The sequence below is a fragment of the Cellvibrio mixtus subsp. mixtus J3-8 genome, from assembly GCF_000766945.1.
Lineage (GTDB): Bacteria > Pseudomonadota > Gammaproteobacteria > Pseudomonadales > Cellvibrionaceae > Cellvibrio > Cellvibrio mixtus_A.
The window spans coordinates 321,045-378,715 of record NZ_KN266209.1 but is presented as its reverse complement, the minus strand read 5'-3'; the positions used below and the strand labels follow the sequence as shown (position 1 = coordinate 378,715).

The following is a 57,671-nucleotide window of genomic DNA, read 5'->3' as shown; positions in this document are numbered from 1 at the left end:
AAATAGAGGTTAGGAAGATGTTGATTAAATTCCAGCGTCGCAGAGTCTGCGGGTGAACCGATATAAACTACGGGGTCGTAGCCACCGTCGCTAGCACCGATAACTATGTCGGCCACATTGGAAAATGTATTGGCGGGAAGGAGGCGATGCTCAGAAAAACCCAGGGCATTTAGTTGGGAGGATGCAGCTTCCGTTGCGGCAACAACGGATACATGGCCATTAAAATATTCGTAAATAAAATCAGCAGCAGACACGGGCTGCCTTTTGGGTTTCGGTTTTTTCGTGTTGATTTGATCCCACTGGGCAATACCGCCCACCAGGATCTTTACCGACGCGAAACCCGCTTTTTTTAACGTTGCACACGCGGTTGCTTGTTGCACACGGCTAAAGCTTTCGCCCAATAGCAATAATGAACGGTTAGCAAGAAAATCTTTTAGCTTTAATTCATCAACGGGGATATTCCAGGCGTTGCTGACCGGTGTGTCGGGATTATTGCGGATATCCACAAGCTGATAGCTTTTAATATTTTTTGCGATGGCGGGGTAATTCGTGAGGCAGGAATAATCCTGGACAGGTTTGTTGCTGCCAAAGAACCGCTCAAGTTTGGATAAATATTCCGGAGAGGCACTACATTCCGACGGGGATGACGAATCCTGTTGCGCATAACACACAACAGATATGAGGCCTAAAGATAAGGCAAATAACGTATTTGCCCAATAGTTAATAATTGAATTGCTGGCTGCCACCCAGGAGTTCCCTTTGTCCATTGGCTATATAACTTTTATATATATAAAAATTTCTTTAAATATTTTATTGTTGTTTTGCGCAAAAATCAACCTTGTGTGAGAAAAATCTCATTTCGATTGAAGGTAAACACGGAGGTTTTGTTTTAAGGCTGCAATTAAAAATACGCAAATTCCATAAGGGCTGCGTAACGGGTGTAAGTTACAGCGAGGTTAATTCCCGGTTGGTATCTGCAATATATTTATCAAAACTGTCTACCGGCATCGGGCGACCAAAATAATAGCCCTGGTATTTGAAGCAACCTTCCTGTTCCAACCAGTCGCGCTGCTCTTTGGTTTCTACACCTTCAGCTATCACTTTTAACTCCATGCTTTGCGCAAGACGAATGATCATGCGCGCGATAGCTGCATCGTTGGGGTCGGTGAGGATGTCGTTGACGAAGGATTTATCGATTTTTAATTCGTTGATAGGTAATCGTTTTAAATAAAACAACGAGGAATAACCGGTGCCAAAATCGTCGAGGGAAAATTTAATTTTGTGATGCTTCAATGCATCCATTTTGGTGATGATGTCTTCCGGATTATCGACCAGCATGGATTCCGTTAATTCCAGTTTTAACCTGTGCGGGTTAGCACCGGTGCGCGCAATAATTTGCAGCAATTGTTCAACAAAATTATGTTGCTGGAATTGGCGCGCGCTCACGTTAATGGCAATACTCAAGTGCCTTGTTGCCGGCTCTTGTTCCCACAGCACTAATTGCTGGCAGGCAGTTTCCAGAATCCAGTTACCGAGCGGAATAATTAAACCCGAATCTTCTGCGAGCGAAATAAATTCCAGCGGCGATACTATGCCGCGCTGTGGATGGAACCAACGGATTAATGCTTCCGCACCCATGACCGAACCACTGGCATTGATTTGCGGCTGATAAAATAATTTGAATTGTTGTTGCTGTAAGGCTTCACGCAATTCGTGTTGCAAGGCAAAGCGTTGGGCGGCGATGGATTGCATTTCCGGATCAAAAAAACGCAGGGTATTCCGGCCCGCGGCTTTGGCATGGTACATCGCCTGGTCTGCTTGCTTGAGTAATTCATCGATAGGAACAGATGCATCGCCAAATAAACAAATACCAATACTGGGTGTATTAAAATATTCGCGCAATTCCAATACATACACTTTATTAAGGCTGGCGAGAATTTTTTCTGCAATTTGTCGCGCATGGGTTGCCGCTTCATTGCGATCCGTGCTTAAACCTTCCAATACGATGACAAATTCATCGCCACCCAGGCGCGCTACTGTATCTTGTTCACGCACCGAATGACGCAAACGCTCAGCAACGGAAACTAATAATAAATCGCCGATGTGATGGCCGCGGTTGTCGTTGAGGGTTTTAAAATCATCAAGGTCGAGAAACAATAATGCTCCCAGGCGGCGCTGGCGCTGGCTGGTTGCAATGGCGTGTTCCAGGCGATCTTGTAATAAACGGCGATTGGGTAAATGCGTAAGTGGATCAAAGAATGCAAGATTATGAATACGTTCTTCGTGTTGTTTTAATTCGCTGATATCCGTGAGAGTAGAAACATAGTGGGTAGTTTTTCCCTGCTCGTTTTTAACCGCTGCGATGGTTAACCATTCCGGAAAAATTTCACCACTGCTACGGCGGTTCCAGATTTCACCGCGCCAACTTCCTTCACTGGTTATCGACTGCCACATATCCTGATAAAAATTTTTATCATGGCGACCCGATGCAAGGAAACGCGGATTTTTACCAATCACTTCATCAGCGTTGTAGCCCGTGATTTCACTAAAGGCTTTATTTACGCGCATGATGTTACCCTGGGGATCGGTAATCATCATGCCTTCGCGCGCTTCAAATGCGGTGGCCGCAACACGCAATTCTTCCTCGGCCAAACGGCGCTCGGTGATATTGCGCGCAAGCACCAGAAAGCGTGCGCTGTCATAATGCTGGTCGATTTTGCGCGATACGGATAATTCAAATGTTACGGTACCACCCGGCAAATCTACCGAATAACATTTGCCGGCAGAAACACCGCTCGCGTGTGCTTCATCAAGCGCTTGTTGCACTGTTTCAATAGCTTCCGGAGGTAAAAAACGACGGAAGTTTTCACCCAGGAATCGCTCCGGCGGCACAGTTAATAAATCGGGTTGGTTCGTGTGGTAACTGTGGATGACACCCTGTAAATCGATATCAAATAATAAATCGGGAATCGCATCGAGCGTTGCTTGCAGATTAGCGCGCGCATTTAACAATTCGCGTGTTTGTTCACTGACCGCATCTTGCAAACTCAAGCGGCGGCGCTGCAATTTCACCATCAGGTAACTTTGATAAGCGAGTAAACCGCTCACCAGAAATGCCAGGAGCGCCTCACCAATAATTTGCCAATTGTTTAACCAGCCGGTTTTTGGCGAGATGCTGAGCGTCCAGCTGCCATTAGGTACATCAAAGGATTTTTCCACCGGATCGATTAATGCTTCGGCCCCATTGGCCACAATAATTTCCGGTGCACCGGTCTCCGCATCATTGCGCCAGAGCTTGTAGGCGATTTCGCGGGTATCCAGCTGTTGGAAGTTGGCCGCCTCCAGCAATTTATCGACCCGGATAACAACGTTGGTGAAGCCCCAAAAGCGGCGCCCGCCGCCAGGTTCATCGAGATATACCGGTAGCCGCGCAATGGCCCCCGTACCACCTTGTACCAGATTGATTGGTCCGGCCAGTGTCAGTTGGCCGGAATCGCGCGCACGAATGGCCTCCTTGTCCTGGGTCGCATCTTCGAGCGGGTTAAAACCAATCGATTTTTCATTACCTTCCAGGGGATAGACCTGGCTGACAATGCCGTTAGGTGAAAGGCTGATATGGGAAACGCTGGAAAAATAGGGCAGGAGCTCACGGGCCACATCATCGAACCGGCCAGTCGATCCCTGGCCGAGGCGCACCATAGCTGCCATGGAATAATTGAGGGTAAGGGCCTGGTCCAGGCTATCGCGAATCAAAAACGCGTGATTGGTGGCGATATTGAACATATCTGCACGTTTGGCTGCATGCTGGTTTTGCGCCAATGCCCAAATCACCAGCGCCGACAAACACAGGCTTACCAGCAATACCACTAGCGCCAGAGCCTTGGGGCGACGCAGCAAAAAGGGAATTGTCTCTGGCATAGCGAGGGCTGATCCGGCGAAGTGAAATAAGGTTAGTGCTTACTATAGCAAACAGCTGGGCCAGGTCAGGGTTTGTGGCCTGATTTCGCCTTATTTAATAGCTAAACCCGAGAACTTCCCATTAATTCGCGCGAAACCCGCCCGCATCCCTATAATCCACGCTGGGTTTAATGTCCGGATTCACACTGAACAGGCCTTTTTGACGAGATGCGCTATGGAATTTTTCAAATATCATGCCTTGGGCAACAGTTATATTGTATTGCGCGCTGCTGATTTCCCTGTCTCCAGCGACTTTTCCTGTGGCGGAAATAACGCGCTACTCCAGCGGATTTGTAACCAGAATGTTGGTGTTGGTTCTGACGGTGTGCTTCTGGATTGCACGACCGATACTGATACGATTCCACAGCTACGGATTTTTAATCCCGACGGCAGTGAAGCGGAAAAAAGTGGTAATGGCATTCGCATTTTTTGCCGTTATTTGTGGGATCAGAAACGCGTTGCTGATAAACCTTTTTACCTCGATACCAAAGGTGGTCGCGTGCAGGCGCTCGTATTCGCTGATGGCAATCAAGTGCGCGTGGAAATGGGGCAGGTAAGTTTTCATAGTAAAAAAATTCCCGTGCGCGGCGCTGGGCGCGATGTACTAAAGGAAACTATTGAAGCAGGCGATCAAACTTTGGTTTATTCCGCCGCGACAATTGGTAATCCGCATTGCGTAATATTTACTGATAATCCCACTGAATCATTGGCGCGGGAGCTTGGCCCGCTATTGGAAAATCATCCACAATTTCCCAACAGGACCAATGTGCAATTTGTGAAGGTATTGAACAAGCGCGAAATCCAGGTAGAAATTTGGGAACGCGGCGCCGGTTATACATTGGCCTCCGGTAGTAGCAGCTGCGCAGCTGCAGCAGTTGCGCACAAACTTGGTTATTGTGGCCCCGATATTTTGGTACACCTCGCCGGTGGCGATATCACCATCAACATCGCACCGGATTACAGCATCACTATGGCGGGCGCTGTTGCTCACATCGCCACGGGTGAAGTATCACGCGAATGGCAAAACGATAAACCACACCATATGCGCTAAACATTCACCCGCTGGACGTTTGTTTTATGTAATACCAATAAACCCGTTGCGCCAGCCACAATCAATGCGATGGAAATTATTTGCGCCTGGCTCAGGGATATGCCAAGGATTTCATACTGGTAATTGATGCGAATAGTTTCGACTAACCAACGAGCTGCGCTACTGAGAATCAGGTAAACACAAAACAATTGGCCAGTAATTTTTAGTGAATGCCGTAATTGCCACAGTATGGCAAAAATGAATAACGCACCGGCTACTTCATATAAAGGTGTTGGATAAACACCGGGCGCAGGAATATCGACCTGCACAACATTATTTGGATAAGTTTGTGCCCATAACCAATCCGGCAACCAGTGCGGTTTTAATTCCATTGCCGCCGGTTTGCCCCAATCGCCATCGCCGGAGAACTGGCAACCCAAGCGGCCAATCGCGTAACCCAGGGACAGTGCGGGTGCAACTGCATCCAACATCGGTAATATGGCGATATTTTTTTGCTTCAGAAAAATGACACCGGCTAAACAGCCGAGAATCAAACCGCCATAAATAGAAAAACCGCCCGTGGAAAAAATGACCTCCATGGGTTCACTCAGTAAACGTTGCGGTTGTTCAATGGCATCAAATAATTTTGCGCCGAGAATGCCAACAATAACGGTGACAAAACCTAAATCTGTTACCAGGCTTTTGGGTTCTTGTCCGCGCAAGTCTACTGTATTCAATACAAAGGCGCGGCGCTGTACTTCAATCCGCATAACATGGATCGCCGCAAAAATAGCAATTGCTACCAGCGCACCAAATGTTGCGATGGGCAGATGGATATCGGTGCCGAGAAGATCATTAATAACATCGGTGATATAGGGATAAGCCATAGGTCAATCCATGCGAAAAAAATTTTTACCAATAAAGGGATGCTAATCCAAAGCCACTGACAAATAGCAGCGCGCTGCCGATGACGCGATAGAAAACTACCGGGTCCGCTTTGATCAGGCGTTCATGAAACGTTAATCCGAAATAATGGCCAATTGCGGTAGCGGGCAATAACCAGAGATGGGCTTGCAACTGCAAATCCACACCGGCTATGAGGAAAGCCACCATTTTTATACTGACTAAAATAAACCAGAGTACAAATAAGGTATCGCGCAATTTTTCGCGCGCGACATGGACCATATACACCGTCATTATCAGTGGCGCGCCGATCAAGGAAGTTCCGCTGATGTAAGCACCGAGTGATAAAAAAATTCCATCAGTGACCGGATGGGAACTTTTAAAGGGTTTATTCAAAATATACGTGATTGAATACACCGAAATAATCACAAAGATAATCGCACTCATGATATGCGCCGGAATGGTTAACAAGCCGGCCACTCCGATTAATTTCGGAATGATCATAATTTTCATGGATTTTTTAATATACGCCCAATCCACTGTTGAAGGTTTTACTTCAGCAAGATTGCGCTTGCGATTGTTTTGCCACACGGTCAATGTTGAAAACACTAGCAAATGCACGGCAACAATGGGCAAATATACCAGCGGGCGATTATCCACCAGCAGTAATAAGGGCAGCGACATCATCGCACCCCCAAAACCCAAACCGGTGCGCACAAACCCGCTCCACACAAAAATCGCAAATACCAACACCAATTGTGTGAGGGTCAAATCAGTCATTGTTGCTGCTCATTCAATACATGAGTGGGTATGATAAAGCAGATCAACACATCCCAATAAAAAAGGGGCAGAAAATTCTGCCCCTTTTTTTCGCAAGCACTTTTGTCTCATAACAAAAGTGTTTTACGACATTAGTTACACACGACACCGCCGCCGCCAGTGCCCTGGCTGTTACAGGTACTGGTGGTGATACAACTTTTGTTGTTCTCCCAACCCCAACCACTCGCGGTGGAGGTACAGATCGGGTAACGGGTGCCCCACCAGTTACATTGGCAAGCACCGCCGCCCGTGCTAACGCTACTGCTGCTACGGCTGCTGCTTACCACGACCGGTGTACTGCTGTTACTGCTACTGCTGGCGGTGCCGCCGCCATTACCACCGGATGGCGCAACTGCACGGCCGGTGGATGGATCGATCCTGCCCGGGCACAAACCTTTGTTGCGCAAGGTAGAAGCGATTTGTGCGATAGCGGCATTGGTGTTGGTGTAGCTGCCGTCGTGCATCAGGATGATTTGGCCGTTTTGCAATTGGTTAACTGCATTGACGATGGCCGATGCAGAAGCGCCGTTCCAATCTTGCGAGTCAACATCCCAGGTGACTAAACGCAGGCCTGCCGCAGTGGCGGCTTGCTGGATAGTAGAGTTCACTTCGCCGTAAGGGGGACGGAACAGGGTAGGTTTGGGTGCGCCGGCATTCTGGATCGCCTGGTTGGTGCGATTCAGCTCATCCGCGACTTGGGCCTGGGACCAGCTGGTCATGTGGGAGTGGGTATAGCTGTGGTTTTGCACGGTGCCTACACTTAATTGTTGCGCCATCAAACTGCCGTTAGTCGCCACGTTATTACCCTGGTTGAACCAGGTTACCGGGGTCAGGTTATGTTGCTTAAGCAAGTTAACCAATGCAGTGGTGTTGGAGTTGGGGCCGTCGTCAAAAGTGATACCCACATAACCGGAGCAATTGTTGCCCCCACCGGTATTGCCGGAACTACTGGTGCTGGTGCCGCCGCCGGTGCTACCACCACTGCAGTTGCCACTGAAGCAATCGTAGGTGTAGCCAAAACCGATCACGCCGTTACAGTGCATCAACTCGGAGTTGCCACCGCCACCGCAAGAACCATTGGCATAGAGGGCAGTGTTGTAGTCCATATCTTCCGCCTGGCGGGTTTCGCCATTGACCTGGATGTAATCCACAACGACATCGCGACTGCCGCCATCGTTATCGTATTGCACCTGGATGTCGCCCGATGCAGTACCGGTGTAGGACAGGTTCTGGAAGCTGGTCGTCAGGTTCCAGCTGGCAACGGTGTTGCCACCAATACGCAAGTTGATATGTTCTCCACCAGCCACACCGCGTGCACGAACAACCACACCGCTACCGGTATTGCCGCCGCCATTATTCGCCGAAGAACTGGAGCTGCTGGTCACTGGTGTGCTGCTGGTGGTACCGCCGCCGCCAGTACCTTCGCTCACGGTAATATCGGAATTACCGGAACTTTGATAACCCTCGGTCGCCAATACCTGATAATCATGGTTACCCAGATTCAGGCCTTTACTGGCCCAAAAGTTGGCATGGTTGGCAAAGGTGATAGTGCCAGAGATATTGCCGAAACCCTTCTTGGGATTTCTCACGCTGAAATATTGATAAAAAGTCGAGCTGTTTCCCTCAATAGAAGGCTGGTTGACCCGCTGGCACCGACGGACGTTGTAAGTAGCACCATCACTTTGGAAACTACCGTAATCAGTACCACCCGAGCACGATGCCGGGTTGTAAGAGCCATAGCTTTCAATCACGTAATATTCAATCAGCGGGCTTTTGGTCCAACCATAGAACGCCAGGTAAGAGTTTTGGCTATTGCTGACACCATAATTTCCCGAATAACTGACAACACGTGAACTATTACCAGGATTCCATCCTTTGCCGCCAACCCAATTGTTGGTGTTATTAGTCCACTGGGAGGTATAGCGGCCACCGGCACCCAAGGTCATAGTGGCGCTGCCGGAATCTTTCCAGAAGGTGTAATAAAACCCGTTGTTAGTTCCAGTGCTATTGCTTGATAAAGTTTGGGCGCCAGCGGTAGTTACGCCGAACGCAGCTGTGCAAACGAGCGCTGTCAGGGCGCGTTTGCCGGTAGTGAGGATTTTCATTATTAATCTCCAGGATTTTGCCTCTCAACCAATACCGCCTATAGAGGAGGAGGGCCGTTGAGGACTGGCCCTGTTCGTTGCGAACAGGCGTTTAATCGAGCGCCATACTTCGTTGCTGTTATTATTAAAAAACGTATTAAAAAACACTGCCTGGCGGCTGCGATGGGCACTTTTTTAACGTTTGCCAGTGCTTATTGTCAAATAAACCATATAAATATGGTCTTGTTAACCATATGCTTATGGTCTTTATAACAATAAAGCATTGCAAAAGCGGTATTGGTTAGCAGTTTTTGTTAATAGGGCAGGTTAGATAAACAGAGATTCGGGCCCAAAAAATGCTTCATCACAGTAACAAAAACGCCACTTTTTTTATTGATAAACATTCTTTTTTACTGGAAGCTAAAATTGCGCTATTGCGCAGCGATTGGCGGCAATTCTGCGACAATATCTGCCATTGTTACGTGCATTCGTGCCTTTTTGCTGAGCATTTGCAGGTTATTAGCCGTATCACCCGCCAGCCAGCGCACCGATTCATCCGGATGTTCGTGTAATTTATCCAGCGCATCAAGCTGCCCCTCATTAGCGGTATTGCGCAAAGCGAGCAATGCATCCAGCAGCACCGAAGTATCTTTATCTTTCAGCATTGGCAGGATTATGTTGGCTGCACCCTGGTAACGGGTCTTCCCCAATTCACCCAATATCTGGCGACGCTCACTGATAGCCGAATTCGCCAGCTGCTGTTCCAGCGCTGCGATGTAGCCATCCAGCAATTGGTTATCCCCCCGCGCTGACAGTACCTGCGCAATCACCCGTTTAAATCCCGGATCGGTTTGCGTGGGATAAAGCCATACCAGCTCCTCATCGCCCAGGGCATCGCGGTTTTCAACCAGGTCGGCCACCACCTTGGAGGCAATCGCAAAATGTTGTGCATCAGGATTTTCTGCCGTGAAATCGCGCAATTTTTCACTGAGTGTGCGGGAATCTCCGACAAAACGAGTACTTAGATCCTTGATTTGTTGCTCAACTGGCGAAAGTGCAGTACCCGGCCCAACCCTGGCGATTGTCGCTGCCCGCACTTGTTCCTGCTGCGCGAGTATTGATTCCAATTCCTGCACCCTGCTCTCCAGCGTCTCATTTCGATGGTGGGAAATTACCAGCAAAATACATAAGCAAAGCAGGATGATGACAGCGAGGATAACGCTCAGATAAAGGTATTTTTTGGCGATACTCATGGGGATACTGCACGTATTTATTAGGAATCCAATTGCGCTTATGGCGCTTCCATGATTGGCAATTCGGCGACAATATCCGCGCTGGCAATGCGAGTACGGGCTTTATCGCTCAGGTTTTGTAAATTGCTGATCACATCATTTGCCAGCCAACTCACCGACAGATCAGGATGGTCCACCAGCGCCTCTACCAAACGAATGTGGCTTTGGTTACCGGTCGCACGCAGCGCCAGCAGGGCATCCAGTTTTACGCCGATATCGCTATCTTGCAGCAGTGGTGCAATTGCATTGGCAGCGCTGGCGTGATGGGTTTTTGCCAGCTCGACCAACGCTTTCTGGCGCACCGCCGGGTTGGTATTTTTCAAATCCGTTTGCGCTTCGCCAATTTGTTTTTCGATCAGGCTGTTATCGCCGCGCGTGGACATCACTTGCGCAATCACGCGTTTTAAATCCGGATTGGTTTGCTGTTGGTACAAATTTTCCAATGCACGGTCAGGCAGGCTTTCGCGATTCTCCGCCAGATCAAACACACTTTTACTGGCAATGGCGATATTTTCCTCACTGGGTTCCAGCGCCAGTAAATCGTTTACTTTGTCGGAAAAAGAGCGCGGATCACGATCAGATGTGGTGCTCAAGGCTTTTACTTTTTGGTCGTTATCGGCAAGGGTTTCCTGTATTGCCTGTGTATCATTATTTATTTCGGCTGGCAGATTTTTTTGCAAATTTGAAACCGGAGCAGAATCGCCAGCGCCATCGGTATTTGATGGCTGTTCAAATCCAAACGCAAACGCACGCACACTGGCCAGTTCCCGTTCTTTTTTCGAGAGCAATAATTCCAGTTCAAGAATTCTATTTTCCAGCGCCGCCGTTTGTTCGCGCTGCGGTGAATCATCCGTCATCAATGTAAGTGCGCCATAAGTTAAAGCCGCACCAATTAATGCAGGGAATAAAATAATCTTTTTGGATGTAGCAATGGTATTCATCTTTATGACTCTCATTATTTTTATTGAGGTATCGATGAAAATGTTAACTATCGATTAATGCAAAATAACTTATTTGCGAAGACTAACTATTAACTCAAGGCTAACTATCAGCTAAAAAGGGGCGGAAAATCCACCCCTTTTTTCTCATTCCGGATTACAGGTTGCCGTAACCAATGGCACCATTGCAATGTAACCACTCGCTCATACCATTGCCGCCGCCACAAGCACCGTTTTGATAAACACCGGTGTTGTAGGTTTGCGCTTCCGACTGGCGAACAGAACCGTTCACACTGATGTAATCCACTTGCACATCGCGGCCGGTTGCATCGTTAGCGTATTCCACCGTTGTACCGCCCGACAAACTGGTGGTTGCGGTGTAGTTGGTCATGGTGGTAGTCAATGTCCAGCTTTGTACCGTAGTGCCATTCACTTTCAGCGAAACAATCTCACCGCCGGCTACACCGCGTGCGCGCACTACGACTGTTTTGCTGCCGCTCGCTGCCGAACTTGAGCTGCCACCACCACTGCCGCTACCGGCACTCACAGTGATATCGGAAGTACCGGTACTTTGATAGCCCTCGGTCGCCAACACTTGATAATCGTGTGTACCCAGGTTCAGGCCTTTGCTCGCCCAGAAATTCACATGGTTGGCAAAAGTGATAGTGCCGGAAATATTGCCAAAGCCTTTCTTCGGATTTCTCACGCTGAAATATTGATAAAAGGTTGAACTGTTTCCCTCGATAGAAGGTTGGTTAATCCGCTGGCAACGGCGAACATTATAAGTCGCGCCATCACTTTGGAAGCTACCGTAGTCAGTACCACCGGAACAGCTGGCGGGATTGTATGAACCGTAACTTTCAATGATGTAGTACTCGATCAGCGGGCTTTTGGTCCAACCGTAAAAGGCCAGGTAAGAGTTCTGGCTGTTACTCACACCATAATTTCCGGAATAGCTAAGGACGCGTGAACTGCTACCCGGATTCCAGCCTTTGCCACCCACCCAGTTATTGGTGCCGCTGTTCCACTGCGAAGTGTAACGGCCGCCAGATTGCAACGTCATGGATGCATTGCCCGAATCTTTCCAGAACGAATAGTAAAACCCATTGTTGGTACCGGTTGAATTACTGGTCAGGGTTTGTGCGCTTGCTCCCGATACACCCAGCGCTGCTGCCAAAACCAATGAAGAAAACACACTCTTGTTATTGATGGATAATTTCATTATTAGACTCCAGGTTTCCAGCCGTTCAACCAATACCACCTATAGAGGTGAAGGACTGTTGAAGGTTGATTCTGCTCCTTGCGAGCAGGTTTACACCGAGGCGCCAAAAGGGGTTGCTGTTATGATTAAATCAATTCGGCGCCATCGATGGGTACTTGTATACAGTCAGAATTTAATATTGTCAAATAAACCATAAGCTTATGGTCATTTAAACTATTTTAGAGATTATCTATAACAATATGTTGCTTAAAAGCCCAATTTTGCGGATTGTTTTTTTATGTAAAGTTGGTTAAGCATTAGCCACAGATAAGGCTATCGAAGGGTAACCACGCAGGAGCGGCGTTCAACTTGCGGATGGTCAATGGGCAAAATAAGTAACGAGATAGTTATCCAACACCAAAAACTGGCAAGGTAGTAAATTCAGCTTTAACGATGACTCCGCTACCCACTTTTTAAAGTTCGCACTTTTCCGATATAAGGTTACTGCCAATTTCGTTTTATTACTGACCAGCAAACCCATGGTGTTCAGGTTTTTCAAATTTTTATCGATGGTTGAAATGGACACTGCCTCATTTTTTTCCTGCAACGATTTGTAAATATCCACATTGGAAAAATCCCCATCATCTTGCCGGTCGATCGCGGACAGTATTTTAACCCTCGAACGGGAAGGCCTTGACCCCTTACGGCGAAACAAGGTTTTAACACAATCAGAAAAATGGGTTGGAGTTATCATAAAGGGCTTGTTTATCAACGTTGGGCAAAACGGTATCAAACCGATAATCGAACCGCAATTATATTCAGGATAAATTTGGTTAAGCCCAATGGATCTCACAAAAAACCGGACGGTGCTGAACTGCACCGTCCGGTTTTTTTATGGGTGACAATAACAACAATCACCGCATCACACAGACATTATTCCACCGTAACACTTTTTGCCAGGTTGCGTGGTTGATCAACATCGGTGCCTTTAATAATTGCCACGTAGTAGCTCAACAATTGCAACGGCAACGTGTAGAGGATTGGTGCTAACCAGGTATGGATGTGCGGAACGTTGATAACGCGCATGGTTTCGTCGGATTCAAATTTTGCATCTTCATCCGCGAATACATACAAAATGCCACCGCGTGCACGCACCTCTTCGACGTTGGATTTTAATTTTTCCAAGAGATCGTTGTTGGGAGCAACAACAATGATCGGCATGTGTGCGTCGATTAATGCGAGCGGGCCGTGTTTTAATTCGCCGGCGGCGTAGGCTTCAGCGTGGATGTAGGAAATTTCTTTTAACTTCAGCGCGCCTTCCATTGCAATGGGATATTGGTCACCACGGCCTAAAAAGAGTGAGTGGTGTTTATCGGCAAACTCTTCGGCGAGTGCTTCAATTTTTGGTGCGAGTGCTAACGATTCTTCCAATTTTGCGGGGAGATTTTTTAACGCACTGACCATGTCTTTTTGTTGTTCAACAGTCAAACCATTGTATTTGCCCACCGCGAGAACCAGCATCGCCAAGCCCACCAATTGCGTGGTAAATGCTTTGGTTGATGCAACACCAATTTCAGCACCGGCGCGCGTCATAAACGCAAGGTCAGATTCACGCACCAACGATGATCCAGCAACGTTACAAATAGTGAGACTGCCCAGATAACCTAATTCTTTCGCAAGGCGTAATGCAGCCAAAGTATCTGCCGTTTCGCCGGATTGACTGATGGAAACCAACAAGCTGTCGGGCTGCACAAATGATTTGCGATAGCGGAATTCGCTGGCGATTTCCACGTTACAGGAAATGCCGCCGAGCGATTCAATCCAGTAGCGCGCCACCAAACCTGAGTGATAGCTAGTACCGCAAGCAACGATCTGGATGTGTTTTACTTTTTTAAATAATTCTGCCGCGCCGTTGCCAAAGGTTTCATCCAAAACCGATTCACTACTCAAGCGTCCTTCCAAAGTATTCAGTACTGCATTGGGCTGTTCGTAAATTTCCTTCAACATAAAGTGACGGAATTTACCTTTATCGCCCGCGTCGTAACTTGCGGTAGATTCATGAACCTGTCGCTCAATCGCAACACCATCTTTATCGAAAATTTTAATTGTGTGACGGGTAATTTCTGCAACATCGCCTTCTTCCAAAAAGATAAAACGGCGGGTAACCGGCAGGAGTGCAAGTTGGTCTGACGCGATAAAGTTTTCACCGATTCCCAAACCAATAACCAACGGTGAACCGGAACGCGCAACGACTAAACGGCTTGCATCGTTTTTATCCATCAACACAGTACCGTAAGCACCGTGTAATTGTTTTACGGATTTCTGCACGGCCACTAATAAACTGTCAGTATTTTTTAATTCTTTTTGCACCAGGTGCGCGATCACTTCCGTGTCCGTATCCGATGTAAAAACATAACCTTCTTCTTGCAATAAACGGCGCAGGTTAGCGTGGTTTTCGATGATGCCGTTATGTACCACTGCGATATGTTCCTTGGAAATATGCGGATGCGCATTACGCTCGCTCGGTTCACCGTGGGTGGCCCAGCGCGTGTGCGCAATACCGGTGCCGCCGGGAATAGGTTCAGCGTGAACTGCATCGGATAATTCTTTTACTTTGCCCAGGCGACGTACGCGGTGCAATTGATCATTGCTAACCACGGCTACGCCGGCTGAGTCATAACCGCGGTATTCCAGGCGACGCAATCCTTCCACCAGGATATCTGCTACATCGCGTTGCGCTACTGCGCCAACAATTCCACACATGATTAACTCCTTGAGCTGTTTAGTAGTAGTAAAAGTATTTTGTTTTTTTACGTAGTGGTTTTTCTTTCAGTTCTTCCTTTAATGCTTTAACAGCAATAGACATTTCCCAACTCCGTTTGGGAATAGGTAAGTTTTATGCAGATGCACAAATAACTCGCACACCTTGTTGTTCTATTTTTTGTTTATCTTGTTCATCGAGGCCATCATCAGTGACCAATACTTTGATTGCCGACCAGGGCAATTCCAGGTTGTGGATTTTGCGGCCGATTTTGTCGGACTCGGCCATGACAATAACTTCGCGTGCAACTTCAGCCATCACCCGGCTCAAGCTGTAGAGTTCGTTGAATGTTGTTGTACCGCGTTCCAGATCCAAACCATCGGCGCCGATAAAGAATTGGTCGAAGTTGTAAGAGCGCAGGATTTGTTCGGCGAGTTGCCCCTGGAAGCCTTCGGATTTCGGGTCCCAGGTTCCGCCAGTCATGAGAATCGTAGGTTCATTTTCCAACTCGCGCAGGGCGTTGGCGATGCTCAGCGAGTTGGTCATCACCACCAGACCTTGCTTGCTGGAGAGCTCCGGCAGCAGTGCGGCTGTGGTGGAGCTGCCACTGTCAAGGATGATGCGATTGTGATCCCGAATAAGCTGCGCCGCTGCTTTGGCAATGGCTTGCTTACGAACCGAAACTTTTTCTTCCGCAGGGTTGAGAATCAGCTCTTGCGGGACAGGAACGGCGCCGCCATAGCGGCGCAGTAACAAACCATTGGTTTCGAGTGCGGCAAGATCCTTTCGAATCGTAACTTCCGAGGTCACAAATTGGGCTGCCAATGCCTCAACACTGACTTCACCGCTCCTACCCAGCAGGTCAATGATGGCTCTGCGGCGCTGTTGGGTGTTACGTTTAGTCATATAACGTCCTTAAGTTTCGTTTCGAAAGATATTTTAGTTTCGAATCAAAACAAAAACAAGCGCCAATTGATCATTTGGCAACCAATGACTTTCCACCTACCAGCACAGGCACACTGGCAAGATTGTTTACCGACGAGTTAAAACGGGTAACTACCGTCGATTTGACTTTGCTCACCCCTGATAACATTGTTTTCCGGTGGGATTTGATGAGATGAAGAGGGTAAAGTGTGGCCACTGAAAAACAGTTAACAAGATTCGTTTATAGATCCGCAATTGCTGCCAGCATCTGTTGCCAATGCTGAAGCAGGGTTTGATAAGGAATCGGAGAAGCAGCGGGCGCAACACAAACCATCGCGCTGATGGGGATGGTTTGTGCTGTAAAACAAAACTAATTTACAAATTTGGATAACAGGCGCAGATAGGCGACCTGATAATCATTGTGGTTTTCGGTGATTTGCCAAGAGTTAAGCGGCCAGCTGGTATTGAAATCCAGATAAGCCTTCATCGCCGGTTGGCCTTTGGGTGGATTGGGCGCTGCAGAACCACAACCGGGGTTCGGGCTGCTGGAAGTGCAATTGCCGTCCCAGTCATAGTAGGGGTTGGGGCCGCCCACCAAATAACCGGGCGCCGGACCATAAGTAGATGTTCCAACCCTATCCCAGAGTGCGCTGCCGTTAGTAAACCAGGTGTGGTAGAACTCATTCACCGAGCTATGCACACCCAGGCTGTACATGTTCGACAGGTAAACCATGCCCTGTGGATTGGTGCCGTGCAGGTAATTCAGATAACCCAGCGCCGCATTTTTAACCGTATCGCTATTGGCACTACCGACAGAATAACTGATCAGGTTGTAAAAGCTGGTGCCCTTGCGCGACATGGAGCGGTTACTACCCCAGGTGAAATTGCTATCGCCGCCGAGGCTTACACGATAGGCATCACTATCAGCGGAAATTGCACCCAGGTTGATATTGGCAGTCATCGCACTGGCGTATTGGTTTTTGATGTTGGCAGCCAGGGTTGCATCGGCGCCACCCAGGTTGGCGTAGTAAAGCCAGGAAACGAGTTCATTTTCGATCCAGTGATCCACCCATTGGGCGCGATTACCATAGTTGCCAGTCACTTGCGATTGATAAGTGGCGTTACCCGTGGCAGCAAACAGGTAAATCGCGGCGCGGGTTTTCTTACGCTGCAACTCAATCGTTTGATCTTTTACGCTGACTTCCTGATCGCCCGCGCCCAAGCCTTCATAAATACCAGAGTTATTGTGGACGATGACGGCGGGATTGGCGTTTGCCCAGGTCCAGGCATTGGTGGCGCGGGTTTTTAGATCGGCCGCATAATCATTGATACCCAAATCACCCAGCACTTTGCTACCCAGTGCAAATGCGGCGGCAGTGCTCAACGAAGCTGATGTACTCGCGGGACCATAGAAGCTGCGACCAGTTGCTGATGAGGGTGGACTGGCATGGCTGAGGCCCTGAATCGACAACACCGAACCATCGCTGTTTTGCATTTTCTTCAGCCAGTCAAAACCCCATTTAATCTCATCGATAATATCGGGCACACCATTGCCCGATTCAGGAATATTAAAGTCATCGCCCCAGGCAGCGGGGTTTTCCAGATAGGCATGTAGCAGGTTGATCAGGTAATCCGCATGCCAGTTGGTGTACTTGTTGTAATCACCGGCATCAAACCAACCACCGGAGAGATCTTTCTCGCTCCCCGCGACACCAACGGCGCGATTGTTGACATCGTATAACCGCGTTTCAGGGTCCTGGCCGGGTTTAAGATGGCTCGCCTCGTCAGTCCAGCCCATTTCGGCGTAAGGCAACTTTTTCGCGAAACCGGCGCGCTGGTAGAAGAAGGTACGGAAAGCGTGCTTCAGGACGGGTTTATAAATGTCAGCAGCAATTTTAAACGTGGGCGAACGCAGGTTTTGGCTGCTATCCACCACCGCGTAAGTGCCCGGTGTTGTTATCGAGGAAAAATCAAAGCGCCATACCTTATCACCCGAGGTGCTGTGCACTTCACCTTTGTTCCACACCTTGGCTTCTGCCGTTAATACGACTTGCCCGTTATTCATATCGACCAACGATAGCGTGGCGCCGGGAGTGTAGCTCCGGCTTTTGTCATAACCATCCTGCGGATCGCGCAGGATCGCAACTTTTTGCGCATCGGGGAGATAACCAAATTGGTCTACCACAATAAAGTTGCTGATATTCGCCGCACCGGCACTGGATGCCGTCGCAGTTGAAGAGTTCGCGGCCGGTGTTGAAGAGACTACCGGTATTATGGAAGAAGATGTTTGCGCCAGCGACGATGATGAGGGGGTTGCCGATGACGTCAACGGTGCAGTACTCGCGCTAGTAATAGGTGTGGAGCTGGGCTTTACGTTGTTCGATCCGCCACCGCCACCACCGCATGCGGTCATTAATCCGGTAAGTGTCAGGCCGATAAATAGTTTGGATAGGGGAAAACCTGATTGGCTCATAAATCGCTCTTATTAATTATCTGATTTAATTGCCGGATGATAACGGTTTCATAGTAAAGATTTAAGTGGTTTTTGGATCTTACTCCCTTACCGGTTTATAGGCATTAACGTACGCATCAAAAATACCGGCGTACAAGCAGCTTGCCTGTACGCCGGATTGGCTTTTGCATCAAGGATTTAGCAGTCCGCCATTGTCCAACCACATCGGGCTATCATCCCGACATGGTGTGCTGGCAGGAAGCCTTGCAACAAACTTTTATTCACAAAAACGGATCGACCACAATCGTTAAGGAACCTTGCGATTTTTTTTATAATTTCTTTTCGGTAATCAACCCATTAGAGTTTTTTAGGCCGCTCCCAACCTTGCACATTCCGCTGCTTGCCGCGCGCAACGGCGAGCTCCGCATCTGCTACATCTTTGGTGATAACAGAACCAGCGCCCACCGTTGCACCCGCACCAATTTTTACCGGGGCAACCAATGCGGAATTGGAACCAATAAATGCGTTATCACCAATTTCGGTTTTGAATTTATTCACGCCATCGTAGTTACAGGTGATAGTGCCCGCACCCACATTTACTTTACTGCCGACGTTGGCATCACCCACATAGCTCAGGTGATTTACCTTACTGCCTTTGGCAATCACGGCTTTTTTTGTTTCAACAAAATTGCCGATTTTTACTTCATCAGCCAAGTCAGTTCCCGGGCGCAGACGCGCGTAAGGGCCAATATCACAATCAGCCGCCATTACCGTTTCTTCAATATGGCTAAAGGCTTTAATGCGTGTGTTGTTGCCAATCTTGCTATTGATGATTACGCAGTTTGGTTCAATAACCACACCATCACCCAACACAACATCGCCTTCGAATACGCAATTTACATCGATAACAACATCGCGCCCCGCAGTTAAGGTTCCGCGAATATCAACACGATGTGGGTCAAGCAAGGTAACGCCGGCATCCATCAATTCATTCGCTAATTGCCGTTGATAAAAACATTCCAGTGCGGCTTGCTGGCGACGATTATTAATACCTTCCACTTCTTCAACCGCGTTGGGTTGTTCAACATGGATAGCAATATCATCGGCCTTCGCCATCGCAATAATATCGGTGAGATAGTATTCGCCTTGCGCGTTATTATTTTTTAATTGCGGCAACCATTTTTGCAAATGCGCGGCTTTCACAGCCATGATACCGGTATTGATTTCGCGAATTTTTTTCTGCTCATCGTTAGCATCTTTATGTTCAACAATAGCAACCACCGCATTTTTTTCATCGCGCACAATACGGCCGTAACCGGTTGGATCAGGAAGATCTACCGTGAGCAAACCCATTTGGTTTTCGTTTACCCCGGCGATTAATTTTTGCAGAGTTTCAGCGCGGGTCAGCGGCACATCACCGTAAAGGATTAATACGGTCGCGTCGTTGCGCAATTGCGGCAATGCTTGTTGTACTGCATGGCCGGTGCCAAGCTGCTGCGCTTGCAGTACAAACTTCACATCGGGCGCCGCCATTTTTTCCTGCACTTTTTCAGCGCCGTGGCCGACGATAATCAGAATTTGTTCGCCGCCCACAGCGCGCGCGGTATCCACCACATGTTGCACCAGCGCTTTGCCACCAATGGGGTGCAACACTTTTGGTAAGTCGGAGCGCATGCGAGTGCCTTTACCGGCAGCGAGTACGAGAATATCGAGCATAGTGGGTCCTTTTGCAGTCAGTGGTGTGGAAATGCGATAGCCCATTTTAACGAGTTGCGGGCATCTTTGCGGACATTGTTGCTGTGCTCCGGGAACAATCATCCCGGCGCGATTAACGGAATTTTACCCTGTCTAATCCTTACTTGATAAACACTAGCGCCGTATTAAGACAGAATTACCGCGTCGATGAAGAAATTGCGGACCCTATCCATGAACAAACTGATGAACGTCCGGGTTGTTGCCCTGGTTGCGAGCGCTATTTTTCTATCCGGTGCAGCATTTGCGGCGAATCCAATCGTCCCCGGGTGGTATGCCGATCCGGAAATCCGCGTTTTCGATAACCGCTACTGGATCTACCCCACGTATTTTGCGGGAGAAACCACACCTGATTTACCGGTCACGCTGACTAAATCCCAACAGCAACAGCGAGCACAGCCCAATATCTGGTCACCATTTTTAAAACAGACGTTCCTGGATGCGTTTTCATCTTCCGATCTGGTTAACTGGACCAGACACGAGCGAGTCCTTGATATCAAAGAGGTAAGCTGGGCCGCGTATGCCGTCTGGGCGCCTTCGACGATTTTTGCCAACGGCAAATATTATTTGTTCTTCAGTGCGAACAATGTTCTCAACGATAACCAGCCTGGCGGGATTGGTGTTGCTGTCAGCGATACACCCACCGGCCCGTTTCGCGATGCCTTGGGTAAGCCATTGATTAATAAAATCCACAACGGTGCGCAACCCATCGATCAAATGGTATTCCGCGATGACGATGGCCAGTTCTATATTTATTACGGCGGCTGGAAGCATTGTAACGTCGCCAAATTAAGCAAGGATTTACTCAGCCTTGAACCTTTCGACGACGGTGAGTTTTTCAAAGAAATCACACCGGCAAAAGAATATGTCGAAGGTTCATTTATGGTGAAACGCAACGGGATTTATTATTTGATGTGGTCCGAAGGGGAGTGGACGGCGGCGGATTACAGTGTTGCTTATGCGATGGCCAAATCGCCACTCGGCCCGTTCAAACGCATCGGAAAAATTTTGCAGCAGGATTTAACCATTGCCAAAGGGGCGGGGCACAATTCGGTCGTTAACATTCCGGGCACTGACGATTGGTATATTGTTTACCATCGCCGCCCGCTTAACACGAATGACGGTAATCATCGCGAGCTCGCAATCGAGCATTTATATTTTAATGCCGACGGCACTATCAAACCGGTGGTAATGACTAACGAGGGAATTGCTCCGGTTGCGAAATTAAAATAATTTCCAACAACAGCATTTAATTTTTGCGAATGGAAATTTTAGACAATAAAAAAGGCGACTCGAAAGTCGCCCTTTTTTGTCCAACAACAAACGCTTACTTGCCAGCTTTTCTTTTGATTGCTTGCAAGGTACGCAATTGGGCAGCCGCTTCTGCCAGTTGCGCGGCGGCGCGCTGGAAATCGATCTCGCTGGATTGATCTGCCAGTTGTTGTTGCGCTAATTGCTGTGCTTCCAAAGCTGCAGCTTCATCCATATCGTCTGCGCGCAAAGCGGTATCCGCCAGCACAGTTACATGGTAAGGCTGAACTTCAAGATAGCCACCGGAAACAAAGAAAATTTCCTCAGCACCACCTTGTTTGATAAGACGCACAGGACCAGGCTTGATACCTGTCAGCAATGGGGCGTGACCGTAGGCAATACCTACTTCACCCAGGCTACCGGTAGTAATTACCATCTCTACCAGGCCGGAGAAAATCTCACGCTCAGCGCTGACGATATCGCATTGAACTGTCATGGCCATTTTTGTCTCTCGGTTATCTAGCGTTCATTAAAGGTCGAGAAGCGAATCAGCAGTGGCCCCGCGTTAACAGGGCCGACTCAATTACTTGAGTTTGCTGGCTTTTTCGATCGCTTCGTCGATTGAACCTACCATGTAGAAAGCTTGTTCTGGCAGGTGATCGAAATCACCGGCTAACAAACCTTTGAAACCACGGATGGTTTCTTTCAGTGGAACGTATTTACCCGGTGAACCGGTGAATACTTCCGCTACGTGGAAAGGTTGTGACAGGAAACGCTCGATCTTACGCGCACGGGATACGGTTTGTTTGTCTTCTTCTGACAATTCGTCCATACCCAGGATCGCGATGATGTCTTTCAACTCTTTGTAACGTTGCAGTACGGTTTGCACACCGCGCGCTACCGAGTAGTGCTCGTTGCCGATAACCATTGGGTCCAACTGACGTGAGGTTGAGTCCAGTGGATCGATTGCCGGGTAAATACCTTTAGCAGCGATGTCACGGCTCAATACTACGGTTGAGTCCAAGTGGGCGAAGGTGGTCGCTGGCGACGGGTCAGTCAAGTCGTCCGCGGGTACGTATACCGCTTGTACAGAGGTGATAGAACCGATCTTGGTAGACGTAATACGCTCTTGCAGAACGCCCATCTCTTCCGCCAGGGTCGGCTGGTAACCTACCGCTGAAGGCATACGACCCAACAATGCAGATACTTCAGTACCAGCCAGGGTGTAACGGTAAATGTTGTCAACGAACAACAGAACGTCTTTACCTTCGTCACGGAATTTTTCTGCCATGGTCAAACCAGTCAGCGCTACACGGAGACGGTTCCCCGGCGGCTCGTTCATTTGGCCGTACACCATCGCTACTTTGTCTACTACGTTAGATTCTTTCATCTCGTGGTAGAAGTCGTTACCTTCACGGGTACGCTCACCTACACCGGCGAATACTGACAGACCGCTGTGCTCTTTCGCGATGTTGTTGATGAGTTCCATCATGTTTACAGTTTTACCTACACCGGCACCACCGAACAGGCCTACTTTACCGCCTTTGGCGAAAGGGCAAACCAAGTCGATAACTTTAATACCGGTTTCGAGCAATTCTTCAGAAGCTGCCAGCTCTTCGTACTTGGGCGCTGCACGATGAATCTGCATACGCTCTTGTTCGCCGATTGGACCCGCTTCATCAATCGGGTTGCCCAATACATCCATAATACGGCCAAGGGTTTGGGTACCTACGGGTACTTTGATTGGCTCGTTGGTGTTGGTCACAACCAAACCGCGGCGCAAACCTTCTGAGGAGCCCAGAGCAATAGTGCGGACTACGCCGTCGCCTAATTGCTGTTGCACTTCGAGGGTCAGGTTGCCGTCGGTGATAACCAGTGCGTCATACACTTTAGGCACTGCATCGCGTGGGAATTCCACATCGATAACGGCGCCGATAATCTGAACGATACGTCCGCTACTCATTTCCGGTTCCTCTTTGTTCCAGAAATTCCAGATCCCTTTTCATAACACTCAGGGGTCTGAAGGATTAAATACAAAAATCGTTAGCCTGCTTATTCAGAGGGGAGGGCAGCTTATTGGATCGCTGCCGCGCCGCCCACAATTTCTGACAGTTCCTGGGTAATCGCTGCCTGACGTGCTTTGTTGTAAATCAACTTCAAGCTATCAATCAATTCACCAGCGTTGTCGGTTGCGCTCTTCATCGCAATCATCCGCGCCGCTTGTTCAGAGGCCGCGTTTTCAACAACCGCTTGATAGACTTGTGATTCGATAAAGCGAGTCAGCAACCCTTTCAACAGGAACTCTGCATCCGGCTCGTAGATATAATCCCAGTGATGTTTCAACTTGGTATTTTCTTCGGCAACCAGAGGCAGCAATTGGCGAACTTTTGGTGTTTGGGTCATGGTGTTAACAAAGTCGTTGCTCACCAGGAACAGCTTGTCGATAGTGCCGGCTTCAAACGCATCCAGCATTACCTTCACACTGCCAATCAGGTCTGCCACTTGCGGGGCTTCGCCGATATCGCGAGTAGAAGCAACGACATTGCCGCCAAAGCTTTTGAAAAACTGGCCAGCTTTGGCACCAATCAAACCCAAATCAATGGCTACACCCTTGTCAGCCCAGACCTTCATGTCCCGGATAGCGGCTTTGAACAGGTTAGTGTTCAAACCACCGCACAGACCGCGGTCACTGGAAACAATGATGTAACCCACGCGCTTAACATCGCGCTCTTTCATAAAACGGTGTTTGTATTCGGGGCTGGAGTTGGCCAGGTGCCCGACTACTTCACGGATACGTTGGGCATAAGGTTTACCCAATTGCATCCGCTCTTGTGCACGGCGCATTTTACTTGCGGCGACCATTTCCATCGCGCTGGTAATTTTCTGCGTGCTTTTGACGCTCGCTATCTGCGTCCGAATTTCTTTTGTGCTTGCCATCTCTCGAACCCCGGTTAAGGCCTTGCGGCCTAAAAGGTTAGAGACCGCCGCGCGTTAACGCAGCGATCGCCAGATTACCAGGTGCGGCTCGCTTTCAGCTTGGTCACCAGCTCTTTGAACTTGCCTTCCAATTCGCCATTCCAGTCACCGGTGGCATCAATATGAGCCATAGTGTCAGCGTATTCGGATTTGGCGAAAGACAGCAGAGCCGCTTCGAAGTCCAGCACTTTGCTCACTTCGATATCTTTCAGGTGACCTTCGTTCGCAGCGAACAGTACCAATGCCATTTGCGCAACGCTCAATGGAGCAAATTGTTTTTGCTTCATCAGCTCGGTAACACGTTGACCGTGTTCCAATTGTGATTTGGTTGCTTCGTCCAGGTCCGATGCGAACTGGGAGAAGGCCGCCAACTCACGGTATTGCGCTAACGCGGTACGGATACCACCGGAGAGTTTCTTGATAACTTTGGTCTGTGCAGCACCACCTACACGCGATACCGAAATACCGGCGTTCATCGCAGGACGGATGCCTGAGTTGAACATGGACGATTCAAGGAAGATCTGTCCGTCGGTAATAGAGATCACGTTGGTTGGAACGAACGCAGAAACGTCACCCGCCTGGGTTTCGATGATTGGCAGCGCGGTCAAGGAACCGGTTTTGCCTTTCACTTCACCCTTGGTGAATTTTTCTACGTACTCTTCGCTCACGCGCGATGCACGCTCCAGCAGACGGCTGTGCAGATAGAACACGTCGCCAGGATAAGCTTCGCGGCCCGGTGGACGACGCAGCAACAGAGAGATTTGACGGTAAGCCCAAGCTTGCTTGGTCAAGTCGTCATAAATAATCAGGGCATCTTGACCGCGATCACGGAAGTATTCACCCATGGTACAACCGGTGAATGCTGCCAGGAATTGCATCGCTGCAGGATCAGACGCGGTCGCTGCGATCACCACGGTGTGATCCATAGCGCCGTGTTCTTCCAGCTTGCGCACAACGCTCGCCACAGAAGACGCTTTTTGACCGATCGCGACATAAATACACTTAATGCCAGAACCTTTCTGGTTAATGATGGCATCAACAGCAATAGCGGTTTTACCAATTTGACGGTCACCGATGATCAGCTCACGCTGGCCACGGCCGATTGGTACCATCGCATCAATTGCTTTCAAACCGATTTGTACTGGCTGGTCTACCGACTTACGCCAAATTACGCCCGGTGCAATTTTTTCAACTGCGTCGGTTTGTTTGGTGTTCAGCGGACCTTTACCGTCGATTGGATTACCCAGTGCGTCAACAACGCGACCCAGCAATTCCGGACCAACAGGCACTTCAAGGATGCGGCCAGTACACTTACATTTTTGGCCTTCGGCCACACCGCGGTAATCACCCAGGATTACAGCACCCACGGAGTCGCGCTCCAGGTTCAGTGCCATACCGTAGATACCGCCTTCAAATTCAATCATCTCACCGTACATAACATCGGCGAGACCGTGAATACGAATAATACCGTCGGTTACGGAAACCACAGTACCTTCGTTTTGTGCTTCTGTTGAAAACTCAAGGCCAGCGATGCGCTGCTTGATGATTTCACTGATTTCAGAAGGATTCAGTTGCTGCATGCTCTGTTCCTCAACCCTAAAATTAGGATTTCATTGCTTCGGCGAGCTTCGCCAAGCGACCACGGACTGAACCGTCGATAACCATATCGCCAGTGGAGATAACAATCCCACCTAACAGGTTCTTATCTACCGAACCTTGCACACTGACTTTACGATCCAGTTTGGCGCTCAGGGCCTGAGCCAATTTGTTAATCAAGTCAACCGGCAACTCGTAAGCTGCTGTTACCTCGACATCAATAGTTTTTTCTTGCTGCGCTTTCAGTCGGGCAAAAATCTCTTTCACATAGGGAAGAAGAGCCAGACGTTTATTGCTTGCAAGGGTCTGGATGAAATTCTTTTGACTCTCATCCAGTTGTTCACCACAAACCTGTACAAAAACGGAAGCTTTCTGCTGTGCTGACAAACCAGATGCGCTTAACGCTTTTTTCACCTGATCCTGTTCGGCAACGGCGGCTGACACTTCCAGAGCTTCAAACCATGACTGCAATTTGTTGGCAGCCAGGGCGAACTCGAATGCTGCTTTGGCGTAAGGTCTAGCCAGGGTAGTGAGTTCAGCCATATCTACCTCTCTTACAGCTGCGCAGCGAGTTTGTTTACCAACTCGTTGTGAGCGTTTTGATCGATAGAAGATTCCAGAATCTTTTCTGCACCCGCCAATGCCAGGGTAACCACTTTCGCACGCAGTTCTTCACGCGCGCGGCTGGTAGCCTGATCAATTTCAGCCTGGGCAGCGGCTTTAACACGATCCGCTTCCAAACGAGCTTTCTCTTTTGCTTCTTCAACAATTTCGATAGCGCGCTTGTTTGCCTGATCAATGATTGCAGCAGCTTCTTTCTTCGCAGAAGTCAGTTGCTCAACCACTTTTTGTTTAGCCAGTTCGAGATCTTTTTCAGCTTTATCGGCAGCCTGAAGACCATCAGCGATACGCTTGGTGCGCTCCGCCATTGCCGCAACAATGGGTGGCCACACAAAGCGGTATGTCAGATAAATGAAGATGACGAACGCCACCATCTGACCGATAAGAGTTGCATTAAGATTCACGATTAAATGCCTTTGTTAAAGGGATGTAAATCGCAACAAAATCGCTAAAAAAATTAAGCGCCAGTTGCGAACAGGATGTACATACCGATACCAACACCGATCATTGGTACCGCGTCAACCAGACCCATAACAACGAAGAATTGAGTACGCAGCATCGGGATCAATTCTGGTTGACGGGCACCGCCTTCCAGGAATTTACCACCAAGAATACCTACACCAATTGCAGCGCCTACAGCGCCTAAACCAATTACCAGTGCACCTGCCAGATAAATCAAAGCTTGAGCTTCAGTCACAGTGTTTCTCCTACTAAGTTGATAAATAAAAAATAAAACAAACTAAAAAAACAAATTACAAAACGGATTACAAACGCTTAATTTTCTTTTTGGATTAATGCTGCTCATCCGTTTGATAAGCCATGCTCATATACACAATGGTCAACGACATAAAGATCAGCGCTTGCAAGAAAATAATCAGGATATGGAATAACGCCCAGATAATCTGGATAACACCGGCAACACCCGCGAAAACAATGCCCGCACCGTAAAGGATCGCTACCAGGATAAAAATAATTTCACCGGCGTAGAGGTTACCGAAAAGACGCAGGCCGAGTGATACAGGCTTGGCAATCAAACCAGGCAATTCAAGTACGAGGTTTACCGGAATAAACAGGGTTTGCACAATCGGGTTGCTGCTGCTGAAAGGATGCAGTGTTAATTCTTTCAGGAAACCCAACAAACCTTTTTGGGTGATGCTGAACCAGAGAATCAAAATAAATATACAGAGAGCCATACCCAGAGTGATATTTGGATCGGTTGATGGCACCACTTTGAAAAATACTGCATGAGGATCAGCACCAAGGGAAACGCCGATCAACTTTGCAATTTCAGGGAGAAGGTCGACAGCAATCAAGTCCATCGCATTCATGAAAAACACCCAGACAAAAACAGTGAGGGCCATAGGCGCAATCATGGCGTTTTTGTAAGGGAACATACTTTTCACATTACCGTCTACAAATTCAATCGCAGCTTCAACCACGTTTTGCAGACCAGTTGGAACGTCACTGTTCGCTTTTTTGGCCACACTGCGAAAAAGAAAGAAAAACACAGCGGCTAAAATTACTGACCAACCCAGGGTATCCACGTGGAAAGCCCAGAAACCCATTTGCGCCGCTTCAGCAGAATTGTGCGCAAAACCCCAAGTACCATCAGGCAATTGGCCATAGGTGAGGTTGGTAAGGTGGTGTTTAATGTACTCGGAGGATGTTATTGCTTCATGCTCGGCGGCTGACATCGTTAAGTTCCAAAATTAAAGTTGAAAAAGCTTCCGGCCGGGTCGCAACTCTCTGACTGATCATTAGTCAATGACGACGCACCAGCGGGTAAATCCAGGCTACAACCTGAATCATCACATAAGCCAGAATCATGGTTGCGGCGTAAGCGGCTTCTTTCAGAAACCCAATGTGCTTAAAGGCCAGCAAAAACATCAAGGCTGTGATTACAAATTTTCCAAGCTCACCGGTATAAAACGCTGCGAGCATCTTTTGGGGTGGCGCACCCAATTGGGGACGAAACGCCACAAGCGCCAGCCATAAGTTGGCTGCGACACCAATAATTCCACCAATAAATATTGAAACCGCGATCGGATAACTGATCGCCAGAGCAGTAGCGGCAGCAACCAGAGTCACAACCAACTGGGCGGCTACTGTTTGGAGAGCAAAACCACGCCCCTTGAGATAACGAGACATGTGCTTGAGACCCCCATTTTTTCGCGGCGGCATTCTGTCACAAATGACAGCTTATTACCATTGGTAACATGCTTATACTCGGCGCGCTCAAATGGGGCGCATTATAGTGATTAAGCCCCCTAGCAGCAACTATTGGGCTAGCACCAAAGGGAAAAACTGACTAGTAAATTTGTTGTAAATTTAATAGTCAGTTTGTTACTAACTGTAATTAGTGTTTGGAATGGAAGCACACAACTATATGTAGGGCAAAAGACACTTTTGAAGTCAGTGCCTTTGAGATGGATAAATGAAAAAATTTATTTGATGTGTCCGAGAATTCCGTCCAATTCATCGAGGGAATTGTAACTAATGACCAATTTGCCTTTGCCTTTGGCGCCGTGCTGGATTTCTACACCGGCACCAAGGGTTTCTGACAACCGATCTTGCAAGCGGCGAATGTCAGCGGAAACCTGTACTTCCGGTTTCAGTTTTTCCTGTCCCTGGTTTTCCTGATACAAACGAACCAGTGCTTCAGTTTGGCGTACCGATAAACCTTTAGCGACAATTTGCCGGGCGATTTCTTTTTGTTGTTGCGGCTCCAATGTCAGGAGCGCACGTGCATGACCCATTTCCAGATCGCCATGTTCAAGTAATGTTTTAACTTCTTCGCTGAGCGCAATCAAACGCAACAGATTGGTAATGGTAGTGCGCGATTTTCCCACCGCTTGTGCAACTTCGGCGTGGGTTAATTCAAATTCATCTTGCAGGCGTTTTAAGGCAACGGCTTCTTCGATGGGATTTAAATTTTCGCGCTGGATATTTTCAATCAGTGCCATGGCGATAGCGGCTTCATCCGGCACATCGCGAATGACAGCGGGAATTTTATCAAGGCCGGCCAATTGCGTTGCGCGCCAGCGGCGTTCACCGGCGATAATTTCGTAGCGGCCCTCACCGATTGCACGTACAACAATGGGTTGCATTACACCCTGGACTTTAATTGACTCCGCCAATTCTTCCAGCGCTTCCGCGTGCATATCGCGGCGCGGCTGGTATTTTCCGCGCTGGATTAATTCAACCGGTAAATGCGCAAGCTTGCCATCTTTGTATTCGATTTTTTGATCGGCTTCGCTCGGGTTAATGGGCATTTCCGGCGCTGGCGCAGTCACTCCCAAACCGGCACTTAACAGTGCATCCAAGCCTTTACCCAAACCTTTGCGTTTACTCGACATTCTTGTTGGCCTTATATCAATTCAAAAAACGAAAACTTAATTGGCAACTGCAGTTTCTGCAGCGGATTTATTACTCGGTTCATTGCGCCGTAAAATTTCGCCGGCCAATGCAAGATAGGCAATAGCACCTTTGGATTGGCGATCAAACGCCAATACCGGCATACCGAAACTCGGTGCTTCGGCGAGACGAACGTTACGCGGAATGCAGGTGCGGTACAAACGGTCGCCGAAATGTTGTTGCAGTTGGGCCGATACATCATTGGTCAAACTGTTGCGCGGATCGTACATGGTGCGCAATAGGCCTTCGATTTTTAAATTCGGATTCAATACTTTCTGGATTTGATTGATGGTACCAACCAATGCCGATAAACCTTCCAGTGCGTAGTACTCGCATTGCATGGCGATAATCACACCATCACATGCGGTCAATGCGTTCAGGGTAAGCATGTTCAGGGAAGGAGGGCAATCAATCAGGATGTAATCATAATTATCGCGTACTTGATTCAGTGCATTTTGCAAACGGCGTTCCTTGTTATCGAGCGCAAGCATTTCCACTTCTGCTGCGGTGAGATCACCATTGGCGGGAAGTACATGGTATTTGCCACTTTCCGAAACCTGAATGCAATCTTTAATCGCAGCGCGTTCAGTCAGCACGTCGTAAATACTTTCTTCGACTTCATTTTTGTTAACGCCACTGCCCATAGTGGCATTGCCTTGCGGATCAAGATCAACCAGCAGCACGCGTTTTTTGGTCGCGACCAGAGACGCGGCCAGATTTACGCAGGTTGTTGTTTTGCCCACACCGCCTTTCTGATTTGCAATCGCATAGATCTTGGTCAAGTGACAATCCTATAACCACCGCGTGGTTGAAAAATTTTATTGTTTGGCCCGCAAGATTAACAAATGGCGTTCACCATCGGTTTCTGCGACAACTAATTTAATGGTTTCGAGCAATTCAATTTTATCGCTGATCGGTGCTAATTCATCGTCCGGGAACAGGCCTTTCATGGCGAGAAAAATCCCGTCTGGTTCAATAAGGTTTGCACAGCCTTCCGTCATATCCTGCAAACTGGCGAAAGCGCGGCTGATAACGGCCTGGAATTTTTCCGTCGGCGCAAATTCTTCCACCCGGCGATTTTCCACCGTTACGTTGGTTAATCCCAACAGGGTTTTTACGTGAAACAAAAACCGGGTTTTTTTACCGTTGCTATCGAGCAGGGTAAATTGTTTTTCCGGAAACATAATTGCCAGTGGAATTCCCGGCAAGCCGCCGCCAGTGCCAACGTCGATTATCCGCGTTAGCGGAAAATTTTTTTGCGTGCCTGTTTTCCGGGATGCAAACCACGGCACTACACTCAAACTGTCCAGCAAATGACGCGCAACCATTTGTTGGATATCGCGCACAGCGGAAAGATTATAAGCTTTGTTCCACTTTTCAAATTCGCGGATATACGCCAATAATTTTTCAGTTTGCTCGCCCGTGAGCGCCACGGACATTTCAGCCGCGCCGCGTATCAACTGTTGTTGCAAACGCTCTTGTAAATCTACGTCAATCACTCTTGGCACTCACAGTATCCGTGCAACGGAAAAAAAGTATCCGCGCAGCGGAAAAAAATTTTAAGCTTATCAACCAAAACGAATTAGCTGGCTTGTTGTTCCGGTGCATCTTCTTTTAAACGCTGAAGCACACCGCGTTTTTTCAAATACACCAGCACCAGTGAAATTGCCGCCGGCGTGATACCTGAAATACGTGATGCGCGCGCTAAAGTTTGCGGACGCGCAGCAATTAATTTTTGTTTCACTTCATTCGACAAGCCTTCCACCTGCGAATAATCAAAATCATCCGGAATGATGGTATTTTCATAAGCGCGCAAACGATTTACATCTTCCTGCTGGCGTTCAATATAGCCGGAATATTTTGCTTCGATTTCCACTTGCTCCGCCGCCGCTTCATTGGCGATGGCTTCACCTTTCAAATGGGCGATATCAGCGTAGGTTAATTCCGGGCGTTTCAACAAATCCATCAAACTGTATTCGCGCGCAAGTTTGGTCTGGATTTTTTGTTCGATAATTTCCGCTTCGGCAGAACCCGCTTGTATCCAGGTAGAACACAAACGCTGTTGCTCAAGTTCGATTTGCTCGCGCTTGTCGCAAAATAATTGCCATTGCTCGTCATCGATCAAACCAAGCTCGCGACCTTTTTCAGTCAAACGCAAATCGGCATTGTCTTCGCGCAACAATAATCGATATTCCGCGCGGCTGGTGAACATACGGTAAGGTTCTTTAGTGCCAAGCGTAATCAAATCATCAACCAACACACCAATGTAAGCTTGATCGCGCGTCGGGCACCAGGCGCCTTTTTCCTGCGCGCGCAGCGCCGCGTTAATTCCCGCAAGCATACCTTGCGCGCCCGCTTCTTCGTAACCGGTGGTACCGTTGATCTGGCCGGCAAAAAATAATCCGCCGATCACTTTGGTTTCCAGGCTGTGTTGCAAATCCTGCGGATTGAAAAAATCGTATTCAATCGCGTAACCGGGGCGAAGGATATGCGCGTTTTCAAAACCTTTCATTGAACGCACGATTTCCAGCTGTACATCAAACGGCAAGCTGGTGGAAATGCCGTTAGGGTAGAGTTCGTGCGTAGTCAGACCTTCGGGCTCGATAAAAATCTGGTGCGAGTCTTTATCCGCGAAGCGGTGAATTTTATCCTCGATCGATGGGCAGTAACGCGGGCCAATACCTTCGATCACGCCGGAGTACATCGGCGAACGGTCAAGGTTGCGGCGAATCACATCGTGGGTTTTTTCATTGGTGTGGGTGATGTAACAACAAATCTGGCGCGGCTGCATGGCGCGATTGCCGCGCACCGACATGACCGGGCGCGGTTCATCGCCCCATTGTTTTTCCAGCACATCAAAATTAACCGTGCGTGCATCGATACGCGGCGGCGTTCCGGTTTTCAAACGATCAACGCGCAGCGGCAATTCACGCAAGCGTTTTGAAAGCGCAATGGATGGCGGATCACCGGCGCGACCACCGGAATAATTTTGCAAACCAATATGGATTAACCCACCCAAAAAAGTACCGGCAGTAAGCACCACCTGGTTGGCCATAAATTTCAGGCCCATTTGGGTAATCACGCCGCGCACCTGGTCATTTTCTACAATCAGGTCATCGGCGGCTTGCTGGAAGATCCAGAGGTTTTCCTGGTTTTCCAGGGTTTCGCGGATCGCCGCTTTGTAGAGGATGCGGTCAGCCTGGGCACGGGTCGCGCGCACCGCCGGGCCTTTACGGGCATTCAGTACGCGGAACTGGATTCCACCTTTATCAGTTGCCAGCGCCATAGCGCCGCCAAGTGCATCGATCTCTTTCACCAGATGGCTTTTGCCAATACCACCAATCGCCGGATTACACGACATTTGCCCAAGCGTTTCGATGTTATGGGATAACAGTAACGTTTTGCAGCCCATACGCGCTGCGGCTAGACACGCCTCGGTTCCGGCATGGCCACCACCAATTACGATCACATCAAAACGATCCGGGAAAATCATCGCTTACACCTTGCAGCCTGGCTGCGTACTTAGCCGAAAAATGACCTGTCGGTCAAAAGGGGCGACATTATAGAGCGAGTCTTGGTTTTGCACAAAACTTGTACAGGGATTAATCAATCGTTTTTTGGCAAGTTAATGCTGTGCGGGAGTACCAGTTAACGAGTTACAGCGTAACTGCTGTGAAAGTTATCCAAAAAAAGTGTTCGCGTTACAACAAAGGAGAAATTTTTAAATAATGAAATATATATTTTTGTTATTTAGGGTTTTTAATGATGTTGTTATATATAGATAACCAAAATTTTGTGGATAAGTAATTTAAATTTTTGATTTTTAAAGATTTATTGAATTTATAAGTAATGGGAAAAGACCTAAGTAAACTGGGTTAAAGCTGCTGGAAAGCTGGTTGTAAAACCGTAAGTTATACAGAAAAACCAGAAATGCTGACTTATCCCCAAAATCCTTCCCAGTTTTTGTTATTCAAATCCACAGATTTGTACACACAAGGAATATCAAACAATAAAAATTCTTGTTAAAACAGATATTTATGGTGGAAAACTCGATTTAACTGTGGATAACCTGTGTAACTGTGTGGAAAAAGTTGGAGATAAGCCGGTATTAAGGTTACTGATGGGGGAAGGTTATAGCTTTTAGGAAGAATCCAAAGGCATTTTGCTGGAATTTGGTTTTCCAAGTCTTTCAAGACGCGTTTGAAGATTCCAGCACCCCGGTACTTGAGTTTTCAATATCCGGCCAGAGTGATTTTTCCATTTGTGCGTCCAGCCAGCGAAGAATCAAATCCCAATCATTGCGGTCTCGCTCATGGCTTTGTTGGTGGTAATCAGCAATTCCGCGCCCTTCGCTATACGCTTTCACGTAAAACTGGGTATCCCGCAAGGTGGCAGGGTAAGGAATATTGAGGCTAAGTAGAAATTTTTGCAGTCGCTCCCACGCATTGGTGTGCTGTTTCACGCGATTAGCGACGACAGCAATCGGGCGGCGTTTCTGGCGCATGGTTTGGGTTAAGAGCAGCTCGCCAATAAAGCGGGCGCTGGCGCGAATATCGATATCGGAAGGCAAAACCGGAACAATGATCAAATCATGGTTTTGCACCATATCATTCAGGGCATTATCGGCAAGCCCCGGCGCACTATCGGTGATAAGCCAGCGAGTGGATTTTGGCGCGCGCCATTGGAAGCTGCGGGTGATACGGCTGTTGGGTTCGATTTTTACGCCGAATATTTTGGGAAGGTTTTCTGGCCGGGATTTTAGCCAATGGCTGGCGGATGCTTGCGGATCTGTATCTACCAATACGGTGGTTTCCCCGCGTTTTGCCAGCCAGGTAGCGAGATTGGTGCTTACAGTTGTTTTGCCCGATCCACCTTTGCCGTTAATCACCAAAATCCGGCAGGCCGATAACAGTTGTATCGCCACCATGGGTTCGGCTTTTTGCTGTGAAGGAGAGGTGGTCACAAAGCTGCATCCGCATTGCTTAATTTATAAGCAGTATAGACGCAGCCATGCAGTTAATTTTGGAAGGCGTTCACACAGAGATATCCAGGTTGATTAAAGCGACGGATATAAATAACTATTTGCCGATACAAAAGCTACTGAAGATTCTTCCCAGAAGATCGTCAGGCGTAAATTCACCAGTAATTTCTCCCAATGCATTTTGTGCCTGGCGCAAATCTTCAGCGAGGAGTTCACCGGCCGCATAACCCTGGAGTTGTGCTTTACCGGAATAAAGGAAGGATTGGGCGCGTTCCAGTGCATCCAGATGGCGACGGCGGGCAGTGAAACCACTTTCGCTATTGTCGCTAAAACCCATAATACTTTTTAGGTGTTGTTTGAGTTCATCAACACCTTCGCCAGTCGCAGCGCTGATACCAATATAAGTGGTGCCGGCATGTGATTGCGACAAGCCTGCCTGCTCACCGCTGAGGTCTATTTTGTTGCGCACCAGGGTCACTTTGGTGGGATCTTGCAGTTGATCGACAAATTCCGGCCATATGTCATGGGGATCATTAAAGGTTGTCTGGCGACTATCAATCAATAGTAAAACCCGGTCAGCTTGCTGGATTTCCTGCCAGGCGCGCTGGATGCCAATTTGCTCAACCTCATCCGGGCTTTCACGCAAGCCAGCAGTATCAATAATGTGCAGAGGCATACCATCGATGTGGATATGTTCACGCAACACATCGCGTGTTGTACCTTCGATACTGGTGACAATCGCCGATTCACGGCCACTCAGGGCATTTAACAAACTGGATTTCCCGGCGTTGGGCCGGCCGGCGATAACAACGCGCATTCCGTCGCGGACCAATGCACCTTGCCTTGCTTCTTTAAATACTTTTTCCAGTTTTTGGATGATTTCATTCAAATCACCGGCGACTTTTCCATCGCTCAGGAAATCAATTTCTTCTTCCGGAAAATCGATTGAAGCTTCTACGTAAATACGCAAATGGATCAGTGCTTCTACCAATTCGTGGATGCGTTTGGAAAAGGCACCTTGCAATGAATGCAGGGCATTGCGCGCAGCTTGTTCGGTAGTGGCATCGATTAAATCCGCAATAGCTTCGGCTTGGGCGAGATCCAGTTTGTCATTCAGGAACGCCCGTTCGGAAAATTCACCCGGACGTGCCAGGCGAACCCCCAAGCGGGTAATTTCGCGCAACAATAAATCCAGGATAACCGGGCCGCCATGGCCTTGTAACTCAAGGACATCTTCACCGGTAAAAGAATTGGGGCCAGGAAAAAATAGCGCGATACCCTGATCTAGAACTTCACCATTGGCGGTTGAAAAATCACAGTAATAGGCATGGCGCGGTTGCAGATTAATAGAAAGAAGGCTTTCGGCAACCTGTTTGGCCTTGGGGCCGGAGACGCGCACTATACCGACACCACCGCGGCCAGTGGCGGTGGCTATGGCGGCGATGGTGTCAGTAATAATCATGGCAATAACTTATTTGGTATCTGCGTTGTCGATTTGTTTGGTAATCACATATTGTTGGGCGATCGACAGCAGGTTGTTGGTTACCCAGTACAACACCATACCGGCGGGGAACCACAAGAACATGATGGTGAATACAATCGGCAACATTTGCATGATACGCGCTTGCATAGGATCGGTCGGTTGCGGGTTTAACTTCTGCATAAACCACATGGTTACGCCGTAAATAATTGGCAATACAAAATAGGGATCTTTAACCGAAAGGTCGGTTATCCAGCCAAAGAAAGGTGCGTGGCGCAATTCTACTGATTCCATCAATACATAATAGAAGGCAAGGAATACCGGCATCTGGATTAATAAAGGTAAACAACCACCAAAGGGATTTACCTGCTCTGTTTTATAAAGCTTCATCATCTCTTGCGAGAACTTTTGGCGGTCATCGCCATAGCGCTCTTTCATTTCAGCCATTTTGGGCGCTAACTTGCGCATTTTCGCCATAGATTTATAGCTGGTGGCCGACAGTTTGAAGAACAAGGCCTTGATGAGGATGATCAAGCTGATAATCGCCAAACCCCAGTTACCGACGTACTCATGAATGAACTTCATAAATGCAAATAACGGTTTGGATAACCACCACAGCCAGCCGTAATCCACGGTTAGATCCAGATGCGGGGAAATCTCTTCCAAACGTTCGGTGTCTTTGGGGCCGGCGTAAAAACTGGCACCAAAAGTACCTTGGGTTCCAGCAGCCACTTCGTTCACTTTGCCAGTGAATCCCAGTAAATAGAGGTCATTACTACCTAATTTGCGTAAGGTGTAAGTGTTGTCGCTATTCGCGTCGGGAATCCAGGCGCTAATAAAGTAATGCTGCACCATTGCCACCCAACCACCTTGACGGCTGGTTTTGAATTCAGATTCGGCAATATTCGCGAACGTGAATTTTTTGTAGTTTTCTTCATTTGTAGTAATCGCAGCACCCAGGAACGGGTTCATTTCCAACGCGCTGACTTTTACAAAGTTTTGGCTATCGCGTTTGATTTGGCCATAAAGTTGCGCTGACCAGGTTGAACTACTTTGGTTATCAATCAGGTATTCAACCTTAACCAGATATTCACCACGTTTGAAAATGAAACGCTTGGTGATTTTCACATCGCCTTGCTGTAGGACGAGATCCACTTGCAATTGATCCTGGCCATCAGCCAATTGATATTCTTGCTTTTCACTGGCAAATACCGGGCGACCCTGTGCGGTATCTGTGCCATTGGCACCAACCAGTCCACTTTGGGCGACATAAACGTGACTGTCATGGTTATCCAGTAATAAAAATGGCTGGTCAGGGGTATCCAGTTTGGCGTAATGACGCGGCAATGCGACTTTTACGATATCGCCACCTTGAGCATTGATGACTACATCAAGGCTGTCGGTTTTCACCGTGATTAGTTGTGGAGTAACAACTGGCGCCGCTGTAGTTTCCGGAACACTGTGAGCTGCTGCCGGTATTTCACCGTTTGCAGTGGAAACGGGGGCATCACTGCTGGTGTTACCGGTGTTTGCAGTTTGTGCAGCGACGGCCGGTTGGGTGGGAAGTTGCTCCTGGTATTCATGCCAGCGAATAACTAACAGTAATAAAGTCGCGAGAATCGCTGCAATTAACAGGTTTTTTTGCCAATCCATCTTAATGACTGCCATCTGTAGGGTGTGAATGAAAGTGTGAACAACAGGTTTTTTTTAATTCCGGGACTGGATCCAACCCGCCTTCATGCCAGGGATGGCATTTTATAAGGCGACGCAGGGTTAGATAAGACCCGATAAAAAATCCGTAGCGCTGCAGCGATTCTTCTGAATAGTGGGAGCACGTCGGGTAAAACCGGCATTGATTACCAATCCAGGGGCTGAGCAGGTAGCGATAACCATGAATAAACTTGATGGCTATCCAAACCAGGCACTGGTGAATACTAATGATCAGGTGTTTGAGCATTACCATTTACCGAGTGGTGTGTTTGGGCTGCTACTTGGGGTTGCGATCTTAACCCATGCTGGCGCGCTTTTTTTAAAATTCGCTGCCATTGTTGATTAAGTTGCTGGGTAAATGTGCCGTTATCCAGATTTTCCAAGCCTTTGCGTGATAGGACAATTACATCAATACCTGAGAAAGTATGTTGATGAGTGCGGAAGCTTTCGCGAATTAATCGTTTGAAACGATTGCGTTCCACTGCCAGGCGCAAATGTTTTTTGGCAATGACCAAACCAAGGCGCGGATGGTCAAGTTCATTGGTACGGGCGAGAATCAGGAAATGCTGATGGGATGCGCGAAATGGAGCATCGTCAAAAACCCGCTGGAAATCACCGGATTCCAATAAGCGCAAGGATTTGGAAAAAGAAAGGGATAAAGCTGGATAGGAATCAGAAGGTTGATTCGAACTAGCAGGCTGTTGAGATTCTATTTTGGCTGACATAAGCGCACAAAAAATAGTCTTGGGTGGACCGTCATCGACTACTTTTATTCACCCGGCCAATAACGAATGTCAACAAACTGCTAGTGAACCAAGAAGCGGCAGACTAATTAAACTTGAGTCAGCGCTTTACGGCCTTTGGCACGGCGACGAGCCAAAACCAAACGACCATTTTTGGTAGCCATACGAGCACGGAAACCGTGGTTGCGAACGCGCTTCAGATTGCTGGGTTGGAATGTTCTTTTCATGATAAACCTGTTAAAAATCCTGAGTTAATTCACACGGTGTGCGAAAAGAGGCGGAATTCTAATGAAGGGCTTCTACTAAAGCAAATTATTTTGAGCAAATTATCTACAAAAATAAGAAAAACTCATTAATCACAAGTTATGTCGGCTTGCCCCCAGTTAATTCATAATTTATTAACAGGGTTATCCACAGGTTTGACATTTAAATCATTTGGGAACGCTTGGTATTGTGTATGGGCGGTATGTCGTAACACATTGAATTCTAATGGCTAAGTTTTAATCCATTAAATTTATTTTTGGTGTTTACTGTGGATAACTTTTTAGTGCGAGAGTAGACTTGCTCCCCCCTTGTTAACTAATAAACGCCGTTGCGTTGCGGGAGCTTTGGTTTTGTTGCAATCGATTTGGAAATTATGTGCCGCCAGCTTGCAGGATGAATTGCCTTCCCAGCAGTTCAACACCTGGATTCGGCCATTGCAGATCGATGAATCGGCAGCACCACTGGAGCTGAAGTTATTGGCCCCCAACCGTTTTATTTGCGATTGGGTGAATGACAAATTTTTAAACCGCATCCGCGAATTGGCGCTTCATTATCATCAGGACAAAAATCTTAATGTTGCTGTAGGTGTTGTGGTGCGTACAGCGCCTGGTTTCCAGAGCCGCCCTGTTATTGCAGAGCCCGTGAACGTGACGCAAGAAATCCCGGTGATAAGTGCGCCGGTTGCACGGGTTACCAAAATTGATTTACCAATACCTAAATTGATTGAGATTGCTGACAACTCCGTCGATTATGAAGGTAAATTACTTAATAATGCCGAAGAGTTGCTGGTAGACCAGGGGGCTCGATCTACGCCTGAACTGGATGTAGAGGGTGGCCTTAAACACAGTAACTATTTAAACACTTCCTCAACCTTCGCTACCTTTGTAGAAGGTAAATCCAATCAGTTAGGCCTGGCTGCGGCGCGTCAGGTTGCCGAGAATCCCGGTGGTGCCTACAACCCGCTCTTTATTTATGGCGGTGTGGGTTTAGGTAAAACTCACTTAATGCAAGCGGTCGGTAATGCGATGGTCGCGCGCAATCCCAATGCGAAAGTTGTCTATTTGCATTCAGAGCGATTCGTTGCTGATATGGTTAAAGCATTACAGCTGAATGCTATCAATGACTTCAAACGTTATTACCGTTCAATGGACGCATTGTTAATTGATGATATTCAATTCTTTGCCGGTAAAGAGCGTTCCCAGGAAGAGTTTTTCCATACTTTTAATTCCCTGTTGGAGGGCGGGCGTCAAATTATTTTGACTTGTGATCGTTTTCCTAAAGAAATTAATGGGTTAGAAGAACGTTTGAAATCCCGTTTTGGATGGGGGCTGACTGTAGCGGTAGAACCGCCGGAACTGGAAACCCGTGTTGCAATCCTTATGAAGAAAGCGGAGCAGGTGAATATTGACCTGCCCCACGATGCAGCATTTTTTATCGCCCAGCGTATTCGCGCCAATGTGCGTGATCTTGAAGGTGCATTAAAGCGTGTGATCGCCAGTGCTAATTTTACCGGGCGGCCTATTGATGTTGAGTTGGTGCGTGAAGCGTTAAAGGACTTGCTGGCGTTGCAGGATAAGCAAGTAGGGATAGACAATATCCAGCGTGTAGTCTGCGAGTACTACAAAATTAAAATGAACGATATGATTTCCAAACGTCGAAGCCGTTCTGTGGCGCGACCGCGGCAAGTTGCAATGGCCCTGGCTAAAGAGTTGACAAACCATAGCTTGCCGGAAATTGGCGAAGCATTTGGCGGTCGCGATCATACGACCGTGCTTCATGCCTGCCGAAAAATTAAAGAATTGCAGGAAGAAACTGCTGATATCCGCGAAGATATGAAAAATTTGCTGCGTTCACTAACAACTTGATTTATAAACGCTGTTTACATTTTGTGTGGTAATAAATTGCACAAATAAAAATTATCCTGAAAAGAGTTGCCTGAAGAAAACAATCCAATAAGTCCCGGAAGATTACCTAAGAGACCATCCCATGAAATTTGCCGTTTCCCGCGAAGCCTTGATCAAACCCTTACAACTGGTTGCCGGTGTGGTGGAGCGTCGCCAGACTTTACCGGTGCTGTCGAATGTATTGATTCAGCTACAGGGTGATCAGCTATCGCTGACGGGTACTGATCTGGAAGTGGAGATTGTCGGTCGCTTGACTCTGGAGCAACCGGGGCAATCAGGAGAAATTACAGTTCCGGCACGTAAGCTGGTAGATATTTGCAGATCCCTGCCTGATAGCAGCAATATCGAGTTCACTTTGGAAGAAAACCGGATTTTGGTTAAATCCGGCCGCAGCCGTTTTACCTTATCAACGCTTCCAGCGTCGGATTTTCCCAATGTGGAAGATACCCCGGGTAATTTGCGCTTCAGTTGCGCCCAACAGGAAGTAAAACGTCTAATTGAACGCACAGCTTTTGCTATGGCCCAACAAGATGTCCGTTACTATCTTAACGGGATGTTGTGGGAGGTTCGCCAGGATCAATTGCGCGTAGTGGCAACTGATGGTCATCGTATGGCGATGTGTACGCGTGCTGTCGCGGTAAACTCCAGCGATGTTATCCAGGCGATTTTGCCGCGCAAGGGTGTACTGGAATTATCGCGTTTATTAGACGACTCAACTGCACAGGTTGAAGTAGTCCTGAGCTCAAACCATATTCGTGTCACTTCTATTGATTACACGTTTACCTCCAAGTTGGTGGATGGAAAATTCCCGGAATATGAGCGCGTATTACCGCGTGGTGGTAATAAGGTAATTATTGGTTCCCGTTTGGAATTAAAACAGGCGTTCGCGCGTACGGCAATTCTCTCCAATGAAAAGTATCGTGGTGTGCGTCTTTTATTGTCTGATGGCACTCTCACTATTGTGGCTAATAACCCCGAGCAGGAAGAGGCTGAAGAACAGGTAACCGTGGATTATTCCGGAGATTCATTGGAAGTTGGTTTCAATGTTAGCTACCTCCAGGACGTTGCTAATGTAATTAGTAATGAAAACATCAAGATTACCTTGTCTGATGCTAACTCCAGTGCTTTGTTGGAAGAACCTGAAAACAGTGATTCCCTCTATGTTGTTATGCCAATGCGTCTTTAAGTAGCGTTGGTATTTGTCCCGGTCTTATGACCTTAAATCGATTATTAATTCAAAACCTGCGCAATATCGGGGGAGTGGATATCGCTCCTTCTGCGCAGGTAAATTTGATTTTTGGTGAAAATGGCTCTGGCAAGACCAGTGTTTTGGAAGCGATAAATTTACTGGCTTTAGGAAGATCCTTTCGCAGCCATAAACATAAGCCGCTAATTCAGCACCATCAGTCATCTTTTACTGTGTTTGGCAAAGTCAAAAATGATGATGGATCAGATGTTCCCATAGGAATCAGCAGGACTTTGGATGGTGAAGCGAGCTTTAAAGCAAACGGGAATTTTGTTCCTTCAGCCGCCGATTTGGCGGGATATCTACCGGTACAAGTAATTAATTCGGAAACATTTTTATTATTGGAAGGTAGCCCGAAAGTCAGGCGGCAATTTATTGATTGGTTGGTGTTTCACGTGGAACATGCTTTCTTCCCTACATGGAAGGCGATCCAACGCTGCCTTAAACACCGCAATAGCTTATTGCGCCATGATAGAATAGATCCTTTTGAACTAGCTTCCTGGGATCAGGAGCTAGTGAGTTTAACAGAGAAGATTCATGATTTTAGGAAAGCATCTTTCCAGCAGTTTTTTGAAGTCTTTAACGAACTATGTAAAGAGTTCATTAAAATAGATGGCATAAAGCTCAGTTATTACCGGGGCTGGGACAAAGAAAAATCCTATGCAGATGTATTACTAGCTGGTTTTGAACGGGATCATAGGATTGGTTATACCCAATCTGGTAGTCATCGGGCAGATCTAAAAATCACAATAGATGGCCAGGATGCCGCTGAAATCCTGTCACGCGGGCAGCAAAAGCTACTTGTGTGCGCTTTAAAGATAGCCCAGGGATATGTATTCACTCGGATTACTGGTCGCAAGTCCATTTATCTTGTTGATGATCTTCCGGCTGAATTGGATGAGAAGCACAGGGCGTTGTTGGTCAAATGGTTAGCAACTATGGAAACCCAGGTATTTATTACTGGTGTTGAAAAAGATGTATTGGTTTCAAGCTGGATGGATAAGCCAGAAACACCTCTAAAATTGTTTCACGTGGAACAAGGTAGGGTAGTTGAGGTGCAGTAAGCCTCCTACCTAACTAAAGAATTCAGCAATTGGTTAACGTGACTAATCGCTGTAGACAATAAAGCGGAGAAAAGCTATGTCAGAAGAGAATACTTACGACTCGTCCAGTATTAAAGTCCTTAAAGGGCTGGATGCGGTGCGTAAGCGCCCAGGGATGTATATCGGCGACACCGACGATGGCTCAGGCTTGCACCATATGGTGTTTGAAGTCGTAGATAACTCTATTGATGAAGCTCTGGCTGGGCATTGTGATGAAGTACGCGTAACAATCCATCCTGACGAGACTATCTCTGTATCTGACAATGGCCGTGGTATTCCTACTGATATGCACGAAGAAGGGGTATCGGCCGCCGAAGTTATCATGACTGTGCTCCATGCAGGCGGTAAGTTTGATGATAACACCTATAAAGTGTCAGGCGGTTTGCACGGTGTGGGTGTATCGGTAGTAAATGCGCTTTCCGAATACCTCAAGCTCACTATTCGCCGCGCTGGAAAGATTCATGAACAAATTTATCGCCATGGCGTTCCCGATGCGCCACTTACCGTAGTTGGAGATTCCAGTACTACCGGTACCGAAATTCACTTCAAGCCTTCTGCAGCAACGTTTACCAATATCGAATTCCACTTCGATTTATTGGCTAAGCGATTGCGTGAGCTGTCGTTTTTGAACTCTGGTGTGCGTATTGTGCTTAAAGATGAGCGCACCGCAAAAGAGGAAATCTATCAATATGAAGGTGGTTTGCGAGCGTTTGTGGATCACCTGAACAAGAATAAAACCACCATTAACAAAATGGTTCACTTCGTTTCGTTGAAGCGTGAGGATGGTATCGGCGTAGAAGTAGCCTTGCAATGGAATGATTCTTTCCAGGAAAACCTGTTCTGTTATACCAATAACATTCCCCAACGGGATGGTGGTACTCACCTTGCGGGCTTCCGTGCAGCGTTAACTCGCGGTTTGAATACTTATATAGAGAAAGAAGGTATCGCCAAAAATGCCAAAATTGCCACCACTGGCGATGACGCGCGTGAAGGTTTGACGGCGATTATTTCGGTAAAAGTACCTGATCCCAAGTTCTCCAGCCAAACCAAAGATAAACTCGTATCGTCTGAAGTAAAAACAGCAGTCGAACAGGAGATGAATGAACACTTCGGCGCCTATTTGCTGGAAAACCCGCAAGAAGCCAAAGCGATTGTGGGAAAGATGATTGATGCTGCCCGTGCCCGTGAAGCGGCGCGTAAAGCGCGTGAAATGACCCGCCGCAAAGGTGCACTGGATATTGCCGGGCTTCCCGGAAAACTGGCGGATTGCCAGGAGAAAGATCCGGCGTTATCAGAACTTTACCTGGTAGAGGGTGATTCTGCAGGCGGTTCAGCCAAGCAAGGTCGCGCGCGTAAAACCCAGGCGATCCTGCCCCTCAAAGGTAAAATCCTTAACGTAGAAAAAGCGCGTTTCGACAAAATGCTTTCATCTGCAGAAGTGGGAACACTGATTACTGCATTAGGCTGCGGCATCGGTAAAGAAGATTACAACCCGGAAAAACTGCGCTATCACAGCATCATCATCATGACGGACGCCGACGTGGACGGTTCGCATATCCGCACACTGTTATTAACTTTCTTCTTCCGCCAAATGCGTGAGTTGATCGAGCGTGGCCATATCTATATCGCCCAACCACCGCTATATAAGATTGCTAAGGGTAAACAAGAGCAGTATTTGAAAGATGAATCGGCAATGACCGAATTCCTGACCCAGGCAGCGCTGGAAGACGCCGCTCTCCATGTAAATCCAAGCGCGCCACCTATTGCCGGCGAAGCCCTGGAGAGACTGGTCCATGAATACCGTAAGGTGATGGCCACTATTGAGCGTCTATCGCGTCTATACCCTGCCGATGTGCTAGAAAAAATGATCTATTTGCCAGCGATTCGCACCGAACATTTGGCAGATCAGGGCCATATGCAGCAATGGTGTGACCAGATGGCCGCGCATTTCAGCATTGATGCCCGCGCCGGTAGCCAGCGCTACATCATTACTGTACGCGAAGACAGCGAACGCCATTTGTTTCTGCCACAGGTAGAAATTACAGCTCATGGTATTGCAACGCCTTACCCGTTTAACCACGATTTCTTTGCCTCAGGCGAATACGCTTCCATTGTTTCTTTAGGTGAGAAATTGGAAAGCCTGATTGAAGAGGGTGCTTATGTTCAACGTGGTGAACGGAAACAACCCTTGCTTAAGTTTGCAGATGGTTTGGAATGGTTAATGAAGGAGTCGCGTAAGGGTTACAACATCCAGCGCTATAAAGGCTTGGGTGAGATGAACCCGGAACAATTATGGGAAACTACGATGAACCCCGAAACACGCCGTATGCTGCGCGTGACAATTCAGGATGCTATCGCTGCTGATCAAATTTTCACCTGTTTAATGGGTGATGCTGTAGAACCTCGACGTGACTTTATCGAAACAAATGCGTTAGCTGTAGCAAACCTGGACGTTTAACGATTTACCAAACCTCCGGATCCGGTTTTATGGAGCCGGAGGTTTGGTATAGATAAATTATCATATAAAAATATTTTTACGGATGATGCGCATTTTTAGCTTTATTCTGCAATTTTCCACGCAAACATACTCCTCCAACCATCATTCAATAGCTAAAAAATTTATTAGGGCAATTAAAAATGCCGCTGCGAATTGCTTTTGATCCACACCTTGATTAAAGTCTAGATGCCACTTTTTTATTAGAAATTGAAATTAGAAATGGCACCAAATTCACAAATACCAGCTGTTTGCTGGACTATACTCAAACCGTTGTGTGTTTTTAGTCGTGATCAACTGTGAGATGGATTTAGCGATGAGCGAGAAAAAAGTAAATAAAGTGTTGTTAACCCAAATCGAAGATGCGTTGGAAGAGCGTCAAAAAGCAGATCGTCGCGAACGTCATCAAGGTATTCCCCAGGATGTTCCTGTTGAGCGCCGTAAAAATGATCGTCGTGGATCGAAATCAGCGCATAAATAATTGAAACCAGCGTTAATAAAAGGGGCAATCAAGCCCCTTTTTATTGCCTGTTATTTTGATGCTATTGGATTCCAGTGACTGACTTGTCCAGACGCCATTTTTTCAAACGTGAAGCAAGGGTAGTAGGTTTTATGCCAAGTAAACAGGCAGCGCCGTCCGCGCCATAGATTTTCCCATCACATTTACGCAATGCGTCCAGGGTGGCCCGGATTTGCAAATGTTTGACGCTACTTTCGGTATAAAATTTTCCATCAATAATAGGAACATCAGCCATGTTATTGATGGCTGCCGGAAATTCAACAAGATTCAGTTTGTCGCCCTGGCTGAGAATGACTTGCCGTTCGATACGGTTTTCCAACTCGCGAATATTCCCCGGCCAATCGTATTCCTGTAAACGCTGGATTTGCGCAAACGTAATTTTTAATTCGGGTTTATGGAAGCGTTGGCAAGCTGCTTGTAAAAAATGGGTAGCAAGTAATGGTATATCTTCTATTCGTTCGCGCAATGGTGCTGAACGAATGGGGAATACATTCAAACGAAAATATAAATCCTCGCGAAATAATCCCCGATTTACTAATTGTTTAAGATCGCGATTAGTTGCAGCAATAATACGCACATCGACATTGCGGGTAACGGATTCTCCCACCCGTTCGAATTCTCCATCTTGCAATACACGCAATAATTTTCCTTGCAATGCCAGCGGTAATTCACCGACCTCATCTAAAAATAAAGTGCCACCATCAGCTACTTCGAAACGGCCAAGGCGCGTGTTCACTGCACCGGAAAATGCACCGCGCACATGACCAAAAAATTCACTCTCAAATAAATCGAGTGGAATCGCGGCGCAGTTCACACGAATCAACGGCCGCTGGTTGCGATCGCTGGCGCGATGCAGCGCACGTGCAATTAATTCCTTTCCGGTGCCGGATTCGCCGGTAATCAATACCGTTGCCACGGTGGGCGCTACCAATTGGATTTGATAGTTAATTTGTTGTACTGCCGGACTGCGCCCGACAATATGGTGTGAATTAAATCCCTCGTTGATTTCCTGTTGTAGGTAAGCATTTTCCAATTCCAGTTTGTGCTTGAGTTGTTTTACCTGTTCCAGTGCTTCGCGCAATTCTTCCATGGTGGAGTGCAACTTTGCTTCCGTATTTTTTCGTTCCGATACATCGCGAAAAATAACTACCGCCCCAACCAGTTTTTCATTGTCATATACCGGTGTGCTGGTGTACTCCACCGGCACTGCATGTCCATCGCGACACCAGAAGGATTCATTGTCAACGCGCCGCACTGTGCCATCGCGAAACGCCGCGAAAATCGGACAATCCTGTGCACAATAATCAGAACCATCAGTGTGACTGTGGTGGATAGCGCGATGGATATTTTTGCCAATAAGTTCGTCGGCTTTCCAACCCAGGATACGTTCTGCAGCCGGATTCACAAAGGTCGCACGGCCCTCGGCATCAACACCATATATTCCTTCACCCGCAGCGTTTAACAGCAATTGGTTTTGCCGCGCAAATTCCTGGAATACCTGTGCGATATTGCTGTTGTTGGTGCAGTTGTTGGCGATGTTGAGTTGATGATCTGTACATGTTGGCTGCATGATTTTTCCTTGAAAAAGAGTATGGGTACATACAACGAAAAATCGTGCCAACATCCACGAAATTTCGTTGATCACGAAAAATCGTAATTACTTATTGTGCGATATAAATTAAAAAATAATGGAGGATCAGCTACTTAACTCAATACGATGAACTTGGCATAGCAATCGCAATATACGTAACAAGTGAGGCAGCGTGAAATCACTACGATTGCGCTGTTAAAAAAAATCTGCCTCACTGATGATCACTCCGAAATTTCATGCACAGCAAACTGGCAATCACCAAGAGGAAAGTTGAAATGAAAAAACAAGACGTAGTTGAAGCGATTGTTCTGGCCAAACAAAAAATGAACCTGACCTGGGAAGGTATTGCCGCCAGTATTGGTATGTCGCCGGTGTGGACAACATCAGTTTGTTTAGGCATGAACAGTGCGCCGGCAGATAAAGCGGAAGCGCTATGCAAAATATTTGATTTACCGGAAGTTGCTAAATTGGCGTTGATGCAATGCCCCAGCAAAAGTTGGGAGCATACTATTCCGCAAGATCCGCTGATTTATCGCTTATACGAAATGATCGGTGTTTATGGCCCGACCATTAAGGCAATCATTCACGAAAAATTTGGCGATGGCATTATGAGTGCGATTGATTTTTCCATGGATATTGGCAAGGAAGAAAATCCCAAAGGTGATCGCGTGATCATCCATTTAAATGGCAAATTCTTGCCTTACAAGGCCTGGTAAGGGCTGGGGAAAAACTTATACCGGCAACGCTGTTTTATCCACCGGCGACTTTAGTACAAACGATGAATGCACACCGCTCACGCCTTCAATACGCGTGAGTTTTTGCAGCAGGAATTGTTGGTAGGCATCCATATCTTTTACGATGACTTTTAGCAGGTAATCGGCGGATTGCCCGGTGATCAGGTGGCATTCGAGTACTTCAGGGTAAGCTTCCACGGTTTTCTCAAAGGCATCAAAGCGATCAGGTGTGTGTTTATCCATGCTGATCTGGATAAACGAGACCAGCGTTAAACCCAGCTTGCGGGCATTTAACAAAGCGACATAACCATCAATCAAACCGGATTCCTCCAGTGCACGCACCCGGCGCAAACAGGGAGAAGGCGAAAGGTTGATGCTATCAGCCAATTCCTGGTTGGAAATGCGGCCATTTTGCTGAAGGGATTCCAGTATCAAACGATCATATTTATCGAGTTCCATAGCGGTAAATCTCACTAATTAAGTATTAAATATCAGAAAATAAAAATTTAACGCAATAAAATTGTTTAAAAATTGATATTAACACAATCTCCGCAATCATCTGCCTGTTTGATGGCTATATACTGGCAACCATGCTGATAAAAGCCCTGGCGCTATCCGCGCGGGTTTGGGGTTTCCACCGATGTGACCGCATTACCGGAAACCGGCACTTGTCATCCACAGGTACCTGACCAGATTCGTTTCATCGGCCAAGACCGCAAGACCACTACTACAGTAAAAAAAGTACACCAGTACACAAGAACTTACAGCTCGGAGCCTCTGGAACAGGTGCAGTGCGACTTGTTTTCAGAGGACTCCAGATACAACCGAATTTTTAATAGCCGGACTCTTATCAGTTGCCGGTAGGCAAAAACCCCAGGAGTTGATCATGCTTGCCAATCCATCCCCCAAGTACCAGCGTTTCGTCGGTGTTTCCTTGCCCGACCGCCAATGGCCGAACAATCACATTGAAAAACCGCCCATTTGGATGAGCACTGACCTGCGTGATGGTAACCAGGCGCTAATCGACCCTATGTCGGTACAAACCAAATTGCGCATGTTCAAGGAACTGGTCGCGATTGGTTTTAAAGAAATTGAAATTGGTTTTCCATCCGCGAGTGAAATTGATTTCAACTTCACCCGTTTGTTGATTGAGGAAAATTTAATTCCCGATGACGTAACCATTGAAGTGTTGGTGCAAGCTCGTTACGACTTGATCGAAAAAACCGTGCAGAGTTTGCGTGGTGCCAAGCGCGCAATTTTGCACATGTACAATCCGCTCGCGCCGGCATTCCGCAAAATTGTATACAACACGGATAAAGAAGGCGTGAAAAAAATCGCCTTGCAAGGCACCCAATGGTGTAAAGAATTAACCGCGCAAGCACCGGAAGTGGATTGGACTTTCCAATATTCACCAGAAGTGTTTTCGTCAACTGAAATCGACTTTGTAAAAGAAGTATGTGATGCGGTGGTGGAAATCTGGAATCCATCGCCACAAAAGAAAATTATTCTGAATTTGCCGGCGACTGTGGAGATGAATACTCCGAATACTTATGCCGATCAAATCGAGTGGATCCATCGCAATATCAACCGCCGCGATTCGATTGTGATCAGCGTGCATCCACACAATGATCGCGGTACCGCCGTTGCCGCTGCCGAGTTGGCGGTGATGGCGGGTGCAGATCGTGTGGAAGGTTGTTTGTTCGGCAATGGTGAACGCACAGGTAATGTCGACCTGGTAACCCTCGCGTTGAATTTGTATTCGCAAGGTGTGCATCCCGGCCTGGATTTTTCCGATATCGATAAAGTGCGCAAGTTGCATGAAGAATGCACGCAATTACCGGTGCATCCGCGTCACCCTTATGCGGGCGAGTTGGTATTTACGGCCTTCTCCGGTTCGCACCAGGATGCGATTAAAAAAGGTTTTGCAGTCCAGAAAAAACACACGCTGTGGGAAGTACCTTATCTGCCCATCGACCCGGCCGACTTAAGCCGCAGTTACGATGCTGTTGTGCGCGTGAACGCGCAATCCGGTAAAGGTGGCGTAAGCTTTTTATTGCAACAGGAAGCCGGTTTGCAATTGCCGCGTCGTTTGCAAATTGAATTCAGTTCTGTTGTGCAAAAGGTCAGTGACAGCACCGGTAAAGAAGTGAAGGCGAGCGATATCGTTAAAATTTTCAATGACGAATATTTTGCGGTGAACTCACCCATCACTTATCAATCCAGCAAATTCACTGAACAAGATGATAGTCACCAAGTTGATATTACTATCCATGCCCAGCACCAAAACAAAACCGTGCAAATCAGCGGCAGCGGCAACGGCCCAATCGATGCAGCAGCACATGCGATCAGCCAGTTTATCGATGCCGATGTCAACGTAATTGATTACCACGAACATTCTGTTGGTGAAGGTTCCGATGTTGTGGCAGTAACTTACGTTGAAATCAAAGTGAAAAATGGTAAACCGGTTTACGGTGTCGGGCAGGATCGCAACATTATTACTTCAGCAGTGAAAGCGCTGATTAACGGTGTGAATCGCAGTGGGGCGATTAGTTAATTTTTAAATAACAAAAAAAGCCGGGATAGAATCCCGGCTTTTTTTTGCGATAAATTATTTGCGAGAAATACGATAACTGCTGCAAGTATTGGTGCTACTTCCACTACCAACCGTTTCTACATTAGAAATGCTATTTGCACTAACAGTGCAGCTGTCAACAGCACCAGAGCTGTTATAGCTAACAGATTTGGTTGCAACAATTTCTGCCCCGCTCGCATGGGTGCAAACCAAAATAGATTGATTACCCCAAAACCCATAGGCAACCATGTTCCATGAACAACCAGGTTTAGTGTAATTACCGTAATAACTACCTTTCGATTCAAAAACCTCAGCGCTGGCTTGCGCTGCAATCGAAAACATTCCACACACCGCCAAAGAAAGAAAAATAGATTTAACGCTAAATACTTTCATAGTTTTATATTCCTTGTTAATACCATTGATAGTAATGGCATTAAAAAGTTAGTGTTAACCTATAGTAAAGTCAATTAGCCTATTTGGTGGTCGTTTTAAATTTTAATGGCAATATTTTTAAAATGAATCAAGCCGCAATAGCATTTTCATAGAAGAAATTTATTATTTATATAATTCATTGATTAACGTTTAGAAAATAATTCGAATAAGGTTTTATTAATATTTGAGCAATTAATGCGTTATTTATCCAATGGCTATTAAAAAAACTTCGGGAATTCTCCGGCATCTTTAAATTCTTATTAGCCAATCATGAACAATTGGCTCTATAAAAATTATTGGCTCCTTGAATCCAAAGTTCTACATCCTTCATCCAATAGATTGGGAATACCAGATTTCCTCCAACCCCAACTTGGGAATTTGGCGTTCTCTCCGTGTGAGTATGTCTGCCAATAACCTCGCTCTGGTAATGGCAGTGTTGACCCCGGCAGCTTAACTGCCGGGGATTTTTTGCCGTTGGTAATTGTTATGCGCCTTTTATGGAAGAAACCACCTGCAGAGGTTGATGCATGTGTTAATTTGAAGCATGCACCCATAGGTACACGTTAAATAAAAAAACCAGAAATGAATCCAATCGGGTGACGGGTGCGTCAAATCCCTCAAGTTCCCGTGTTACTACTACTTTCGATTGGGAAATCGTCATGGATAGTTTGCAAGAAATCCTCTTTACCCTGCGCCAGAACAAGCTGCGTACCGGGCTTACCGCTTTTGGTGTGTTCTGGGGAATTTTAATGTTGATCCTGTTGCTCGGCGCCGGGCGTGGGATGGAAAAAGCCCTGGCCGACGGCTGGAGCAATGACGTTGCCGATTCCATCTGGATTTTCCCCAGCACTACCTCTGTGCCTTACATGGGCTTACCCGTTGGCCGCAAGATCGCATTAACTGAAGCGGACATGGCAGCTGTGCGTCAGCAAATTCCCGGGGTGCGTTTTATTTCCAGTGAGAACCCGCTCGGTTCATTTATCAATTCTGATGTTTCAATTACATATGGGCCCAAATCCGGCAGCTTCGGTGTGCTGGGTGTGGCTGACCAATATTTCAATATTAAGGAAAAAGTCCGCTTCGATGATGGTCGCCGTTTGAATTTATTGGATGAAGATGACAATCGTAAAGTGGTAGTTATCGGCACGCGTGTGAGTGAACGATTATTTACGACCCATGCTGAAGCGATTGGTAAGGAAATTCAAATCAACGGTATTTCATTCAAAGTGATTGGTTTGTTTTTTGATAAAGGCAATCAGGGTCGTATGTCTGAACGGGTTTATTTGCCGGTCACTGCTTTCAAAAAGGCATTTGGTGGCGGGCAGGAAGTTTCTTTGATTACGGTGCGCCCAAAGGCCGGTGTTGACGGCATAAAACTGGAAGAACAAATTCTAACGTTGCTTAAACAGCGCCACAAAATTGCACCCGACGATGTACGTGCAATTGAAGTTAGCAATAAAGCGCGTGAAGCCGCTGACCTTAATGCAATGTTTACCGGTTTGAATATGTTTATCTGGATGGTGGGAATCGGCACCTTGCTCGCAGGAATTGTGGGCGTGAGCAACATCATGATTATCACTGTGAAAGAACGCACGCGTGAAATCGGTATTCGTAAAGCATTGGGCGCAAATCCCGCATCCATTGTTGGCAGCTTGTTATTTGAATCGGTATTGGTCACCAGTATTGCGGGTTATAGCGGTTTGGTATTGGGCGTGGGGATTCTTGAAGGTGTATCAGCATTACTCACGAAAATGAAAATCGAATTACCGTTTTTTCGTCAGCCGGATATTGATATGGGTGTTGCAGTGAGTGCATTGATATTACTGATTCTGGCTGGTGTTATTGCAGGGTTAATGCCCGCCTTGCGCGCAGCGCGCATCACACCCATTGAAGCCATGAAAGCAGAATAAACAGGAAGTAAATTATGTTTGATGTGGATAAGTGGCAAGAAATACTCACCAGCTTAGGCAAGCAAAAATTACGCACCGGCCTAACGGCGTTCGGGGTTTTCTGGGGCATTTTTATGTTAGTGATACTGCTCGGTTTTGGCACCGGCTTTGGAACTAAAATTGAAAAAATTTTTGGTGATGCAAAAAGTGTGGTGATTTTTTGGACCTCCAATACTACCCAACTCAGTTTTGAAGGATTAAGTAAAGGCCGTGCAATAAAATTTACCCAGGAGGATGTGGATGCAATTCGCCAATCTATTGCGTCGGTAAATCTGGTCGATGGTAAAAATAACCTCGGTAACTTTGGTGCGGCGCAATATATTGTTTACGGTAAAGAAAGTGGTTCTTTTTCAGTATCGGGCACCCATGCCGGTTGGGAGCCCTTTGAATTTATCCGCATGATCGAAGGCCGTTTCATTAACCCGCTTGATGAAAAAGAAAAACGAAAAATCGCCGTAATAGGCACACGTGTAAAAGAAGTGCTATTTAAAAATGGTGTTAATCCCATTGGTGAGTCCATTATTGTTGGCGGCGTAAAATTTAAAGTTGTCGGTATTTATAAATCCAATGAACCCGATGGTGCACAAGAAGCTAACGGCAAAATATTTTTACCCAATGAAACCTTGCGCCAGGCTTTTAACCAGATGGATGCTTTTCACGTTTTGTTTTTTTCACCCAAACCCGGTTTCAGCGCTTTTGATATGGAGCGCGACGTAAAAAAATTGTTATATGAGCGTAAAAAGATTCATCCGAACGATACTGGCGTGATTGGAGGTTTTAATATGGAACAAAACTACCAGATGAATCGCGGCCTGGTTGACGGGGTGTTGGGCTTTAGCTGGATGGTCGCGATTGGCACTATCATCGCTGGTGTGATCGGCGTCGGTAATATTATGTTGGTGGTTGTGAAAGAACGCACACGTGAGATTGGTTTGCGCAAAGCCATGGGGGCAACACCGACGAATATCAGTTTAATGATTATCCATGAATCATTAGTAATTACATTTATTGCCGGTTACGCCGGGCTTACAACCGGGGTATTACTGCTAGAAGGTATTCGCGCGCTGCTGATCAAGTTGGGGCAGGGTGAGGGATTATTTGCTTCACCTTATATTGATATCAAAATCGCCCTTATGGCATTAAGCGTTTTGGTGTTAACCGGTGTTCTCGCTGCACTCTTGCCCGCCGCCAAGGCCGCGTCGGTAAATCCTATAACTGCATTGCAGGATGAATAATTTTTTCGCGCGAGTGAATCCAAAACAATTAGATACACATCCAATGAAATAACAGCGGCAAAATGCACCGGTCAAAGTTTATCAACCGATACTCGTTAATCGATAGGTACTGACACTTGTCACAAAAGTGTTAAGTCAACGTAAATGTAATCGGAGAACAGTGCAAAAGCCTCTAAGCTGGTGAGAGGTACATCAGGCTCACAGCATACAGATAACAGGAAGCCATCATGATCAAATTACATAACATCCACAAATACTACCATTCCGGTGAGCAGCCTTTGCATGTGCTAAAGGGAATTGATTTGCATATCCGCGAAGGTGAATTGGTATCGATCATGGGGTCATCAGGTTCCGGCAAATCTACATTGTTAAATATACTCGGTATCCTGGATAGCCACGATGAGGGCGATTATTTTCTCGCCGGTCGCGAAATTAAAAATCTAAAAGAAAAAACCGCCGCTAAATTGCGCAATGAATTGCTCGGTTTTGTTTTTCAATCGTTCAACTTATTGCCATTTAAAAATGCGACCGAGAATGTTGCATTGCCGTTGTATTACCAGGGTATAAGTCGAAAAGAGCGCAATTACCGCGCTGATAAATATCTGGAAATGGTAGGTCTTTCCCATCGCGCCAAACACATGCCCAATGAAATGTCGGGTGGACAAAAACAACGTGTGGCTATTGCACGCGCATTGGTAACCAAACCCAAAGTAATTCTTGCGGACGAACCGACCGGTGCGCTGGATAGCCAGACGACGCAAGAAGTAATGTCGTTGATGAAAGAAATCCATCAACTGGGTAACACCATTGTGATTGTTACCCACGAACAGGATATTGCTGACCAAACCCAGCGCCAGATTATTTTAAAAGATGGATTAATTGTTTCTGGTCATCATCATCACTCTCATCATGCCAACGAAATTGCCGATCAGGATGAAGAAGAAATCCTTGGTTGATTGCTACCTATAAGAAGGCGATATGGACGGTTTACAGGAAATTCTCTACACCTTGCGTATGAATAAATTACGCACTGCGCTCACTGCATTTGGTGTGTTTTGGGGAATATTTATGTTGATACTGCTGCTCGGGGCCGGGCGCGGTATGCAAAACGGTGTTTATGAAGATTTCGGCTCCGATGTACTGGATTTTATTATCGCCTACACAGGTACAACCTCGGTGGCTTACAAAGGCATGGGGTTGGGTCGGCAAATCCAGTTAACACAAGACGATGTCGATGCAATCAAACAACAAATTCCCGAGGTTCGTTTTATCGCCGCTGAAAGCCAGCGCGATGGCATTTCACTTGTGTATGGGCGCAAGAATGCCAGCTTCGGTGTGCATGGTGTGCCCGATGAATATTTTGATGTGAAAGAAAGTATTCCCTTTAACCTGGGGCGCAAACTGAATCCGTTTGATGAAAAAGAATTACGCAAAATTGCTGTGATCGGCACTGTTGTGGCGGAACGTTTGTTTGGCAAGGATGTGGATCCGGTCAATAAAGATATTCGCGTTAACGGTGTGGTAATGAAAGTAGTGGGTGTGTTTTACGACAAAGGAAACCGCGGACGCGATTCAGAGCGCGTATACATCCCGCAATCAACTTTCCAGAAAATGTTTGGTACCAGTAATCGCATCGGCTCTATCTGGTTGCGTCCGCATTTAGGGTTGGATGGTTTTGAAGTAGAGAAAAAGGTAATCGAATTATTACAGCGCCGCCATTCGGTATCACCGGAAGATAAACGCGCAATCCGCTCATTCAATATGGCGGAGCCAGCGAAAATGGTGAACGGATTATTCCTCGGTATTAATTCATTTATCTGGTTTGTAGGACTGGGCACGTTAATGGCGGGTATTGTGGGCGTGAGCAATATCATGATTATTACCGTGAAGGAGCGCACCCGTGAAATCGGTATTCGCAAAGCGCTCGGCGCGACACCGTTCAGTATTGTAAGTACCTTGTTGCTGGAATCGATCCTGGTGACGAGTATCGCCGGTTACGCGGGCCTGGTTATGGGGGTAGGTTTAATTGAATTGATTTCATTTGGATTGAATTCCGTGGGCGCGCAATTGCCATTCTTTAAAAATCCGGAAGTTAATTTTCAGGTTGCCATTACGGCCATTATTTTATTGATTGTTGTCGGTGCGTTGGCGGGCCTGGTACCCGCACTGCGTGCGGCGAAAATTATGCCGATTGAAGCCATGCGTGCGGATTAGCAGGAACCACTGATGATTATTGATACCGAAAAGTGGCAAGAGATTTTTAAAACTTTTGGCCAACATAAATTGCGTACCACATTGACTGCCTTTGGTGTGTTCTGGGGCATTTTTATGCTTACCGTTCTGCTTGGAGCGGGTAAGGGATTGGAAAATGGAGTAAACGAAGGTTTCCCGCGCGTACCCAATATTGTGTGGGTGTGGGTACAAGGTCATACGCAATTGCCTTACCAGGGTATGCCAATCGGCAGGCAAATCGCCTTTAAACCGGAAGATGTTGCCGCGATCGAAAAAAATGTGCCCAGTGTCGGTTTTATTCGCGGCCAAAATTCCGTAGGTATCTGGAGTGGGACGCCGCCTTATGCGGTACACAAGGATAAAAACGGTACGTTCTTTGTGGAAGGGATACACGCAAAGATGGAAAACATTAACTCACTGGCAATGATCGAAGGCCGCAGCATCAATGAGTTTGATGATCGCGAAAAACGCAAGACCGTTATCATCGGTACACGTGTACGCACGCAGCTG

General features: G+C 47.2%; 49 protein-coding genes (2 of these 49 cut by a window edge). 14 read left to right on the top strand and 35 right to left on the bottom strand.

What is annotated here, in order from left to right; translation table 11 throughout:
- A protein-coding gene (locus A596_RS14995) for a rhodanese-like domain-containing protein (protein WP_039916171.1) crosses the window boundary here: on the bottom strand, positions 1-746 show its 5' portion. The gene continues 106 nt to the left of window position 1, outside the view; the window shows 746 of its 852 coding nt (coding positions 1-746); its start codon is at positions 744-746; its stop codon lies off the left edge, out of view.
- Positions 747-945: 199 nt separating this feature from the next.
- Positions 946-3,918: a bifunctional diguanylate cyclase/phosphodiesterase gene (locus A596_RS23810; protein WP_039916169.1), complete on the bottom strand. Its 2,973-nt coding sequence runs from the start codon at positions 3,916-3,918 to the stop codon at positions 946-948.
- A gap of 214 nt (positions 3,919-4,132) precedes the next feature.
- On the opposite strand from A596_RS23810, the gene dapF reads away from it, so the two are divergent.
- Positions 4,133-5,008 (top strand): diaminopimelate epimerase, encoded by an 876-nt coding sequence (gene dapF, locus A596_RS14985; protein WP_039916168.1) that lies wholly within the window; start codon positions 4,133-4,135, stop codon positions 5,006-5,008.
- Here dapF and A596_RS14980 read toward each other — a convergent pair.
- From A596_RS14980 to glmU, 11 genes are all read right to left on the bottom strand, one after another.
- Positions 5,005-5,874 (bottom strand): prolipoprotein diacylglyceryl transferase, encoded by an 870-nt coding sequence (locus A596_RS14980; protein WP_039916166.1) that lies wholly within the window; start codon positions 5,872-5,874, stop codon positions 5,005-5,007. The genes dapF and A596_RS14980 overlap by 4 nt on opposite strands.
- 25 nt (positions 5,875-5,899) lie before the next feature.
- On the bottom strand, positions 5,900-6,670 hold the full coding sequence (locus A596_RS14975) for a sulfite exporter TauE/SafE family protein (RefSeq protein ID WP_039916164.1): 771 nt from the start codon (positions 6,668-6,670) through the stop codon (positions 5,900-5,902).
- A 131-nt stretch (positions 6,671-6,801) separates the two neighbouring features.
- Positions 6,802-8,814, bottom strand: coding sequence for a glycoside hydrolase family 11 protein (locus A596_RS14970; protein WP_039916162.1), 2,013 nt, complete (start codon positions 8,812-8,814; stop codon positions 6,802-6,804).
- A gap of 410 nt (positions 8,815-9,224) precedes the next feature.
- Positions 9,225-10,046, bottom strand: a complete 822-nt coding sequence (locus A596_RS14965; RefSeq protein WP_152600196.1) for a HEAT repeat domain-containing protein — start codon at positions 10,044-10,046, stop codon at positions 9,225-9,227.
- A gap of 38 nt (positions 10,047-10,084) precedes the next feature.
- Entirely contained in the window at positions 10,085-11,026 is a 942-nt protein-coding gene (locus A596_RS14960; protein WP_039916159.1) for a HEAT repeat domain-containing protein, read from the bottom strand.
- A 154-nt stretch (positions 11,027-11,180) separates the two neighbouring features.
- A complete protein-coding gene (locus tag A596_RS14955; protein ID WP_039916157.1) occupies positions 11,181-12,245 on the bottom strand; it encodes a glycoside hydrolase family 11 protein in 1,065 nt (354 codons plus the stop codon).
- A 358-nt stretch (positions 12,246-12,603) separates the two neighbouring features.
- Positions 12,604-12,978: a transcriptional repressor gene (locus A596_RS22710; RefSeq protein ID WP_152600194.1), complete on the bottom strand. Its 375-nt coding sequence runs from the start codon at positions 12,976-12,978 to the stop codon at positions 12,604-12,606.
- A gap of 179 nt (positions 12,979-13,157) precedes the next feature.
- A complete protein-coding gene (gene glmS / locus A596_RS14945) occupies positions 13,158-14,987 on the bottom strand; it encodes a glutamine--fructose-6-phosphate transaminase (isomerizing) (RefSeq protein ID WP_039916154.1) in 1,830 nt (609 codons plus the stop codon).
- Positions 14,988-15,120: 133 nt separating this feature from the next.
- A complete protein-coding gene (locus A596_RS14940; RefSeq protein WP_039916153.1) occupies positions 15,121-15,891 on the bottom strand; it encodes a DeoR/GlpR family DNA-binding transcription regulator in 771 nt (256 codons plus the stop codon).
- Positions 15,892-16,279: 388 nt separating this feature from the next.
- A complete protein-coding gene (locus A596_RS14935) occupies positions 16,280-18,382 on the bottom strand; it encodes a glycoside hydrolase family 9 protein (RefSeq protein ID WP_039916151.1) in 2,103 nt (700 codons plus the stop codon).
- Between the two features lie 336 nt (positions 18,383-18,718).
- Positions 18,719-20,077 carry a bifunctional UDP-N-acetylglucosamine diphosphorylase/glucosamine-1-phosphate N-acetyltransferase GlmU gene (gene glmU / locus A596_RS14930; RefSeq protein WP_039916307.1) on the bottom strand — a complete coding sequence of 453 codons (1,359 nt, stop codon included), beginning with the start codon at positions 20,075-20,077 and terminating at the stop codon, positions 18,719-18,721.
- A 210-nt stretch (positions 20,078-20,287) separates the two neighbouring features.
- Here glmU and A596_RS14925 point away from each other — a divergent pair, with 210 nt between their 5' ends.
- Positions 20,288-21,346, top strand: coding sequence for a glycoside hydrolase family 43 protein (locus tag A596_RS14925; RefSeq protein ID WP_152600193.1), 1,059 nt, complete (start codon positions 20,288-20,290; stop codon positions 21,344-21,346).
- 94 nt (positions 21,347-21,440) lie between these two features.
- On the opposite strand, the gene A596_RS14920 is transcribed toward A596_RS14925, so the two are convergent.
- The 19 genes from A596_RS14920 to rpmH all read right to left on the bottom strand — a co-directional run bounded on the left by A596_RS14920 (position 21,441) and on the right by rpmH (position 39,112).
- Positions 21,441-21,866 (bottom strand): F0F1 ATP synthase subunit epsilon, encoded by a 426-nt coding sequence (locus A596_RS14920; RefSeq protein WP_039916149.1) that lies wholly within the window; start codon positions 21,864-21,866, stop codon positions 21,441-21,443.
- A gap of 81 nt (positions 21,867-21,947) precedes the next feature.
- Positions 21,948-23,327: a F0F1 ATP synthase subunit beta gene (atpD, locus tag A596_RS14915; protein WP_039916147.1), complete on the bottom strand. Its 1,380-nt coding sequence runs from the start codon at positions 23,325-23,327 to the stop codon at positions 21,948-21,950.
- Between the two features lie 110 nt (positions 23,328-23,437).
- Positions 23,438-24,301: a F0F1 ATP synthase subunit gamma gene (atpG, locus tag A596_RS14910; protein ID WP_039916146.1), complete on the bottom strand. Its 864-nt coding sequence runs from the start codon at positions 24,299-24,301 to the stop codon at positions 23,438-23,440.
- 74 nt (positions 24,302-24,375) lie between these two features.
- Positions 24,376-25,920, bottom strand: a complete 1,545-nt coding sequence (atpA, locus tag A596_RS14905; RefSeq protein WP_039916145.1) for a F0F1 ATP synthase subunit alpha — start codon at positions 25,918-25,920, stop codon at positions 24,376-24,378.
- Between the two features lie 22 nt (positions 25,921-25,942).
- On the bottom strand, positions 25,943-26,479 hold the full coding sequence (locus A596_RS14900; RefSeq protein WP_039916143.1) for a F0F1 ATP synthase subunit delta: 537 nt from the start codon (positions 26,477-26,479) through the stop codon (positions 25,943-25,945).
- An 11-nt stretch (positions 26,480-26,490) separates the two neighbouring features.
- Positions 26,491-26,961, bottom strand: a complete 471-nt coding sequence (locus tag A596_RS14895) for a F0F1 ATP synthase subunit B (RefSeq protein ID WP_039916141.1) — start codon at positions 26,959-26,961, stop codon at positions 26,491-26,493.
- A 53-nt stretch (positions 26,962-27,014) separates the two neighbouring features.
- Complete coding sequence (atpE, locus tag A596_RS14890) at positions 27,015-27,254, bottom strand: F0F1 ATP synthase subunit C (RefSeq protein WP_039916140.1); 240 nt, start codon at positions 27,252-27,254, stop codon at positions 27,015-27,017.
- Positions 27,255-27,348: 94 nt separating this feature from the next.
- On the bottom strand, positions 27,349-28,251 hold the full coding sequence (gene atpB / locus A596_RS14885; protein ID WP_039916138.1) for a F0F1 ATP synthase subunit A: 903 nt from the start codon (positions 28,249-28,251) through the stop codon (positions 27,349-27,351).
- Positions 28,252-28,318: 67 nt separating this feature from the next.
- Positions 28,319-28,705 (bottom strand): ATP synthase subunit I, encoded by a 387-nt coding sequence (locus A596_RS14880; protein WP_235425741.1) that lies wholly within the window; start codon positions 28,703-28,705, stop codon positions 28,319-28,321.
- A 296-nt stretch (positions 28,706-29,001) separates the two neighbouring features.
- Positions 29,002-29,913, bottom strand: coding sequence for a ParB/RepB/Spo0J family partition protein (locus A596_RS14875; protein ID WP_039916135.1), 912 nt, complete (start codon positions 29,911-29,913; stop codon positions 29,002-29,004).
- 36 nt (positions 29,914-29,949) lie between these two features.
- On the bottom strand, positions 29,950-30,753 hold the full coding sequence (locus A596_RS14870; protein WP_039916133.1) for a ParA family protein: 804 nt from the start codon (positions 30,751-30,753) through the stop codon (positions 29,950-29,952).
- Positions 30,754-30,789: 36 nt separating this feature from the next.
- A complete protein-coding gene (gene rsmG, locus A596_RS14865) occupies positions 30,790-31,410 on the bottom strand; it encodes a 16S rRNA (guanine(527)-N(7))-methyltransferase RsmG (protein ID WP_052417557.1) in 621 nt (206 codons plus the stop codon).
- Positions 31,411-31,553: 143 nt separating this feature from the next.
- Positions 31,554-33,464, bottom strand: coding sequence for a tRNA uridine-5-carboxymethylaminomethyl(34) synthesis enzyme MnmG (gene mnmG, locus A596_RS14860; RefSeq protein WP_039916132.1), 1,911 nt, complete (start codon positions 33,462-33,464; stop codon positions 31,554-31,556).
- Positions 33,465-34,160: 696 nt separating this feature from the next.
- Positions 34,161-34,934, bottom strand: coding sequence for a ParA family protein (locus A596_RS14855; RefSeq protein ID WP_052417543.1), 774 nt, complete (start codon positions 34,932-34,934; stop codon positions 34,161-34,163).
- A 115-nt stretch (positions 34,935-35,049) separates the two neighbouring features.
- Complete coding sequence (gene mnmE, locus A596_RS14850) at positions 35,050-36,414, bottom strand: tRNA uridine-5-carboxymethylaminomethyl(34) synthesis GTPase MnmE (protein ID WP_039916131.1); 1,365 nt, start codon at positions 36,412-36,414, stop codon at positions 35,050-35,052.
- Positions 36,415-36,423: 9 nt separating this feature from the next.
- Positions 36,424-38,085, bottom strand: coding sequence for a membrane protein insertase YidC (gene yidC, locus A596_RS14845; RefSeq protein WP_039916130.1), 1,662 nt, complete (start codon positions 38,083-38,085; stop codon positions 36,424-36,426).
- A 1-nt stretch (position 38,086) separates the two neighbouring features.
- Positions 38,087-38,389 (bottom strand): membrane protein insertion efficiency factor YidD, encoded by a 303-nt coding sequence (gene yidD, locus A596_RS22705; RefSeq protein ID WP_084128400.1) that lies wholly within the window; start codon positions 38,387-38,389, stop codon positions 38,087-38,089.
- Positions 38,367-38,867, bottom strand: coding sequence for a ribonuclease P protein component (rnpA, locus tag A596_RS14840; RefSeq protein ID WP_039916128.1), 501 nt, complete (start codon positions 38,865-38,867; stop codon positions 38,367-38,369). Before rnpA ends, yidD begins: the two co-directional genes overlap by 23 nt.
- A 107-nt stretch (positions 38,868-38,974) precedes the next feature.
- Positions 38,975-39,112: a 50S ribosomal protein L34 gene (gene rpmH, locus A596_RS14835; protein WP_039916125.1), complete on the bottom strand. Its 138-nt coding sequence runs from the start codon at positions 39,110-39,112 to the stop codon at positions 38,975-38,977.
- 387 nt (positions 39,113-39,499) lie between these two features.
- Here rpmH and dnaA point away from each other — a divergent pair, with 387 nt between their 5' ends.
- From dnaA to A596_RS23370, 5 genes are all read left to right on the top strand, one after another.
- Complete coding sequence (dnaA, locus tag A596_RS14830) at positions 39,500-41,014, top strand: chromosomal replication initiator protein DnaA (protein WP_039916122.1); 1,515 nt, start codon at positions 39,500-39,502, stop codon at positions 41,012-41,014.
- 121 nt (positions 41,015-41,135) lie between these two features.
- On the top strand, positions 41,136-42,239 hold the full coding sequence (dnaN, locus tag A596_RS14825; protein WP_039916119.1) for a DNA polymerase III subunit beta: 1,104 nt from the start codon (positions 41,136-41,138) through the stop codon (positions 42,237-42,239).
- Positions 42,240-42,265: 26 nt separating this feature from the next.
- Positions 42,266-43,363, top strand: a complete 1,098-nt coding sequence (recF, locus tag A596_RS14820; protein ID WP_039916116.1) for a DNA replication/repair protein RecF — start codon at positions 42,266-42,268, stop codon at positions 43,361-43,363.
- 76 nt (positions 43,364-43,439) lie between these two features.
- A complete protein-coding gene (gene gyrB, locus A596_RS14815) occupies positions 43,440-45,860 on the top strand; it encodes a DNA topoisomerase (ATP-hydrolyzing) subunit B (RefSeq protein ID WP_039916113.1) in 2,421 nt (806 codons plus the stop codon).
- A gap of 352 nt (positions 45,861-46,212) precedes the next feature.
- On the top strand, positions 46,213-46,377 hold the full coding sequence (locus A596_RS23370; protein ID WP_200882932.1) for a hypothetical protein: 165 nt from the start codon (positions 46,213-46,215) through the stop codon (positions 46,375-46,377).
- 61 nt (positions 46,378-46,438) lie between these two features.
- On the opposite strand, the gene A596_RS14810 is transcribed toward A596_RS23370, so the two are convergent.
- Positions 46,439-47,986: a sigma-54 interaction domain-containing protein gene (locus A596_RS14810; protein WP_084128395.1), complete on the bottom strand. Its 1,548-nt coding sequence runs from the start codon at positions 47,984-47,986 to the stop codon at positions 46,439-46,441.
- Between the two features lie 296 nt (positions 47,987-48,282).
- Between A596_RS14810 and cynS the strand changes: the two genes are divergently transcribed.
- Positions 48,283-48,723 (top strand): cyanase, encoded by a 441-nt coding sequence (cynS, locus tag A596_RS14805; RefSeq protein ID WP_039916111.1) that lies wholly within the window; start codon positions 48,283-48,285, stop codon positions 48,721-48,723.
- Positions 48,724-48,738: 15 nt separating this feature from the next.
- Here cynS and A596_RS14800 read toward each other — a convergent pair whose 3' ends face one another.
- Positions 48,739-49,200: an Lrp/AsnC family transcriptional regulator gene (locus A596_RS14800; protein ID WP_039916108.1), complete on the bottom strand. Its 462-nt coding sequence runs from the start codon at positions 49,198-49,200 to the stop codon at positions 48,739-48,741.
- Positions 49,201-49,627: 427 nt separating this feature from the next.
- Between A596_RS14800 and leuA the strand changes: the two genes are divergently transcribed.
- On the top strand, positions 49,628-51,295 hold the full coding sequence (gene leuA / locus A596_RS14795; RefSeq protein ID WP_039916106.1) for a 2-isopropylmalate synthase: 1,668 nt from the start codon (positions 49,628-49,630) through the stop codon (positions 51,293-51,295).
- Between the two features lie 54 nt (positions 51,296-51,349).
- Here the strand turns inward: leuA and A596_RS14790 are convergent, their stop codons facing one another.
- Positions 51,350-51,706 (bottom strand): hypothetical protein, encoded by a 357-nt coding sequence (locus A596_RS14790; protein WP_039916103.1) that lies wholly within the window; start codon positions 51,704-51,706, stop codon positions 51,350-51,352.
- 698 nt (positions 51,707-52,404) lie between these two features.
- Between A596_RS14790 and A596_RS14785 the strand changes: the two genes are divergently transcribed.
- The 5 genes from A596_RS14785 to A596_RS14765 form a co-directional block, all read left to right on the top strand.
- The gene (locus A596_RS14785) at positions 52,405-53,655 is read left to right on the top strand and encodes an ABC transporter permease (protein WP_039916101.1); all 1,251 of its coding nucleotides are present in this window, start codon (positions 52,405-52,407) and stop codon (positions 53,653-53,655) included.
- Between the two features lie 14 nt (positions 53,656-53,669).
- Positions 53,670-54,929, top strand: coding sequence for an ABC transporter permease (locus tag A596_RS14780; RefSeq protein ID WP_039916098.1), 1,260 nt, complete (start codon positions 53,670-53,672; stop codon positions 54,927-54,929).
- A gap of 227 nt (positions 54,930-55,156) precedes the next feature.
- Complete coding sequence (locus A596_RS14775; RefSeq protein WP_039916097.1) at positions 55,157-55,885, top strand: ABC transporter ATP-binding protein; 729 nt, start codon at positions 55,157-55,159, stop codon at positions 55,883-55,885.
- Between the two features lie 22 nt (positions 55,886-55,907).
- Positions 55,908-57,143, top strand: coding sequence for an ABC transporter permease (locus A596_RS14770; RefSeq protein WP_039916095.1), 1,236 nt, complete (start codon positions 55,908-55,910; stop codon positions 57,141-57,143).
- A 12-nt stretch (positions 57,144-57,155) separates the two neighbouring features.
- Positions 57,156-57,671 carry the 5' portion of an ABC transporter permease gene (locus A596_RS14765; protein ID WP_052417542.1) on the top strand. The gene runs 750 nt beyond the window's last position, so 516 of the gene's 1,266 nt are visible here — the first part of the coding sequence; its start codon is at positions 57,156-57,158; its stop codon lies off the right edge, out of view.

Excerpts from the sequence above, each read along its gene's own strand:
- A596_RS14780 (WP_039916098.1), top strand. The coding sequence starts at position 53,670 with ATGTTTGATGTGGATAAGTGGCAAGAAATACTCACCAGCTTAGGCAAG.
- yidD (WP_084128400.1), bottom strand. The coding sequence starts at position 38,389 with ATGCTCAAACACCTGATCATTAGTATTCACCAGTGCCTGGTTTGGATA.
- A596_RS14980 (WP_039916166.1), bottom strand. The coding sequence starts at position 5,874 with ATGGCTTATCCCTATATCACCGATGTTATTAATGATCTTCTCGGCACC.
- A596_RS14970 (WP_039916162.1), bottom strand. The coding sequence starts at position 8,814 with ATGAAAATCCTCACTACCGGCAAACGCGCCCTGACAGCGCTCGTTTGC.
- glmU (WP_039916307.1), bottom strand. The coding sequence starts at position 20,077 with ATGCTCGATATTCTCGTACTCGCTGCCGGTAAAGGCACTCGCATGCGC.
- A596_RS14785 (WP_039916101.1), top strand. The coding sequence starts at position 52,405 with ATGGATAGTTTGCAAGAAATCCTCTTTACCCTGCGCCAGAACAAGCTG.
- A596_RS23810 (WP_039916169.1), bottom strand. The coding sequence starts at position 3,918 with ATGCCAGAGACAATTCCCTTTTTGCTGCGTCGCCCCAAGGCTCTGGCG.
- A596_RS14975 (WP_039916164.1), bottom strand. The coding sequence starts at position 6,670 with ATGACTGATTTGACCCTCACACAATTGGTGTTGGTATTTGCGATTTTT.
- rnpA (WP_039916128.1), bottom strand. The coding sequence starts at position 38,867 with ATGTCAGCCAAAATAGAATCTCAACAGCCTGCTAGTTCGAATCAACCT.
- mnmE (WP_039916131.1), bottom strand. The coding sequence starts at position 36,414 with ATGATTATTACTGACACCATCGCCGCCATAGCCACCGCCACTGGCCGC.
- A596_RS22710 (WP_152600194.1), bottom strand. The coding sequence starts at position 12,978 with ATGATAACTCCAACCCATTTTTCTGATTGTGTTAAAACCTTGTTTCGC.
- A596_RS14935 (WP_039916151.1), bottom strand. The coding sequence starts at position 18,382 with ATGAGCCAATCAGGTTTTCCCCTATCCAAACTATTTATCGGCCTGACA.
- leuA (WP_039916106.1), top strand. The coding sequence starts at position 49,628 with ATGCTTGCCAATCCATCCCCCAAGTACCAGCGTTTCGTCGGTGTTTCC.
- dapF (WP_039916168.1), top strand. The coding sequence starts at position 4,133 with ATGGAATTTTTCAAATATCATGCCTTGGGCAACAGTTATATTGTATTG.
- A596_RS14925 (WP_152600193.1), top strand. The coding sequence starts at position 20,288 with ATGAACAAACTGATGAACGTCCGGGTTGTTGCCCTGGTTGCGAGCGCT.
- atpA (WP_039916145.1), bottom strand. The coding sequence starts at position 25,920 with ATGCAGCAACTGAATCCTTCTGAAATCAGTGAAATCATCAAGCAGCGC.
- A596_RS14800 (WP_039916108.1), bottom strand. The coding sequence starts at position 49,200 with ATGGAACTCGATAAATATGATCGTTTGATACTGGAATCCCTTCAGCAA.
- A596_RS14880 (WP_235425741.1), bottom strand. The coding sequence starts at position 28,705 with ATGTCTCGTTATCTCAAGGGGCGTGGTTTTGCTCTCCAAACAGTAGCC.
- A596_RS14955 (WP_039916157.1), bottom strand. The coding sequence starts at position 12,245 with ATGAAATTATCCATCAATAACAAGAGTGTGTTTTCTTCATTGGTTTTG.
- A596_RS14900 (WP_039916143.1), bottom strand. The coding sequence starts at position 26,479 with ATGGCTGAACTCACTACCCTGGCTAGACCTTACGCCAAAGCAGCATTC.
- A596_RS14770 (WP_039916095.1), top strand. The coding sequence starts at position 55,908 with ATGGACGGTTTACAGGAAATTCTCTACACCTTGCGTATGAATAAATTA.
- rpmH (WP_039916125.1), bottom strand. The coding sequence starts at position 39,112 with ATGAAAAGAACATTCCAACCCAGCAATCTGAAGCGCGTTCGCAACCAC.
- atpB (WP_039916138.1), bottom strand. The coding sequence starts at position 28,251 with ATGTCAGCCGCCGAGCATGAAGCAATAACATCCTCCGAGTACATTAAA.
- cynS (WP_039916111.1), top strand. The coding sequence starts at position 48,283 with ATGAAAAAACAAGACGTAGTTGAAGCGATTGTTCTGGCCAAACAAAAA.
- A596_RS14960 (WP_039916159.1), bottom strand. The coding sequence starts at position 11,026 with ATGAATACCATTGCTACATCCAAAAAGATTATTTTATTCCCTGCATTA.
- glmS (WP_039916154.1), bottom strand. The coding sequence starts at position 14,987 with ATGTGTGGAATTGTTGGCGCAGTAGCGCAACGCGATGTAGCAGATATC.
- recF (WP_039916116.1), top strand. The coding sequence starts at position 42,266 with ATGACCTTAAATCGATTATTAATTCAAAACCTGCGCAATATCGGGGGA.
- dnaN (WP_039916119.1), top strand. The coding sequence starts at position 41,136 with ATGAAATTTGCCGTTTCCCGCGAAGCCTTGATCAAACCCTTACAACTG.
- A596_RS14965 (WP_152600196.1), bottom strand. The coding sequence starts at position 10,046 with ATGAGTATCGCCAAAAAATACCTTTATCTGAGCGTTATCCTCGCTGTC.
- A596_RS14920 (WP_039916149.1), bottom strand. The coding sequence starts at position 21,866 with ATGGCCATGACAGTTCAATGCGATATCGTCAGCGCTGAGCGTGAGATT.
- A596_RS14810 (WP_084128395.1), bottom strand. The coding sequence starts at position 47,986 with ATGCAGCCAACATGTACAGATCATCAACTCAACATCGCCAACAACTGC.
- mnmG (WP_039916132.1), bottom strand. The coding sequence starts at position 33,464 with ATGATTTTCCCGGATCGTTTTGATGTGATCGTAATTGGTGGTGGCCAT.
- A596_RS14790 (WP_039916103.1), bottom strand. The coding sequence starts at position 51,706 with ATGAAAGTATTTAGCGTTAAATCTATTTTTCTTTCTTTGGCGGTGTGT.
- A596_RS23370 (WP_200882932.1), top strand. The coding sequence starts at position 46,213 with ATGAGCGAGAAAAAAGTAAATAAAGTGTTGTTAACCCAAATCGAAGAT.
- A596_RS14775 (WP_039916097.1), top strand. The coding sequence starts at position 55,157 with ATGATCAAATTACATAACATCCACAAATACTACCATTCCGGTGAGCAG.
- gyrB (WP_039916113.1), top strand. The coding sequence starts at position 43,440 with ATGTCAGAAGAGAATACTTACGACTCGTCCAGTATTAAAGTCCTTAAA.
- rsmG (WP_052417557.1), bottom strand. The coding sequence starts at position 31,410 with ATGTCCGTGGCGCTCACGGGCGAGCAAACTGAAAAATTATTGGCGTAT.
- A596_RS14940 (WP_039916153.1), bottom strand. The coding sequence starts at position 15,891 with ATGACTAAACGTAACACCCAACAGCGCCGCAGAGCCATCATTGACCTG.
- yidC (WP_039916130.1), bottom strand. The coding sequence starts at position 38,085 with ATGGATTGGCAAAAAAACCTGTTAATTGCAGCGATTCTCGCGACTTTA.
- A596_RS14875 (WP_039916135.1), bottom strand. The coding sequence starts at position 29,913 with ATGTCGAGTAAACGCAAAGGTTTGGGTAAAGGCTTGGATGCACTGTTA.
- atpD (WP_039916147.1), bottom strand. The coding sequence starts at position 23,327 with ATGAGTAGCGGACGTATCGTTCAGATTATCGGCGCCGTTATCGATGTG.
- atpG (WP_039916146.1), bottom strand. The coding sequence starts at position 24,301 with ATGGCAAGCACAAAAGAAATTCGGACGCAGATAGCGAGCGTCAAAAGC.